Raw genomic sequence first — 57,091 nt, forward strand, 5'->3', positions numbered from 1 at the left:
CCGGTGCGCCGAAGAAGGTGGGGACATGACCCTTCGCGACGCGACGGTCGACGACCTCGACGCGATCATGGCGATCGAGAACCGGTCCTTCCCGACAGACGCCTGGAGCGCGGAGACCATGGCCGCCGAGCTCGCGAGCCCGCATGGCCGCTACCTCGTCGACGAGCACGACGGCGCGGTGATCGGATACGGCGGAGTGCGGGCCCTCCACGGCAGCGCCGACGCCGACATCCAGACCATCGCCCTGCTCGCCGAGCACCGCGGCCAGGGGCGGGGCAGGATCCTGCTGCGTGCGCTGCTCGCGGCGGCCGCAGCACGCGGTGCACGCGAGGTGTTCCTCGAGGTGCGGGCCGACAACCCTTCGGCCGAGGGACTCTACCTCGCCGAGGGATTCGAGGAGATCGCCCGCCGTCCCCACTACTATCAGCCCGACGACGTCGACGCGATCGTGATGCGTCTGGATCTGCGCCGTCGCACGGTGCCCGTCACCGCCACCGAGGAGGCGAAGGCATGAGCGAACCGTTGGTTCTCGGCATCGAGACGAGTTGCGACGAGACGGGCATCGGCATCGTGCGCGGACGCACCCTGCTGTCGAACACCATCGCGTCGAGCATGGACGAGCACGCCAGGTACGGCGGGGTCGTGCCGGAGGTCGCCGCCAGGGCGCACCTGGAGGCACTGCAGCCCGCGATCGATGCCGCCCTCGCCGAGGCGGGAGTGGGCCTGGATGATCTCGATGCCGTCGCCGTGACGAGCGGCCCAGGACTCGCCGGTGCACTGATGGTCGGCGTCGGTGCGGCGAAGGGCCTCGCCGTCTCGATCGACAAGCCTCTCTACGCCGTGAACCACCTCGTCGGCCACATCGCCGCCGACATCCTCACCGCCGACTCCGCTCCGCTCGAGTACCCCACGATCGCCCTGCTCGTATCCGGCGGTCATACCTCGCTGCTGCATGTGCGCGACCTCACCACCGACGTCGAGCTGCTGGGGGAGACGATGGACGACGCCGCGGGAGAGGCCTTCGACAAGGTCGCCCGCCTCCTGTCCTTGCCGTACCCGGGTGGTCCGGAGATCGACCGTGCAGCCGCCGACGGCGACCCGGAGGCGATCCGGTTCCCCCGTGGCCTGTCCCGTGCCTCCGACCTGGCGAAGCACCGCTACGACTTCTCGTTCTCGGGGCTGAAGACGGCCGTGGCCCGCTGGGTCGAGCGCTGCGAAGCCGAGGGGGTCGAGGTTCCCCTCGCCGACGTCGCCGCGAGCTTCCGCGAGGCGGTCGTCGACGTTCTGGTCACGAAGGCGCTCGCCGCCTGCGCCGACCTCGGTGTGCCGCGGCTGCTGCTCGGCGGGGGAGTGATCGCGAACCGGCGTCTGCGCGAGGTCGCTCTGGAGCGCGCCGAGGCCGCAGGCGTCACGGTGCGCATCCCGCCGTTGTCGCTGTGCACCGACAACGGCGCGATGATCGCCGCCCTCGCGTCCGAGCTGATCTCCTCCGGCCGGCGCCCCTCCACCCTCGCATTCGGCGCGGACTCGACGCTGCCCGTGACCGAGATCCAGATCGCGGAGGCGGTGTCGGTATGAGTGACGTCCCCGGTACTCCCGAGGCGCGGTCCTCGGCGACGCCGGCGGCGCGTATCGAAGGCCCCAGCGACGAGGTCGAGCACCCCGCAGGGTCCGCCCGTCTTCCCGGTTCCCGCCGAGACGGATACACCAGGCTGCCGACGGGTCCGGTCGGCATCGAGCCGGTCGTCGCGACCGGTCCCGACATCGATGCTCCCGACGACACGGAGTGGGAGCCGTCGACGGGATCCGTGCCGGTCGACGACACCCGATTGGCGCCGTGGGCGCTGCTGGCGGCGATCGTCGCGCTCGGGGCGTCGTTCTTCGTCGGCTGGGGCATCCCGGTCGCCGTGGTCGCGGTCGTCGCGGCGATCATGTCTCTGCGTCGCCCTGTCGAGAGTCGCGCGATCGCGCGCTGGGCGCTCGTGCTCGGACTCTGCGCGACGGTCTACAGCCTGGGCTGGCTGGTCTGGGCCGGCATGCAGTTCGAGAGGCTCGGCTGAGCCGATGCTGGACGCGGACGAGCTCGAGGAGCTGCGCTCCCTGCAGGCGCGGGCCTACGGCCGCGAGGCGTCGCTCACCGATGCCGACGCCGCGCGACTGCGCGCGCTGGAGGAGCGTCGTGTCGCGCCGGGTGTCGAACCCGCGGGGCTCGACTTCACCCCGACCGCCGATACCGTGTCGCCTCCCGACCGCGGGGAGTCGTCGGACGACGCTGGTTCCGCGAGCGCTGCGGCAGAGGATCAGGGCGTCGAGGCCGCGGCACCCGACGCGGCGGAGGGGCATCCGTCGCCTGTCGCAGAGGGCTCACCGGGGACCGGGGAGTCCGCGCGATCCCTATGGCGCGCGCATTGGCGGCCCGCCGTGCTCGCCGTCGCGGCTTTGCTCATCGTCGGGGTCGGCGTGGGCTGGCTGCTGTTCGGCCGGTCGGCTGCGGCCCCGGTCGCCCTGAGCGCGCAGCAGCAGGAATGGCAGAGCGCGCTGATTGCCGGAGGGCGCTACGACCCGGGATCGGTGCGCGCCCTCGCCGTCGAGCAGGGGGCGGTCATCTCAGCGGCGACCAAGGACGACGGCGCGATCACCTGCCTGCTCGTGGCGACCTCCGCGTCGGCACTGCCCACCTGCGAGCGCACGGAGACCGTCGAGGGCTCGGGGCTCTTCGGGGCGGTCACAGTGGAGTCGAAGGACGACATCAGGCGCGAGCTCAACGTGCAGATGATGTTCACCGCGTCCGGCGAACCCGCCGTATCCACCTACACGGCGGAGTATGGACCCGGCACCACCAACGGTGTGACATATGCGAACGCCGGTGAGGCGGAGAAGGCGAAGCGGATCGCGGCGCAGGGGTTCGAGATCAACTCGCTCTGGGTCATCGGCTACGACGGTGAGGTGCCGGTGTGGACGGGTATGGCGCTCGAGTCGTTTCAGACCTGTCTGATGTACGACGGCTCGGATGACCTGTTCCCTCGGGTCTGCGCCGATGCGCTCACTCTGCAGGAACAGAGCGCCACGCTGGTGCTGAACGTGGTCGATGAGGAGAGCGGCGAGGTCGTCCGCCTGGAGGTTCCGACCTGGAGTGACGGGAGCTCCTCGCTCATGATCACACGTGAGGGGGGTGCCGACGGTGCCGGCGGAGACGGACGCTGACGAGCTGCGGGCGCTCCAGCGCCGGGCCTATGGTCGTGACGGCATCCTCACGGATGCCGAGACCAGGCGGCTGCGGGAGCTGGAGGACGCGAGACGATCTCCGGTGACGCCCCCCGCCGTCGAGACCCGTGTGGATTCGTCGCCCGAGCAGCCGTCGCCCGCTCCTGCCGATGTCCCCGACGACGCTGGCGGGCATGCCGTCGTCGACGCTCCCGAGCCTGAGGCGATTACCGAGGATCGGCGCTCGTTCAGCACCGTTCGTCGTGTCCTGCGGAGGTATCGAGTGGGCGTGTCGGCGCTCGCGGTGATGACGGTGGCACTCGGGGTCGGCATCGGTGGGGCGCTGTTCGCGACACGCGCCGACGGCATCGCCCTGTCCGCCGCGCAGCAGGAGCGCCGTGATGCGCTCGCCGCTGCCGACTTCGACAGCGGATCACTCCTTGCGGTCGCGCAGGACGAGGATGCGTTGGCCTGGTACGCGACCAAGGACGATGGCGGCGTCGTGTGCCTGATCCTCGACATCGGCGACCGTTCGCAGTCGAACTGCCTTCCCACCGGCGACATCGGACGTGGCCTGAGCGTGTCCTTCCCTGTTCCGATCGACGATCCCGAAGACGATACCCGGAGTCTGGGGGGTGTGAGCGCAACGATGCTCGTGTCGACAGCGGGGGAGCCGATGGTCGCTCTCCAGCGGTGGTCGATGTCGTCGACCCCGTCCTCGCAGTTCGCCGGTGCAGAGCGCGCACGGGCCGAGGAATTGGCCGACGAGGGTTTCGCCTTCTCCCTCACGATCGTCGGCTCGTTCCGGACGCAGCCGGTATGGGTCGGCGACCGCGTCTCGGAGCGGGGCGAGGTCGAGAAGTGCCTCATCATCGACGCCGGTGACCTGACGACGTGCGAGTCTCCCAGCGACGCGTGGGAGTCAGGGATCGACGCGCGGATCGACGGCGTCGGTGGCGCGGAGGTCGGCTCGACGGTGCTCGAGGCGCGGTTCACGAGGTGGCAGACGCCGTATCTGGTCATCGGTGAGGCCCCCGCCTCCCCAGGAGCGCCGCAGGACACCGTGCGGGTCGAAGCGCCTCCGGGCGACCCCATCGTGGTCGAGCCGCCGGGCCGCGACTCCGACGGCTGAGCGGATCAGCCCGCCGCGGGTACCCGGTCGGCGAGGATCGCGCGGCGCTGATCGCCGATACGGGCGAGGATCAGCGTCGCCTCCTGGTCGCCGCGCAGCGTCAGCTTCTTGCGGAAGGCCGCGGGATCGACGTCGACGCCGCGCTTCTTGATCTCCAGGCGTCCGATGCCGTGCGCCTTGAGGGCGGCGCTGATCGCCTTCGGGTTCGCCGGCAGGGTCTCCCGCACGCGGAAGGACTGCACGAAAGGGCTCGTCAGCGCGGCATCCGAGGTCAGGTAGGCGATGTGCTCGTCGAGCATCCCCGCGTCGAGGCTTCGGGCGACCTCGCCGATCAGACGGGCACGGATCACGGCGCCATCGGGTTCGTGCAGGAAGGCGCCGAGCTCGCGCACCGGCTCGTCGGCGGCGTCCGCCGGGGCGGTGAGCTCGTGCGAGCGCTCGTCGCGGATCACGAGCGCCGCGCGGCGCACCCCTTCTCGGGCGAGGGCGCCGCTCCAGACGACGAGCTCGACGACGCTGCCGTCGGCGCTCACCCACTGTGCTTCGGCGTCGGCGGGCAGCGCGTCGCGGTCGTGCGCGGGTCCGAGCTTGATGCCGGTCGGATGGCTCGCGGCCACATCGAACGCCCAGTCCAGCGAGGGGGAGTAGTCGTCGGCGGAGACTCGTCGGGTCTCGCTGTGCCCGGAGGTGCGTCGAGCCGGGTCCATCCAGATCGCGCTTCCCGCTTCCACCGTTGAGAGGGCGTCTTCGGCCGTGAGGTGGCCCACCGCGGCGCTGTCGCCGAAGGGCGCCAGGTTGTAGGCGGCGATGGCCGAGGTGACCTCATCGGCGTCGACGGCGTGCACGTCGAGTCCCGCTCCGGCGAAGGCGAGCGCGTCGCCGCCGATGCCGCAGCCGAGGTCGGCGACGCGGGTGAATCCGGCGTGCCGGATCCGCTGCGCGTGACGGGCTGCGACCCCGAGCCTCGTCGCCTGCTCGAGCCCGGCGCGGGTGAACAGCATGCGTGCGGCGAAGGGCCCGAACTTCGCCGCAGCCTTGGATCGCAGGTGCGCCTGTCCGACGACGGCGGAGACGAGCTCGGGGGAGTGGCCGGCCGCGCGCAGCCGCGAGACGGTGCGGGCCACGTCGGCGGTCGATTCGATGGGCCCGACCGCGTCGAGCAGCTCGAGACCGGCGGGGGTCAGCAGGGCGCGCAGCTCGGACATCTCCACGTGCTCAGCCTAATTGCCCGTGCGGGGGGACTGCCCGCCGCGCACGCTGGCACTCGCATTGCGTGAGTGCCAGCCGAGCGCCTAGACTGGATTAGCACTCTCGGGTTGAGAGTGCGAACAAGTCTTTCGTGTCAGCGTCAAGAAAGAAGAGGTAGACCGTGTCGGTTTCCATCAAGCCGCTCGAGGACCGCATCGTCATCAAGCAGGTCGAGGCCGAGCAGACCACCGCGAGTGGCCTGGTCATCCCCGACACCGCCAAGGAGAAGCCCCAGGAGGGCGAGGTCGTGGCGGTCGGCCCCGGCCGCATCGACGACAACGGCAACCGTGTTCCGCTCGACGTCGCCGTCGGCGACCGTGTGCTCTACAGCAAGTACGGCGGCACCGAGGTGAAGTTCGGCGCAGACGAGTTCCTCGTCCTGTCGGCTCGCGACGTCCTGGCGGTCGTCGTCCGCTGATCTGCGGAATCTGATTCCCGCCCCTCGTGAGGGGCAGGGTCAAGGTCCTGGAAGGGGCCCGGATGCGCTTCGCATCCGGGCCCCTTCTGCGTCCGCCACCGGGCATCGGTTTCCTGCCGAACTCTGCGGCAGCGGCCGGGCGGCCGAGGGCGCGCCGCCGCCGCGGGCGTAGGGTTGTGCGGTGCCCCCAGAGACGACTCGTGCCACGCAGACCGCCGGAGTGGCCTATGCCGGTGCCGCGTACCTCCTCTGGGGAGTGCTTCCGCTCTACTTCCTGCTCCTCGTTCCGACGGGGCCGTGGGAGGTCGTGGCCTGGCGCGTGCTGCTGTCGTTCGTGTTCTGCCTCCTGCTGCTCACGTTCACGCGCGGCTGGGCGGCATTCGGCGTCATCCTCCGACAGCCGAAGCTGCTGGCCTGGACGGCCCTTGCCGGTCTTCTGATCTACGTCAACTGGCAGGTGTTCCTGATCGGAACCCTCAGCGAGAACGTCGTCGAGACGAGCCTGGGCTACTTCATCAATCCGATCACGACCGTGCTGCTGGGCGTCTTCGTGCTGAAGGAGCGCATCCGCAGGTTGCAGTGGGCCGCCATCGCGATCGCGGCGATCGCGGTCGTCGTGATCGTCGTCGCCTACGGCGATTTCCCCTGGATCGCCCTGTCGTTGACGGCGTCCTTCGGGGTCTACGGGCTCATCAAGAAGAAGATCGGTCCCGCCGTCGATGCGGTCAGCGGTCTGACGTTGGAGTCCTTCTGGCTCATCCCGATCGCCGTGGTGCAGCTGATCGTCGTCGCCCAGACGACGGGGATCACGATGGGGGCGAACGGGTGGCCGCACGCGCTGCTGCTGGCGTTCGCCGGCGTCGCCACAGCGGTGCCCCTGCTGCTCTTCGCCGCAGGAACCCGACGCATCCACCTCACCGTGATCGGAATGATCCAGTTCATCACCCCCGTGATGCAGTTCCTCATCGGCGTCGTCGTCCTGCACGAGCCGATGCCTCCGGAGCGCTGGGCGGGCTTCATCATCGTGTGGATCGCGATCGGGGTGTTCGTCGTCGACCTGCTGCTCGCCGCACGTCGGGGGCGCAGGATTCCGCGTGTCGAAGCGGCCTGATCCCGAGGCTCATCCGTCGGGGAACCCGGTGTCGGATCGTTAACGCACCGAGATACTTGCAACCCCTGCGCGCAGGACTCACGGCCTAGTGTTAGAGCACCCGATTGTGGCCAGAATCCACGTTCAGTCACAATCCACGTTCAGTTACGCAAGGGAGCATCATGAACGCATTGAAGGGCTCGCGCACAGCGAAGGTCTTCGCCGGGATCGCACTGATCAGTGCATCCGCCATCGTCATCGCCGGCTGCAGCAGCACTCCGAGCTCGGAGAGCGGTGGCAGCGACAAGCCCGCAGCCGATCTGACGCTCAAGCTCGGATCGCTGCTTCCGCAGACGGGGTCGCTGGCATTCCTGGGCCCGCCCATGGAATCCGGCGTCGGACTCGCGGTCCAGGAGGTCAACGAGGCCGCTGCCGGTGTCACGATCGACCTGACGGCCGAGGACGAGGGCGACACCGACACCAAGGCCTACGAGACCTCGATCACCAAGCTGCAGGGCGCCGGCGTCTCCGCCATCGTCGGAGCCGCCGCATCGGGCGTCTCCAAGCTCATCCTCGACGGGAACGTGAGCGCGGGGATCCTTCAGATCTCGGCGTCGAACACGTCTCCCGACTTCACCACGTGGGACGACAGCGGCCTGTACTTCCGCACCGCCCCCAGCGACCTGCTGCAGGGCGAGGTGCTGGGCAACCTGATCGCCGAGGACGGCGCCAAGAGCCTCGGCATCATCTACCAGAACGACGCCTACGGCACCGGCCTGAACGACGCCATCACGACGACGTTCGAGGGCACCGGCGGCGAGGTCGTCGAGTCGGTCTCGTTCAACGTCGGCGACGCGCAGTTCGACGCTCAGGTCGAGTCGATCAAGGCCCAGAACCCCGACGCGGTCGCGATCGTGTCGTTCGACCAGTTCAAGACCATCGCGCCGCTGCTGGTGAACGCCGGCATCTCGGCCGACAAGTTCTACATGGTCGACGGCAACCTGTCCGACTACGGCTCGGAGATCCCGGTCTCGCTCGAGGGCGCGCAGGGAACCAAGGCCGGTCCTGCTCTCGCGGATGACTTCACCACCCGTCTCCAGGACTACTGGACCGGCGAAGGCAACCCCGAGGTCAAGGACTTCACCTACGCGGCAGAGGCGTACGACGCCGTCATCCTCGTGGCTCTGGCCTCGCTCGCGGCCGGCTCCACCGAGGGCGCGGACATCGCAGCCAAGATGCAGGAGGTCTCGGGCGGTTCGGGCGACGGCAAGAAGTGCACCAGCTTCGCCGAGTGCGCCAAGATCATCAACGACGGCGGCGTGGCCGACTACGACGGCTACTCCGGCGACATCACGTTCGATGAGGCCGGCGACCCCCAGGGTGCCTCGATCGGCATCTACAAGTACGGTGCCGACAACATGATCACCCGCACCAACTGATCACACGATCACATGACGAAGGCCCCGGATCCGATCCGGGGCCTTTGTCGTGGGGTCGAGTCTGTGGCTCAGGCCGCGTCGGTGCCGAGCGTTCCGAGGTAGAGACCGATCACCTTCGGGTCGTTGAGCAGATCACGGCCGGTGCCCTCGTGGGCGTCCTTGCCCTGATCGAGCACGTACCCGCGGTCGCAGATCTGGAGGCAGCGTCGGGCGTTCTGCTCGACCATGATCGTCGTGACGCCGGCCTTGTTGATGTCGGACACCCGGATGAACGCGTCGTCCTGCCGCACGGGGGAGAGCCCGGCCGACGGCTCGTCGAGCAGCAGCACCGACGGATCCATCATGAGCGCGCGCGACATGGCGACCATCTGCCGCTCGCCGCCGGAGAGGGATCCGGCGCGCTGCTTGAGGCGCTTGCCCAGCTCGGCGAAGATGCCGGTGACGAACTCGAGCCGTTCCGTGTAGATCTTGGGGTTCTGGTAGAGCCCCATCTGCAGGTTCTCCTCGATCGACAGCGACGGGAAGACGTTGTTCGTCTGCGGCACGAAAGCGACCCCGCGTCGGACCAGCTTGTCGGCCTTCAGGCCGACGATGCTCTCGCCCTTGACCGTGATGTCGCCGCTGCGCACGTTCACCAGCCCGAAGATCGCCTTCAGCAGGGTCGACTTGCCGGCGCCGTTCGGGCCGATGATCCCGATCAGCTCGCCCTGGCGGGCGACGAGGTTCGCGCCGTTGAGGATGTTCACCCCGGGGAGATAGCCGGCGTGGACGTCGGTCAACTCGACCACGACGTCGTCCTGAGGCGCGCTCTGCGGTGCTTTCGTCGGCGATTCCGCGCTCATGCGGTGCCCTTCCCCTCTGTGCCGGAGGCGGGATCGCTCGCTTCGAGCTCGGCCTCCGCCTCTGCTTCGATCTTCTCGCGGAGTCGGATCGCGGCGGCGTCCTCGAGCACCGGGATGCGTCCGGTGACCGCGCCCAGGTCGAGATCCTGGTGCGCACCGAGGTACGCATCCACGACCGCGGGGTTCTCCATGACCTCGTCGGGAGGTCCCTCCGCGACGACGCGGCCCTCGGCCATGACGATCACCCAGTCCGCGATGTGGCGGACCATGTGCATGTCGTGCTCGACGAAGAGCACCGTCATCCCCTGCTCCTTCAGATCGAGGATGTGGTCGAGGAGCGACTGCGTGAGAGCGGGGTTGACGCCGGCCATGGGCTCGTCGAGCATCACCAGCGTCGGGTCGCTCATCAGCGCCCTGGCCATCTCGAGGAGCTTGCGCTGGCCACCAGAGAGCGACGCCGCGAAGTCCTTCTCCTTGGCATCGAGCTTGAAGCGCGTGAGCAGCTCGCGTGCCTTGCCTTCGATCTCGGTGTCCTGCGCTCGCCAGAGGAAGGGGAACAGACTCGACCAGAAGCCCTCCCCGCGCTGATGCGGAGCTCCGAGCTTCATGTTCTCGAGGACCGTGAGGAGCGAGAGCGATTTGGTCAGCTGGAACGTGCGGACCTGCCCCATCCTTGCCACCTTGAACGACGGGACTCCCGAGAGGCTCGTTCCGTCGAAGGACCAGGTGCCGCTGTTGGGCTTGTCGAATCCGCAGAGCAGGTTGAACAGCGTGGTCTTGCCTGCTCCGTTCGGGCCGATCAGTGCGGTGATCGCTCCTCGCGGCACTTCGAGGTGGTCGACGTCGACGGCGGTCAGACCGCCGAAGCGACGCTGGACCGCATCGACGACGAGGATCGGATCGACCTTGGCGACCCCCGGCTTCACCTCGCCCTTGGTCAGACCGGTCGTCTTCGGGCGTCGGATGCTCCCTGTGGCGGGCGCGGCGTTCGCCGTTCCCTCGGCAGAGCCGGGGACCTGTTCCGGGGTCAGTTCATTTGACAAAGGTCATCTCCCTCTTGTCTCCGAGGATGCCCTGCGGGCGGAAGATCACGAGCAGCATCAGAGCGATGCCGACGAAGACGAAAACGAGCGTCGATGCCTGGCTGTCGGACATCGGCAGCAGGCCTGCTTTCGCCAGGGAGGGCAGGAGGTTGGCCATGAAGGCGAACACCACCCAGAACAGCACGGCGCCCAGCGTCGGTCCGAACACCGTGGCCGCCCCGCCCAGAAGGAGGATGGTCCACAGGAAGAACGTCAGCGACGTCGAGTAGCTGCCGGGGACGACCGCGGAGGGGAGGACGAAGATGATCCCGCCCGCGGCACCGATCACGCCGCCCACGACGAGCGCCTGCATCTTGTAGGCGAAGACGTTCTTGCCGAGCGAGCGCACGGCGTCCTCGTCTTCGCGGATGCCCTTGAGGACGCGACCCCAGGGGCTGCGCATCAGCGCCCACACCAAGAGGATGGCCGCGGCGAGCACGATCACGCCGAAGACCCGGTTCCAGAGGTCGTTGGCGCTGTACATCCAGGGTCCGAACCCGTAGGTCCCGGGGGGAATGGGGTTCGCGTCGCGGAACCCGCCGTTGTACTGGGCCAGGCCGTCGGCGCTGTTGGTCCATTCGTCGAACAGCTGCGTCGTGAACAGCAGTCGCACGATCTCGCCGGCGGCGATCGTCGCGATCGCCAGGTAGTCGGCGCGAAGTCGCAGTGTCGGGATGCCGAGCAGGACGGCGAAGAGCGCGCCGCCGAGCAGACCGATGAGCATGCCGATCCACCAGGGCAGACCGAAGCTCAGCACCGAGATGGCGTAGCCGTAGCCGCCGATGGCCATGAAGGCGGCCATACCGAAGTTGAGCAGTCCCGCGTATCCGAAGTGCACGGCCAGGCCGGTCGCCGCGAGGGCGTAGGCGATGGTGACAGGGCTGAACAGGTAGACGGCCGTGTTCGAGAAGATGCTTCCGAAGTCCATGGCGATCAGCCCAACCTTTCCCTGCGTCCGAGCAGCCCCTGCGGTCTCACGAGGAGGATGACGATGAGCACCACGAGGGCGCTCGCATACTTCAGGTCGGACGGGATCCACAGGGTGGAGACCTCGACCGCCATCCCGACGATGAGGGAGCCCACCAGAGCACCGAACGCGGTGCCGAGGCCGCCGAGCGTGATTGCCGCGAAGATCAGCAGCAGCATCTGCATGCCCATGTCCCACTTCACGCCGGGGCGGAAGTAGGCCCAGAGGATGCCGGAGATGGCCGCCAAGGTGCCGGAGAGGATCCAGACGTAGCGGATGACCTTGTCCACATCGATCCCGGAGGCGGCGGCGAGCTGCGGGTTGTCGGAGATCGCGCGGGTCGCCTTGCCGATGCGGGTGCGCGTCAGGAAGAAGGCCACGGCCAGGATCACCACGATGCTCACCCCCATCGCGATCATGTCGATGTAGGACAGCGAGATCGGCCCGAACTGGATCGGCGTGGGGCTGGCGCCGGGGAGCTGGTAGGTGCCGCCGCCGATCATGAACTGGAAGGCGTAGCGCAGTGCCAGCGAGAGTCCGATGCTGACGATCATCAGCTGCACGACGCCGAGACCGCGTCGTCGCAGGGGACGCCAGATGCCGGCATCCAACGCCCAGCCGAACAGGCCGCCGCCGATGACGGCCGCGGCGACGCCGAGCCACAATGGGAGGTGCCAGAACGTGGTCGTGACGAGGGCGACGAGGCCGCCCCAGGTCACCATCTCGGCGTGCGCGAAGTTCGACAGCCGCGTGGTGCCGTAGATGAGAGCGGCACCCATCGAGGCCAGCGCCAGCAGCAGACCGAAGTTCAGGCCGCCGACCAGTCGCGAGAGCAGCTGGTCGATGAACGAGACGGTGATCCGCTGCCCCTCGCCGAGGAACAGATTCATGATCTTGGTCCCCGTGAGACCGAACTCGACCTCGAAGGAGGCAGTCGTTCCCGCGATCGGCTGCGTGCCCGGTGGCAGCAGGCTCGCATCGACGATCACACCGTCGGGGAGGGTCGACTCGTCGACCGTCAGCGTGTACTTCTCCTTCTCGGGCACGTACAGGCGCCACTTGCCTTCGGCGTCGGTCTCGGTCTCGCCCTTGAAACCGTTGCCTTCGATCGCCATGACGACGCCTTCGACGGGTTCGTCATCGAAGGTGACGACGCCGGCCAGGTAGAAGTCCGTGACCTCCTGCCCGTCGTCTGTCGTCTCGGCCGAGGCCGATGAGGGGGGCATGAACACGAACGCGCTGAGCGCCATGAGGACAGCGAGCAGCGCGACCACCCAGGGGCGCTTTCGCTGCACGGCGATTGTTGTGGGTCCCACGCAACCTCCACTTTGAGTGCTGTGTCTCTGCGATGTCGGGTTCGACCGCAGGGATGGACGACGCACTTGAGCGTAATGCGCGATCGGCGATTCACCTACGGTCCGTGTCAACAGTCCGATAACGGCGGGGCTCTGGGAATGTTCTCGGACGTGTCTCGCTTAGAATCTTCATACGGGCCGCGGCCCCGCACCGGCCGACGTCGACCACCCCCTCGCACTCGGACATGCGCGACTCGCGCAGAAGGAGAATCCATGGAACAGCACGATCCCTTCGGCTTCGTCGGGCTGACGTACGACGACGTGCTGCTGCTCCCCGGGCACACCGATGTGATCCCGAGCGAGGCCGACACCTCGTCGCGGATCACGCGCCGCATCTCGGTCGCCACCCCGCTGCTCTCCAGCGCGATGGACACGGTCACCGAGTCGCGCATGGCGATCGCGATGGCGCGCGAGGGCGGCATCGGAATCCTGCACCGCAACCTCTCCATCGCCGACCAGGCCGCGCACGTCGACCGCGTCAAGCGCAGCGAGTCCGGCATGATCACCGACCCCATCACGACGACGCAGGACGCGACGGTCGAAGAGGTCGACAACCTCTGCGCGAAGTACCGCATCTCGGGTCTTCCCGTCGTCGACGACGAGGGCAAGCTCGTCGGCATCATCACGAACCGCGACATGCGGTTCGTCTCGGGCTTCGAGCGTCAGACCACCTTCGTCAAGGACGTCATGACCAGGGAGAACCTGGTCACGGCTCCGGTCGGCGTGGCCGCGGGCGAGGTCATCGCCCTGTTCGCGAAGCACCGCGTCGAGAAGCTGCCGCTCATCGACGGCGACGGCAAGCTCGCCGGCCTCATCACCATCAAGGACTTCGACAAGAGCGAGAAGTACCCGCTCGCCACCAAGGATGACCAGGGCCGTCTGCGCGTCGGCGCTGCCATCGGCTTTTTCGGCGATGCCTGGGAGCGTGCCGAGGCGCTGCGCGACGCCGGTGTCGACGTTCTCGTGGTCGACACCGCCAACGGGCAGTCGCAGGGCGTCATCGATCTCGTTCGCCGGTTGAAGGCCGACGAGTCCTTCGCCCACATCGACATCATCGGCGGCAACGTCGCGACCCGCGAAGGCGCCCAGGCCCTGATCGACGCCGGCGTCGACGCCGTCAAGGTCGGAGTGGGCCCCGGGTCGATCTGCACAACGCGCGTCGTCGCCGGTGTCGGAGTGCCCCAGGTCACGGCAGTCTACGAAGCGTCGCTCGCCGCTCGCCCCGCCGGCGTCCCCGTGATCGCCGACGGCGGCCTGCAGTATTCGGGCGACATCGCCAAGGCGCTGGTCGCCGGTGCCGACGCCGTGATGCTCGGCTCGCTCCTGGCCGGAACCGACGAGTCTCCCGGCGAGATCGTGTTCCAGTCCGGCAAGCAGTTCAAGCAGTACCGGGGCATGGGTTCGCTGGGCGCGATGCAGACCCGCGGCAAGCAGACCTCGTACTCGAAGGACCGCTACTTCCAGGCCGACGTCCCCAGTGACGACAAGCTGATCCCGGAGGGCATCGAGGGGCAGGTGCCCTACCGAGGACCGCTCTCCGCCGTCGCCTATCAGCTGGTCGGCGGACTGCGCCAGTCGATGTTCTACGTCGGCGCGCGGACGATCGAAGAGCTCAAGACGCGCGGCAAGTTCGTGCGCATCACCTCGGCCGGTCTCAAGGAATCGCACCCGCACGACGTGCAGATCGTGGTCGAGGCCCCGAACTACAAGAAGTAGTCGTCAGCCGACGCACGAGGGACCGGATGCGAAACGCATCCGGTCCCTCGTGCGTGCTGCGTCGCGCACGGGTCAGCCGCAGGTATAGGTGACCCCGTTGACCTCCCAGACGCCTGTGCCGAGTTCGGCACACATGCCGAAGATGGCGGCGAAGAAGGCGATGAAGAGGATGATCCCGATGATCTCGACGATCGTCAGGACCGCGCCGACGACGATGCCGGCGATCGCGAGACCCTTCGGCTGTCCGGCTTTGCCGAGCTTCACGGCGGCGACGATGCTCAGGATGAGGCCGATCGGGGCCGCCACGAACGCCAGGACGAGTCCGACGATCGACAGCACGCGCCCCGGCGGGCTCGGCTCGGGCTGCGGATACGCAGGCGCGGCGGGCGCCGAGTAGCCGGCGGCGGGCGCGGCGCCCGGCCCGGCGTCCCACGTCGGAGGCCCAGTCGGAGGTGCGGCCGGAGGGGCCGGGGGCGCGGTCGGTGGCGGGGTCACCGGGTTCGAGGAATCCGGTGCAGGCGGTTCGGGGAACGGGGGATTCGTCATGTTCTGTCCTGTCGACGGGGTGAGAGGTCACGCGCCGGCGGTTCCGGTAGCCCCGAGCGTAGCGAGGGCCCTCCGCTCGCACCATCCCCCCACGATGCGCGGGCCGTGGGCCGGGGCGGGCTCCGGTTCCTGCCCTTCCGTCGACCTGCGAGCGGGCGTAGCGTGCGGGTATGTGTCGGAACATCGTCCCGTTGAACAATCTCGAGCCCGCAGCGACCGATGAGGAATGCCACGACGCCGCCCTGCAGTTCGTGCGCAAGATCGCCGGGACCACGGCGCCGTCCCGAGCCAACCAGACCGCCTTCGACAGCGCGGTCGGCGAGATCGCCCAGGTCGTGAGCCGTCTTCTGAGCGAACTCGTGACCACCGCGCCACCGAAGAACCGCGAAGACGAAGCAGCGAAGCGGCGGGCGAGATCCGCGGAGCGCTACGAGGCGATCCGGGTCTTCCAACAGGAGAAGCGTGCCGCCCGCGCGGGAGGGTAGGGGAGGCACCGTCGGCGGCGGCGACACCGTATGCCAGAATCGACATACCCCGCTCGACTTTCCCTGCGGTCCCGGTGTTGAAGGCGCCGAGATCGCGTCACCGATCCCCATCGGTCAGGGAACCTCCCCAAGGAGAGCTGTAGAAAATGTCTGAGGATTCTCCTCGCGTACTCGTCGTCGATGACGATCCGGACGTCGCCCTGCTCGTGAAGACCGTGCTCGAGCGGCGCGCCGGGTGCATCGTCGATGTCGCCGGAGACGGCCTGTCGGCGGTGGAGCGCGTCGCCGCCATGCGCCCAGACGTCGTCGTGACCGACATCGAGATGCCGGGGCTCAGCGGTCTCGAGCTGCTGGCCGAGCTGCGGCGCACGGTGCCCTCGGTTCCCGTCGTGGTGATGACCGCCCATGTCTCCGTCGAATACGCGGTCTCCGCATTGCGGGCGCAGGCCGATGAGTTCCTGACCAAGCCGCTCGACAACGGCAAGCTCGTCGAGGCGGTCATGCGTTTCGTCGAGGAGGGCCGTCGTCGTCGAGAAGAGGCCCGCAAGCCCGAGCGGGTGCTCGCGATCGGAGCGCACCCCGATGATGTCGAGATCGGCGTCGGAGGACTCCTCGCCGCGCATGCCAGGGCTCAGGACGAGATCACGATCCTCACTCTCTCCCGCGGAGCGCGAGGGGGTGATGCCGACAGTCGGCAGAACGAGTCCCTGGCGTCTGCCGACATGCTGGGCGCCCGTCTCTTCCTGAAGGATCTCGTCGACACCGAGATCTCGGGAGGCGGCTCCACCGTCCGGATCATCGAAGAGGTCGTGCAGGAGATCCAGCCGACGATCGTCTACACCCACTCGAGCCACGACCGCCATCAGGATCACCGCGCCGTGAGCGAGGCGACCATCGTGGCCACGCGGCGCGTGGGAACGGTGGCGTGCTACCAGAGCCCGTCCTCGACGATCGACTTCCGCCCCACGCGATTCGTTCGCATCGATCACTTCCTCGACGACAAGCTCCGGCTGCTCGAACGCTTCGGCTCCCAGACCGCGAGTCGTGACTACCTGGAACCCGAGTTCGTCACCGCGACGGCGCGGTACTGGTCGAGGTTCGGCGGGGGCACCGCCGTCGAACCCCTGGAAGTGGTGCGCGAGACAGCCGAGTTCATCGGCGCCCACGAACTCACGCGACGGGAGAGCTGATGACCAAGCGGGTGCTGGTGACGGGTGCGGGCGGACCGGCGGGTGTCGCCGTCATCCGGTCGCTGCTTCGTCGATCGGATCTGACCGTGTTCGCCGCCGACATGGACGGCTGGGCGAGCGGCATCTACCTCGTGCCTCCGGCGCAGCGTCGGCTGGTGCCGCCGGGGAGGGATGACGACTTCGTGCCGGCGATCGCCCGGATGGTCGCGGAAGACGACCTCGACCTGGTGATCTCGACCGTCGACGTCGAACTCATCGCCCTCGCGGGTCGGCGCGACGAGCTGGCCCCCGCCGTCCTGGCAGCGCCCTCGGCGGAGACTCTGCACACCGCGCTCGACAAACTCGCTCTCGCCGAGCGCTGCGCACCGACCGGACTCACCCCGCGCACCGTCCTCGCCGGACCGGACGCCGAGGCCGTCGACTGGGAGTTCCCGGTCTTCGCCAAGCCGCGTCAGGGGGCGGGCAGCCGCGGTGTGCGGCTGGTCCCCGATCGCGCAGCCCTCGAGGCGCTGCCGGGCGACGAGGGGCTCATCGTGCAGGACTTCCTCCCGGGGGAGGAGTACTCCGTCGATGTCATCGCCGACGCCGCGGGCACCATCGTCGCCGCTGTGCCCCGCACCCGCGCCAGGGTCGATTCCGGTGTGGCGATCGCAGGACGCACCGTGCGCGACCCCGAGCTCGAGGAGGCGGCAGCATCGATCGCGCGCGCGATCGGGCTCGTCGGCGTCGCGAACGTGCAGCTGCGTCGCGATCGCAGCGGGCGGGCGGTGCTGCTCGAGGTCAACCCACGCTTCCCCGGTGCCCTGCCCCTGACGATCGCGGCCGGTGTCGACATCCCATCGCTCGTCGCCGATCTGTTCCTCGGCCGCGAGCTGCCCGTGCGGATCCCGTTCCGCGAGATCGCCTCGGTGCGCTTCCTGGAGGATGTGATCGTCGAGATCGACGACGTGCTGGTCTCCGACCATGCGGGGCATCAGGAGGAGCTGTGAGCCACGCGCTGCTTCGCGGCGACCATCACGTGCATTCGACGTTCTCGGACGATGCGGTGTCGACGCTCGCGCAGAACGTCGAGGCGGCGGCATCGGCCGGGTTGAGCACGCTGCGGCTGGTCGATCACGTGCGCCGGAGCACCACCTGGGTTCCGGAGTACCTCGCCGCCGTGCGTGCCCTCAGGGTTCCGGACGGCCTCACCGTGCTCACCGGCGTGGAGGCGAAGATCCTCGACGTCGCCGGCGCACTCGATGTGCCGCCGCTTCCGGACGGGATCGATCGGATCCTCATCGCCGACCACCAGTTCCCCGGTGTCGACGGCCCTCTCGGCCCCTCCGCCGTGCGGGAGCGGATCGCCGCAGGCTGGGCGACCGACGACGTGCTCGACCAGTTCGTCGAGGCGCTCATCGCGACGATGCGACGGTATCCGGGGAACCAGCTCGCGCACTGCTTCTCGATCCTCCCGAAGATCGGGCTGTCGGAGGCCGACGTGGGCGCACAGCGGACGGATGCCTGGGCACGAGCCGCCGCCGAGACCGACACGCTCGTCGAGGTGAACGAGAAGTGGGGCTGCCCCGGGGCCGGGGCCTTGGCCGCATTGCGTCGTGCCGGCGCGACGATCGTCGCCTCCACCGACAGCCACGACGCGTCGGAGGTCGGCCGATACTCCCGGATCCTCCCGTTGCTCGACGCGGAGGAGGCATCCTGATGACGGACCTCTCGGTGCTTGAGACCGTGCTGGTCGTCATCCTCCTGCTGTGCGTTCTGGTCGGCACGCTGCCCGTGATCAACACCGGGTTGCAGTTCCTCGCGCTGCCACTGCACGCGTTCCACAACCACTACGGCAAGGCCGCGCCGTACCACCCGAACGTCGCCGTCATCATCCCGGCGTGGAACGAGGGGGCGGTGATCGGCCCCGCGATCGAACGTCTGCTGCAGCTGGAGTATCCCGCCGAGCGCCTCCGGGTCTTCGTCGTCGATGATGCCTCCACGGACGACACCCCCGCGATCGTCGGCGCCAAGGCGCAGTCCCACCCCGGTCGCGTCGTGCATCTGCGGCGCGAGAAGGGCGGCGAGGGCAAGGCGCACACTCTCAATCACGGCCTCGACGTCGTCCTTGCCGACTCCTGGACCGAGTCCGTGCTGATCATGGACGCGGATGTGATCTTCGCGCGCGACTCGCTGCGCAAACTCACCAGGCACCTCGCCGATGAGAAGGTCGGCGCCGTCACCGCGTACATCGCGGAGGGCAGCCGCGACCGCAACTACCTCACGCGATTCATCGCGATCGAGTACGTGATCGGCCAGCTCTCCGCCCGTCGCGTGCAGAACGTGGGCGGCGCGATCGCCTGCCTCGCCGGCGGTGCGCAGCTGCACTCGCGGGCGAACCTCGAGGCCATCGGCGGAAGGATCCCCACGGGGACGCTCGCCGAGGACACGATGACGACCTTCGAGGGGCAGCTCAAGGGGCGGCGGATGGTCTTCGAGCCGCACGCCGTGGTGCTGGCCGAGGAGCCGCGGACGATCGACAGCCTGTGGAAGCAGCGGCTGCGCTGGGCGCGCGGGAACGTGCAGCTCACCTCGATCTATCGCAAGCTCTGGTTCCGTCCGAGCCGGGAGCACAACCTGGGCAGTTTCGGGTTCGGTCTCGCGTGGTTCACGATCCTGCTGCTGCCCGCCTTCATGCTTCTGGCCGCGGCGGGGATGCTCGCACTGCTCGTCCTGCACAGCGACATCGCCGAGTTCGTCTTCCGCTTCATGTGGATCTCCGCAGCCTGCATCTACCTCTTCTCGATGCTGTACTCGGTGCAGCTCGATCCGCGGACGGGCCGGCATTCCTGGCGCGAGGCGATCATGTTCCCGGGGCTCGGGGCGCTGATCCTGATGGCCATCGCGCTGTTCCCCTGGGCGTTCGAGTCGCTCCTCACGGTGATCGGGCTGGGGCTCACGGATCAGTCGCGCTTCATGTGGGCCGTGATCTTCTACCTGTGGGGGCCGATCTCGATGCTCGGCATCTGGCTGGCGCGTGCCGTGGAGCCCCTTCCCGGCGGCCGGTTCTTCGCGGGCCTGCTGCTCTACATCTGCGGGTACGGCTCCCTGCTGTGCGCCATCACCGTCGACTCCTACATCAAGGAGTGGCGTCGGGCCGATGCCTCCTGGATCAAGACCGAGAAGATCGGACGTGTCGACTCATGATCGAAACCCCGTCGCATGATGCCGAGGAGGACGAGATCGTCTCGGACGCCAGACGAGAGCGTCGGCTCATCCCGCAGGCGCTGCTCGCCCTCGCCGTCGTGGTCGTCGTCGTCGTGGTGCGAGAGCTGTTGCTTCGATGACCGGCAGGCCGCTGGCCCTCGTCGTCGAGGACGCCCCTGATCAGGCCGCGCTGCTGCGCCGCTACCTCGATCGTGAGGGCTTCGACGTCTTCGTCGCCCGCGACGCGGAGTCGGCGATCGCGGCGTTCGCCGAGATCGACCCCGTCCTGGCTGTGCTCGACCTCTTCCTCCCCGGCATCTCGGGTCAGGAGTGCGCGCGCGCAGTCCGCGAGCGCTTCCCGGAGTGCTTCCTCGTGATCAGTTCGGTGCTCGACGCCGTCGACTACCCGCCGGCCGATGCCGTCCTGCCGAAGCCGATCACGGGCTCCGATCTGCATGCCATCGTGGAGAGGGTTCGACGATGAGGGCGACACCGCTGGACCGTGCGGAGAACCGCTGGTACCAGGTCTTCGACAACCCGAGCCCGCTGCTCAAGCAGGCGCCGACGGTCATCGCGACGGTTGTCGCGGCGATCCTGACCTGGTGGGTCCCCGACCTTCCGATCTCACGCATCGCGCCGGCGGTGGCAGGGGTCGCCATCGTCCTCGTCGCCACGGTGGTCGCGGCCGTCCTCACGGTACGCGGGGTCCATGAGGGCTGGGTCGTGCTGCTCATCCCCATCGTCGACATCGCCGGCCTCGGGCTCTTCCGCACCGGCACCGGCGGCCCCACCTCGCTCTTCTCGTCGCTCGTGCTGCTGCCCGTGGTCTGGCTGGCCGCGGCCCCCGGCATCCGCTGGGTGTTCGTCGTCGGCGGGTTGACCTCCATCGCCCTGCTGATGCCGTACTTCACCGACCCACCCGACACCTCGGTCGAGTGGCTGCGCGGGGTGGTGGGTCCCCTCGTGTTCTCCGCGGTGGCCGCCGTCATCAACCAGCTCTCGCGGCAGCAGCGCATGCGCGTCGAGCAGGCGGAGGAACTCGTGGCCGAGCGCACCAGGTCGCTGTCGGAGAACGTCGCGATGATCGTGCAACTGCGCGACAAGGAGCGTCAGTACCGAGAGCTGTTGGATTCCTTCGAGAGCCTGTGGTCATCGATCACGGCGCAGGCGGTGATCGCCACGGACCGCGGCGGCATCGTGACGGCCTGGAATCCCGGGGCCGTCCGGCTTCTCGGCCTGCCGGTCGACGAGGCGCTCGGCGGCGTCCGCATCGACCGCTTCTTCTCGAGCGCCGCGCTGTCGATGCTGGCGTCGGACAACACGGAGCCACCGCATCCGGTAGACGGCCTGTCGATGGCAGATGGCGCGCTCGCCCCCGGCATCAGGGCTCTGTTCGCCCAGGCCGACGCGGGACTCACGGTCGACGGCGACATCGAGGTGGTCACGGCGGCAGGCACCACGGTTCCGGCGCGCGTGACCGTCAGCCCGCACAAGGACGGCGCCGGTGCGCAGCAGGGCTATCTGTTCGTCCTCACCGATGAGACCAGGGCCGTCGAGGTCGCCCGCATGAAGGACGAGTTCGTCGGGATGATCTCGCACGAGCTGCGCACGCCCCTCAGCGCGATCATCGGTTTCCTCGACCTCCTCCAGAACGATCCGGCGCAGCCGCTCACCGACGATCAGCAGGAGTTCGTCGGCATCATCGAGCGCAACGCGCAGCGTCTGCTCAACCTCGTCGGCGATCTGCTCTTCACCGCTCAGGTCGAATCCGGACGATTCCCGCTCGAGCGCGAGGAGGCCGACGTCGCCGCGTTGGTCCGGTCGGCGGTGGCGTCGGCCGGCCCGCACGCGCAGCGAGAGGGAGTCGAGCTCGTGGCGGAGGTCGAGCCGGGTGCCGTGCCCGTCTTCATCGACGCCGGCAGGGTGGGGCAGGCCATCGACAACCTGCTCTCCAACGCCATCAAGTTCACCCCGCGAGGGGGCACGGTCACCGCCCGTGTGCGCGCGGTCGACGGCGGCGTGGAGTTCTCGATCGCCGACACCGGGGTCGGCATCCCCGAAGACGAACAGGGGATGCTCTTCACCCGCTTCTTCCGCGCATCGACCGCGACGCGCAATGCGGTGCCGGGGGTGGGGCTCGGTCTCACGATCACCCGTGCGATCGTCCTGGCGCACGGCGGGACGATGGAGGTCTCGAGCCAGGAGGGCGTGGGAACGGAGTTCCGCTTCACCCTGCCGGCGGCTCCCCGCACCGAGGTGCTGATGAGTCTGAGCCGCGCCGACTGATCGCGGCTCCAGAGGAGAGGACATCGCCGTGACGTCGTGTGTCCGGGTGTGAAGCCCGATGACGGACGGCAGGCGCCACGCGGGCGCTGCTCGCTAGCGTCGGGCCATGACTCTTCTCCAGGAACAGCTCGCGGGTGTCGCCGACGTCACTGCGGCCGAGCGTGCACAGCGACTCACCGACGCCGGAGCGGCGTGGAACGAGCGGATCGCGGCGGACCACGCGAACGCCCAGCTCACCTACCGGGTCAGTGGTCGGGGCATCGGGTCCGTGGCGACCGAGATCCGTGCGGGAAAGCACCGCTTCCTCGTCGACGAACCGGGTGCGCTCGCCGGCGACGATGTGGCGGCGAGCCCGGTCGAGTACGCGCTGGGCGCGCTGGTCTCGTGCCAGGTCGTCGTCTACCGGCTCTACGCGCAGGCTCTCGGGCTCACGATCGACGAGATCGAGATCACGGCCGAGGGCGACCTCGACGTGCGCAAGCTCTTCGGCATCGATGAGTCGGGGCGCGCCGGATTCCACGACGTGCGGGTGTCGGTCGATATCACGGGACCGGACGGTGCGGAACAGTACGAGAACCTGCGCGCCGTCGTCGATGCGCACTGCCCGGTGCTCGACCTGTTCGCCGCGCCCGTTCCGACCTCGAGCGTTCTCGCCTGAGCGGAGTTCGGAGCATCGCGGCTCCGCCTGATAGCCTGGTCGGCTCGGCATGCGCGGGCGGAAGGACGGCCACGCACCGTGGGCTCTATCGATGTATCCAGCGTCTCCTTGACGCTCCCTGACGGCAGACCGCTTCTCGACGAGGCGAGCTTCCGTGTCGGCGCCGGCTCGACGAGCGCGCTGATCGGCCCGAACGGCGCAGGGAAGACCACCATGCTGCGGATCATCCGCGGTGACCAGGCCGCCGATGACGGCGTCGTCACGATCGACGGCGGGCTCGGTGTCATGGACCAGTTCGTCGGCCACGGCGAGGCCGGGGAGACGGTGCACCAGCTTCTGGTGCGCGTCGCCCCTGCGCGCATCCGCGGGGCGGCCGAGGCGCTCGAGTCCGCCGAGAACGCGCTGATCGAACGCGACGAGCACGACACGCAGATGGCCTACGCGTCGGCGATCGCCGAGTACGCGGATGCGGGCGGCTACGAGCACGAGACCGTCTGGGACCAGTGCACGATCGCAGCCCTCGGTGTGCCGTACGAGCGCGCCAGGTATCGCGAGCTCACCACCCTCTCCGGCGGAGAGCAGAAGCGGCTCGCGCTCGAGGCCCTGCTGCGCGGCCCGGATGAGGTGCTGCTTCTCGACGAGCCGGACAACTACCTCGACGTGCCCACCAAGAGGTGGCTGGAGGAGCAGTTGCGGCAGACCTCGAAGACCGTGTTGCTGGTTTCGCACGACCGGGAGCTGCTCGCACGCGCCGCCGATCGGCTCATCACGCTCGAGCCCGGAGGCGCCGGCGCCACGGCCTGGGTGCACGGCGGCGGATTCGGCACATACCAGCAGGCGAGGACCGACCGGATGGACCGGCTGGACGAGCTGCGCCGGCGCTGGGACGAGCAGCACGAGAAGCTGCGCACCCTGGTGGCGAACCTCAAGGTGAAGGCCTCGGCGAACGACGGCTTCGCCTCGCGCTATCAGGCCGCCCAGACCCGCCTGCGCAAGTTCGAGGAGGTCGGCCCGCCCGAGGAGCGCCCGCCCGCCCAGGAGTTCGACATGCGGTTGCGCGGCGCCCGCACGGGCAAGCGGGCCGTGGTCGCGCAGCGCCTGGAACTGACCGGGCTCATGCGTCCGTTCGACGCCGAGGTCTGGTACGGCGATCGGGTGGCCGTGCTCGGATCGAACGGATCGGGCAAGTCGCACTTCCTGCGGCTGCTCGCCCGCGGCGGCAGCGACCCCGACTCGACGCTCGGCCATGTCACCTCGACGGGCGAGCAGCTCGGCCCGGTGGCACACACCGGCACCGCCACCCTCGGAGCGCGGGTCGTTCCTGGACTGTTCGCGCAGACGCACGCGCATCCGGAGTTCGTCGGGCGCACGCTGCTGGAGATCCTGCATCGCGGAGACGATCGTCGTGCCGGGATGCCGCGCGATGCCGCGAGCTCGGCTCTGGACCGCTACGGACTCGTGCGGCAGGCCCAGCAGACGTTCGACTCGCTCTCGGGAGGACAGCAGGCGCGGTTCCAGGTGCTCCTGCTCGAGCTCTCCGGTGCGACGCTGCTGCTGTTGGACGAGCCGACCGACAACCTCGACCTGGAATCGGCCGAGGCACTCGAACAGGCACTCGCGCGCTTCGCGGGCACGGTGCTCGCGGTCACGCACGACCGCTGGTTCGCGCGGTCCTTCGACCGGTTCCTGGTGTTCGGAGGAGACGGCGAGGTCTACGAGTCGGATGAGCCGGTGTGGGATGAGAAGCGGGTGACGCGCACGCGGTGAGGCCTCCGGGCGCTCAGGGCAGCCGGAAGGGCGCAGCGGCGCGCGCGTCGGGGGCGGTGGCGAGGTCGGCGAGCACTCCACCGACGCCCGGTGCGAACTTGAAGCCGTGGCCGGAGAATCCGGCTCCGACGACGATCCGGCCTCGCCGGTCGAGCACGAAGGTCCCGTCGTCGGTCGAGGTGTAGGTGCAGCTGATCGGCACCGCGGATGCCGGGTCGAGGCCGGGCATCCACTCCCGCACGTAGTCGGAGAGCGCGCGCTGGTGCGTCGGCAGGTGCGGACGGGCATCCGGGTCGACGGCATCGCCGACACCGTGGAACCCCACCTTGACCCCTTCGCCGGGCGTCGGCATGCCGTACACGGCCGCGGGGTACGCCTCCGGGTCGACGTAGTGGTTGAACGACGGCCACGGGGCCTCCGTCAGCGGCCGGAAGTGCGCCGGCGTCTCTTCGGTGACGGTGAGAGCCGGCAGGTCGAGGCGCGGGAGGAGCGTGCGCGTCCACGCGCCGGCCGTCACGACGAGGGTCTGCGCGCGCAGCCGGGTGCGGTCGGAGAGGCCGATCTCCGCACCGTCCGCAGTCTCGGCGATGTGCGCGACCGGAGTGCTCCAGCGCACCTCGCCGCCGCCGACGACGATGCGCCGTTCCAACTCCCGCAGCGTCTCGGTCGCCCGTACGACCCCGGCATCCGAGGACCACAGCACGTCGCCGTCGAAGCGCATGCCCGGCCACCGGGTGCCCGCCTCGACGGGGGAGAGGACCGTGTTCGGGATGCCGCGGGCATCGAGCCCCTCCTGCACGGCGGCCATGTCGAGACGGCCGTGCGTGACGAGTCCGTGCAGCCGCAGAAGCGGCTCGCCGTCGACGTCTCCGAGCGCATCCCAGCCGGCACGGGCGCGCACGAGCAGGTCGAGGTAGTGCTCCTCGCCGTAGGCGTTGTTGAAGTTGCGGGTCGCGCCGTGCGATGCGCCTTCGTGGTGTCCGCGGGCGAATCGCTCCAGCACCACGGGGCGAAGGCCTCGGCGCACCAGCTCCCAGGCCGTGGCCAGGCCCATGACGCCCGCGCCCACGACCACGATGTCCACGTCGTCGGTCCTCATGCTGCCTCCCGGTCTCGGATCCAGTCTCCCAGCACGGGCGACTGCGGCCGCCGGGTAGGCTGGAGGGGTGACCATGGAGATCGAGCTCGGCCGAGGAAAGCGTGCACGTCGCGCGTACACGTTCGATGACATCGCGGTGGTGCCTTCCCGGCGCACGCGCAACCCGGAGGATGTGTCCACCGCCTGGACGATCGACGCCTTCGGCTTCGGGATCCCGGTGCTCGGAGCACCGATGGACTCGGTGGTGAGCCCGCAGACGGCGATCATGCTCGGTCAGCTCGGCGGTCTGGGCGTGCTCGACCTCGAGGGTCTGTGGACGCGCTACGAGAACCCCGAGCCGCTGCTGGCGGAGATCGCAGGCCTCGACGCGGCGACGGCCACCGTCCGCATGCAGGAGCTGTACTCCGAGCCGATCAGGCCCGAGCTCATCACCCGTCGCCTCGCCGAGATCCGCGAGGCCGGCGTCACCGTCGCCGGGTCCCTGACCCCCCAGCGCACCCAGGAGTTCTACGACACCGTCGCCGCCGCCGGCGTCGACCTGTTCGTGATCCGCGGCACCACGGTGTCGGCCGAGCACGTGTCGAGCGTGGCAGAGCCCCTCAACCTCAAGAAGTTCATCTACGACCTCGACGTCCCCGTCATCGTGGGCGGTGCGGCGACCTACACCGCTGCCCTGCACCTGATGCGCACGGGAGCCGCCGGCGTGCTCGTCGGCTTCGGCGGGGGAGCGGCATCGACCACCCGCGCGACCCTCGGCATCCACGCGCCGATGGCGACCGCGGTCTCCGATGTCGCCGCCGCGCGTCGCGACTACCTCGACGAATCCGGTGGACGCTACGTGCACGTGATCGCCGACGGCGGCGTCGGCACGTCCGGCGACATCGTCAAGGCTCTCGCGATGGGCGCCGATGCGGTCATGCTCGGCGTCGCGCTCGCTCGTGCCACCGACGCGCCCGGCCGCGGGTTCCACTGGGGCCCCGAGGCCCATCACCCCAAGCTGCCGCGCGGCCACCGTGTCGAGGTCGGAGGCATCGGCACGCTCGAGGAGATCCTCTACGGTCCTGCGCCCGTCGCGGACGGCACCGCGAACCTCATCGGTGCGCTGCGCAAGTCGATGGCGACCACCGGGTACTCCGACCTCAAGGAGTTCCAGCGGGTCGAGGTCGTGCTCGCACCGTACGAGGCCTGAGGTCCTGCGCTTCACCGTGACCACTCCTGCCCTGTTCCCCCCGACGCTCCGCGAGGTCATGCTCCGGGGACGTTGGATCGCGATGCTCCTGCTCTGCCTGCTCGTGGCCGGAGTCTTCGCCTGGCTCGGTCAGTGGCAGCTGGAGCGCGCGATCGAGACCGACCCGCCCGCGCCCGGTGCCACCGAAGAGGTGCAGCAGCTCTCGGATGTCCTCGAGCCCGGCCAGTATCTCCCCGAGCCGCTGGTGGGCCAGCGCGTCGAGACCACGGGGGCCTGGGTCCCCGGCGACTTCATCGTCGTGTCGAGTCGGTTCAACGACGACGTCCAGGGGTACTGGGTCACCGGTCAGCTCCGCGTCGACGAGCGCGTGTCCATCGCCGTCGCGATCGGCTGGGCGCCGGACCGTGAGACCGCGGATGCGGCCGTGAAGGATCTCGAGGCCGGCGCTGACGGCTCCGAGGTCGACATCACCGGACGCATCATCTCGGACGAGGGTCCGCGGGTGCCGCCGCATTCCGATCCGCAGCAGCTCGACCGGATGTCTCCCGCCGCTCTCCTCAGCCGCTGGCACGATGCCGAAGGTCTCGACGTCTATCGTCCGTACCTCGCCTCCACGACCGCCACCGCCGGGCTGGTCGATATCTCGTCACCGGCACCCGATGAGATGTCGCCGGTCAACTGGCTCAACGTGTTCTATGCGGTCGAGTGGGCGATCTTCGCCGGCTTCGCCTTCTACCTCTGGTACCGCCTGGCGAAGGACGCCTGGGAACGCGAGGTCGAGGAGTTCGAAGACGAGGCCGAGGCCAGAGCCACTGCCGGATAACCCGCGCATTCGCGCGCCCCGAGGTGCGCAATTGTGCGGCGCGGCAGGTCGTTAGCGACCTTCGTCAGGGGTCGCGCGGGCCATCCGGTGATCGCTCGATGACGAATCGGAAAACTCCGTTGAGGATGTCGGGACCGCTCCGTATGCTCGCACCATGTGAGCATGCTGGGAGTTTCCCCTGTGTGCCGTGACAGTCCTGAGAAGTGTCGAACCCGATCGAGGAGACAGCACCGATGATGTCCGCTCCAGATGACGAGAACCGCGCGGTTCCCGTCTCGCACCGTAGAAGTCGGGGGCGCATCGGCGCTCTCGCCGTGACCTGCGTCGCCGCGCTGAGCCTCGGCTCGCTGGCCGCGGTTCCCGCCACAGCCGACACCACGGGCACGGGGGTGGTGATCAACGAGGCGTATCTCTCCGGCGGCAGCGCCGGGGCGGCGTTCAAGAACAAGTTCGTCGAGCTGTACAACCCCACCTCTGCCCCGATCACCCTGGACGGGATGTCGCTGCAGTATCGATCGGCCACCGGCTCGGCCGCCTTCAACGGTGTGGCTCCGCTCACCGGTGTGATCCCGGCCGGCGGCTACTACCTGGTGCAGGGCAACAGCAACGGTGCGAACGGCGCCGAGCTGCCCGCGCCCGATGCCGTCAGCGCCCTGACCCCGAGCGGCACCAACGGCACGCTCGCGCTCGTCGAGGGCACTGCGGCTGTGAGCCTCACCCCCGGCTCCGTCGTGGGCGTCGACGGCGTCGTCGACCTGCTCGGTTACGGCACCTCCAACACCTTCGAGGGCACAGCCGCCGCCGCACCGGCAGGTAACACCGACGTCAAGTCGCTCAACCGCACGGGCGGCGTCGACACCGACGTGAACAGCGCGGACTTCACGCTCTCCGCCACGATCACCCCGCAGAACTCCGGCGACACCGACCCGGGGACCGGCCCGGGCACCGACCCGACCGAGGCCACCATCGCCGAGGTCCAGGGCACGACCGACGTCTCCCCGCTGAGCGGGCAGACCGTGCAGGTCGAGGGCGTCGTCACCGCCGACTACCGCACCGGCGGCTACAAGGGCATCGTCATCCAGACGCAGGGCTCCGGCGGCGCGACGGATGCGACTCCCGGCGCCTCGGACGGCGTGTTCGTCTTCCTGAACGCCTTCAACCCCACTCTCGCGATCGGCGACCTCGTCTCGGTGACGGGCGCTGTGAGCGAGTACTTCGGGCAGACGCAGATCAACCCGGCCGCGGCCGGTGATGTCTCCGTCGTGACCGCTGGCGTCGGCGTTCCCGCCGTCACCCCGCTGCCCGCCGCGGCGCAGGGCGCCGACCGTGAGCAGTACGAGAACATGTACGTGGCGCCGGAGGGGACCTACCGTCTCGCCTCCAGCCACCAGCTGTTCAACTTCGGCACGCTCTGGCTGAACGCCGGCGACGCACTCGCCGTCAAGAGCACCGAGACCACGCGTCCGGGCGACGCGGCCGCAGCGATCGCGGCAGCGAACCGCGCCAACCGCATCCTGCTCGATGACGGCTGGTCCATCCAGGTCACGAACAACGGCCACCCCGGCGAGCAGCCCTATTTCACCAAGGACACGGTGGTCCGAAACGGCGACACCGTCGACTTCGGCGACAACGGCTACGTGCTGCAGTGGGGCTTCAACGACTGGCGCCTGCAGCCGGTCGTGCCGATCGATGACTCCTCGTCGGCCGACCTCAAGGTCGGCTTCGAGGCGACGAACCCCCGCACCGACAGCGCACCGTCCGTGGGCGGCGACGTCCAGGTGGCGTCCTTCAACGTCTACAACTACTTCACGACGCTGAAGAGCGAGAACTCAAGCGCTCGGGGCGCGGCGAACGCGGCGCAGTTCGCGATCCAGAAGTCCAAGATCGTCGCGGCGATCAACGGACTCGACGCCGACATCGTCTCGCTCATGGAGATCGAGAATTCGGTCAAGCTGGGCAAGCCCATCGACACGGCCCTCAAAGACTTGGTCGCCGGGCTCAACGCCGACGCCGGCAGCGACGTGTGGGGTTACGTGCCCACGCCCTCCGCGTTGAACGACGCGGCGACCACCGACTTCATCACCAACGCGATCATCTACAAGAAGGACGCGGTCAAGCGTGTCGGCGACAGCGCCACCGTCACCGACGAGACCGTGTGGGGCAACGCCCGCGAGCCGATCGCCCAGGCGTTCGACATCGACGGCCGCGTCGTCACCGTCGTCGCGAACCACCTGAAGTCGAAGTCGCCGCCCGAGGGCGCGGGGGCGGAGCCGGCCGACGGCCAGGGCTTCTTCAACGCCGACCGCGTGAAGCAGGCGAACGCGATCCTCGCCTTCACCGCTGAGCTCGAGCAGACGACCGGCAGCGGCGACATGCTGCTGATCGGCGACTTCAACGCCTACGGCAAGGAAGACCCGATCGACGTCTTCACCTCCAACGGGTGGAGCGACCTCGTCGCCGACAAGGCCTCCGGTCAGTACACGTACACGTTCGACGGCGAGCTCGGCTCGCTCGACCACGTGATCGCGTCGCCGTCGCTCGCCTCGTCGATCACGGGCGCGGGCGTGTGGGGCATCAACTCGCCGGAGTGGAGCGACCGCGGCTACGCGTTCGGTGCCACCGAGCAGGGAACGCCCTACCGCTCCAGCGACCACGACCCGATCATCGTGGGCGTCTCCTCGGAGATCCCGCCCGTGAGCATCGACGTCGTCACGGTCAACGACTTCCACGGTCGGATCGAGGCCGACGGCGCCGCCGCGGGTGCTGCGGTCCTCGCCGGTGCGGTCAAGCAGTTCCGCGAGGCGAACCCGAACACGATCTTCGCCGGAGCCGGCGATCTGATCGGTGCATCCACGTTCACCTCCTTCATCAACGACGACAACCCCACGATCGACGCGCTCAACGCGGCCGGCCTCGACGTCAGCGCGGCGGGCAACCACGAGTTCGACCAGGGCTGGGAAGACCTTCGCGACCGTGTGCAGGAGCGCGCGGACTGGGAGTACATCTCCTCGAACGTGTTCGTCACCGAGACCGGCGAGCCCGCGCTCGCACCGGCCTGGGTGAAGGAGCTCGACGGGGTCAGGGTCGGATTCGTCGGTGCGGTCACCGAAGACCTCGACTCGCTCGTCTCGCCCGAGGGCATCAAGGACCTCGAGGTCCGCAGCATCGTCGACTCCGTGAACGCGGTGGCCGACGATCTGCGCGACGGCGACGAGTCCAACGGTGAGGCGGATGTCGTCATCCTGCTCGTCCACGAGGGCGCTTCCAGCGTCGAGCTGTCCAGCATCACGCCGGACTCGCCCCTGGGCGAGATCGTCTACGGCGTCGATGACGACGTGGATGCCATCGTGTCGGCGCACACCCACCTCGCCTACAACCACGTGATCGACGGCCGTCCGGTCGTCTCCGCGGGGCAGTACGGCGAGAACCTGGGCCTGATGAACATCAAGGTCGACCCGAAGACGAAGGACCTGATCTCGATCACCAACGAGATCAAGCCCCTCACCGCTGCGGGCAAGCCACTGTATCCGGCCGTCCCCGAGGTGGCCGACATCGTCGCCAAGGCGAAGGCCGAGGCCGATGTGCTGGGCGCGATCAAGGTCGGAGACATCACCGCCGACTTCAACCGCGCCCGTCAGACGAACGGATCCGAGAACCGCGGTGGCGAGTCCACCATCGGCAACTTCGTCGCCGACGTGCAGAAGTGGTCCACGGGTGCCGATGTGGCGATCATGAACCCGGGTGGTATCCGGGCGAACCTCACGTACGCTTCGGCCGGAGCATCCGATCCCGATGGCAACGTCACGTACCGCGAGGCGGCGACGGTCCAGCCGTTCGCGAACACGCTGGTGACGCTGACGCTCACGGGTGCGCAGCTGAAGGGCGTGCTCGAGGAGCAGTGGCAGCCGGCGGGTTCGGCTCGCCCGTTCCTGAAGCTCGGCGTCTCGGAGGGGCTGGTCTACACCTACGACCCCGCCGCGGCACAGGGTTCGCGGATCACCTCGATCACGCTCGACGGCACACCGCTCGACCCGGCGGCGAACTACACCGTCGCTGCCAACTCGTTCCTCGCGGCCGGTGGAGACAACTTCTTCACCTTCAAGCAGGGCACGGGTAAGCGCGACACCGGCAAGATCGATCTGCAGTCCATGGTCGACTGGTTCGACGCGAACAAGACCGCGAGCCCCGACTACGCCCAGCGCGCGGTCGGCGTGGCGGTCACACCCGCGGACGCCGACGGCTACAGCGCCGGCGACCAGGTCACCGTGTCGCTCTCCTCGCTGGCGTTCAGCGCCGGCGAGCCGGCCCCGGGTGAGGTGTCGCTGTCGCTCGGCGGCACGCAGCTCGCGGCCGGTGCCGTCGACCCGTCGGTGGTGGACACCACCGACGAGGGCGGGCGCGCCAGCCTGACCTTCACGGTGCCGTCCGGCGTGTTCGGTGAGCAGGTGCTCACCGTCGCCGTCGCCGGTACCGGAACCACGGTGCAGGTGCCGTTCACGATCGCCGGCGAAGAGGAGTTCGCGGGAACGATCGCGCTCGGCTCGTCCAAGGTGACCGCGGGCAAGAACCTCAAGGTCACCGGAGAGGGCTACGTGCCCGGCGAGACCGTGAGCATCGAGCTGCGTCCGAAGAAGGGCAAGCCGGTGCAGGTCGGCACGGTCCAGGTGCGCGCAGACGGCACGTTCAGCACCTCGGTCACCGTTCCCAAGAGCGCCCCGTCGGGCAAGTACACCGTCGCGGCGTCGCAGGCCGACGGAGACGCGGCCACAGCCACCGTCACCGTCAACCGCGCCGGAGGCATCATCGGTGCGATCCTCGACTGGCTCTGGGAACTGCTGACCCGGTGGTTCTGATCCGGGAAGAGCGGAACTGATCCGGTAACCGGATGACACGGACGAAGGCCGTCGGGTGCGAACCCGGCGGCCGTCGTCGTCTCCTCTCCGATGCGCCGGCGACCGGATTCGACACGATTTCCCGACGGCTAGACTGGAGGCATGCCCGAACCGAAAGTCGCCAGCTTTCCGGCGATCCGCGGTGCGCTGAAGTTCTACCAGATCGCGTCGATCATCACAGGAGTCATGCTGCTCCTGCTGCTCGCCGAGATGGTGCTGAAGTACACGCCGATCCACCTCGAGCTCTTCCTCGGAGGCTCCGGGGGGCCGCTCTGGTTCGCCGGCGTCCTGGCCGGGCCCGACTGCCAGTGGTGGTCGCTCTTCGCCCCGTGGACGAACTCGTGCGAGATGACCTCGCTCGGCGACGGGTTCAACGTGTCGCTGTTCATCCTCGTGGCGCACGGCTGGTTCTACGTCGTGTACCTGTTCTCGTGCTTCCGCATGTGGAGCCTGATGCGCTGGCCGTTCCCGCGCTTCATCCTGCTCGCGCTCGGCGGTGTCATCCCGCTGCTGTCGTTCTTCATGGAGGCGATCGTCGCCCGTGAAGTGAAGACCTATCTCGCCACCAGGGAGTCCGCAGAGACTTCCGCCCCCGCCCCGGAAGGTGTCCGTTGACCGAACAGTCCGAGACCCAGCAGCGCCCTGCGCTCGTCGTCGACTTCGGCGCGCAGTACGCGCAGCTGATCGCCCGTCGCGTCCGCGAGGCGGGTGTCTACAGCGAGATCGTGCCGCACACCGCCACGGCCGAGGAGATCGCCGCCAAGAACCCGGTCGCGATCATCCTCTCCGGTGGTCCTTCGTCGGTGTACGAAGAGGGTGCTCCGCGCCTGGACCCGGCGGTCTTCGACCTCGGTGTGCCGACCCTCGGCATCTGCTACGGCTTCCAGTACATGGCCCAGACTCTCGGCGGAGAGGTCGCGAACACCGGCCTGCGTGAGTACGGGGCGACGGATGCCGTGATCACGGGTGACGGCGGAACACTGCTGGGCGGCCAGCCCGCGCAGCAGAACGTCTGGATGAGCCACGGCGACCAGGTCGCCAAGGCCCCGGAGGGCTTCGACGTGCTCGCGACGACGGATGCGACCAAGGTCGCGGCGTTCGCGAACGAGGAGCGCGGCTTCTACGGCGTGCAGTGGCACCCCGAGGTCAAGCACTCGGACCACGGCCAGCGCGTGCTCGAGAACTTCCTGCACAAGGGTGCGGGCCTCGCCTCCGACTGGAACAGCGGCAACGTGATCGCCGAGCAGATCGAGCGCATCCGCGAGCAGGTCGGCGACGCTCGCGTGATCTCGGCCCTCTCCGGAGGTGTCGACTCCGCCGTCTCCACGGCCCTCGTGCACAAGGCGATCGGCGACCAGCTCACGGCGGTCTTCGTCGACCACGGGCTGCTCCGCAAGGGCGAGCGCGAGCAGGTCGAGAAGGACTACGTGGAGTCCACCGGTGTGCGACTGATCACGGTCGACGCGGCCGACACCTTCCTCGGCCACCTCCAGGGTGTGACCGACCCCGAGGAGAAGCGCAAGATCATCGGACGCGAGTTCATCCGCGCGTTCGAGAAGGTGCAGCTCGACCTCGTCGCCGAGGCCAAGGCGTCGGGCGGCGCCCCGGTGAAGTTCCTCGTGCAGGGCACGCTGTACCCCGACATCGTCGAGTCCGGCGGCGGTGCGGGTACCGCGAACATCAAGTCGCACCACAACGTGGGCGGTCTTCCCGACGACCTCGACTTCGAGCTGATCGAACCGCTGCGCGCCCTGTTCAAGGACGAGGTGCGTGCGATCGGTCGCGAGCTCGGCATCCCCGAGGCGATCGTCGGACGTCAGCCGTTTCCGGGGCCCGGTCTCGGTATCCGGATCATCGGTGAGGTCACCGCTGACCGTCTCGAGATTCTGCGTGAGGCCGACGCCATCGCCCGCGAGGAGCTGACGAAGGCCGGTCTCGACCAGGAGATCTGGCAGTGCCCCGTCGTGCTGCTGGCCGATGTGCGCTCGGTGGGTGTGCAGGGCGACGGCCGCACCTACGGTCATCCGATCGTGCTGCGCCCGGTGTCGAGTGAAGACGCCATGACGGCCGACTGGACCAGGCTGCCGTACGACGTGCTGTCGAAGATCTCCAATCGCATCACCAACGGTGTCCGTGACGTCAACCGCGTCGTGCTCGACGTCACGTCGAAGCCGCCGGGGACGATCGAGTGGGAGTAGGGAGCGCGACGCTCCCCGACGCGGCGCCGGCACTTCCCGACGCCGCGTACGTGGTGCTGTCCAGCCGGCTGATCCCCGGCATGGACGGCGGCTACACGATCGCGACACTCGCACGTGCGCGTCAGCTCGCCGCCGCCGGTGTCGCCGACGGCACAGGACCGCAGCTGCTCACCTTCGATCCGGGAACAGTCGCCGACCATGCCGAGCACCGGCGGGCTTTCGCGGAGCAGGGCGCACTCGCCGACCCTTCGCGTCTGCGCAATCTGTTCGATGAAGCGGTTGCGGAAGGCGGGGGAGCGGCCGACTGGCTGCGTGCCGCCGCCGACGCCGCCGTGAGTGCCGATCCCGACGTCGAGTACCGGGTGCTGGCTGATCCCGAGGGGCGACCCTTCGTCGCGCTGCCGGTGATCCCGGGGAACCCGGATTGGCACCTGACCGAGGAGCCCGTGCTCGTGTACGACGCCGCGGGTGCGGTGGCCGGGGCTCTGCACGGGTTCCGCGGCCTCTACCGGGCCTGGCTCGACACGGTGACCGACGCGTTCGGCGACTCGCAGATCATCGTGATCTGCGAGTCCCGACAGCTGGGCGAGCTCATCGCCGACTGGTCCGACCCGCGCGTACGAATCCTGCACACGATCCACACCATGCACGTGGAGGCGCCGTACACCCCGGATGCGACGATGAACACGCTCTGGACGCGGTGGTTCCGCGTGGCGGACAGGTTCGACGCCGTGATCTGGCCGACCGCCACGCAGCGTGACGACGTGGTGGCACGGTTCGGCTCCTCGGCCTCTCACGTCCTGGTGCCGAACCCCATCGCGCCGGTCGAACGCCGCGATGATCTGCGCGAAGACGGCCTGGTGGTCGTGCTCGGCCGCCTCGCACCCGGAAAGCGCATCGATCATGCCATCCGCGCGTTCCTCGCCGCAGGCGTTCCCGGCACCCGGATGGAGATCTGGGGCGGAGGCCCCGAGGAGGACCGACTGCGGGCACTCATCGAAGAGCTCGACGCCGGCGACCGCGTGCTGCTCGCCGGCTACACCGACTCACCAGGGACCGTGCTCGACCGGGCATCGATGATCGTCACCGCGACCGCCTTCGAGGGGCAGCCGTTGTCGATCGTGGAAGCGCTCCTGCACGGTGCGCCCGTCGTGTCGTACGACGCCCGTTACGGCATCCGAGACGTGCTCGAACAGGGCGGCGGCGTGCTGGTCCCCAGCGGTGACGTCGACGCGCTCTCCGAGGCGATCCGCGCACTCCTGACCGACCCGGAACGACTCGCGGTGCTGAGCGCCGAGGCCCCGTCGGTCGCTGCAGCGTGGAGCCCTCAGCGTTCGCTCGACGCGCTCACCGCCGTGATCGCCGATGCCGCCGCGCGCCCGTCGCGTCGCGCTTGACCGTCGTCGAGCGATCCTCGTCGAGGGACCACCCCTCACCGCGCCGCCCGCGAGAACTTTCTTCGGAGAGAATTCCAGGATGATGTCGATCCGGGCCGTTCCCGTTCGACGTCATTGATGAGAGAGTCGAGAGACGGCCCTTCGAACAAGGAGAACATCATGAAGTTCATGCTCATCATGCGCGCGACCGACGAGGCCGTCGAGGCTTACAAGGAGATGCCGTTCGAGCAGGTCATCGAGGCCATGGGCAAGTACAACGAGTCCATGATGAAGGCCGGAGTGCTCGTCGCCGGCGAGGGTCTGACCGACGCCGCCGAGGGTTTCGTGGTCGACTTCAGCGCCGAGAAGCCGCTCATCACCGACGGCCCCTACGGCGAGACCAAGGAGCTGTTCAACGGTTTCTGGATCCTCGAGGTCTCTTCCCGCGAAGAGGCTGCGGAGTGGGCCAGCCGCGCGCCTCTCGGACGCGGGTCGTACCTCGAGGTGCGCAGGGTGACCGGAGTCGAGGACTTCCCCGCCGACAACGAGTGGATCGAGAAGGAAGCAGGCTGGCGCGAGGAGCAGGCTCAGCGCGCCCAGCAGTGAGGCGATAGCGGCGATGCACGCTTCCGCTCACGGTGAGACGGCGCGTTCGGCACCCGACCCCGGGTCTGCCCAACGCGCCGTCTCCGCCGTCTGGCGCATCGAGTCTGCCCGCATCGTCGGTGCTCTCACCCGGATGGTCGGCGACTTCGGTCTCGCGGAGGAGCTGGCCCAGGAAGCGCTCGTCGATGCGCTGCAGCAGTGGCCGACGGAGGGGGTTCCTCGCAACGCCGGTGCCTGGCTCACGGCGGTGGCCAAGCGCAGGGCCGTCGACCGGTGGCGACGGCAGGAGCGCCTCGACGAGCGTCTCGCCCTGCTCGCGCACGACCTCGAGCAGGAACAGGGGAAGGGCGGAGACCTGCTGTGGGATCCGGATGTCGTCGACGACGATGTGCTGCGTCTGATCTTCATCTCCTGCCACCCTGTGCTCTCCCGGGAGGCTCAGGTCGCTCTGACCCTGCGTGTCGTGGGAGGGCTGTCCAGCGAGGAGATCGCGCGCGCCTTCCTGGTGCCGACCGCCACCGTGCAACAGCGCATCGTCCGTGCGAAGAAGACGCTGGCCGCCGCGAACGCCCCGTTCGAGGTTCCCCCGCGTGAGGAACGCGCCCAGCGCATCGGTGCGATCCTCGGCGTGCTGTACCTGATCTTCAACGAAGCCCATGCCGCCAGCAGCGGTCCCGAGTGGATGCGTCCGGAGCTGAGTGACGAGGCCATCCGCCTGGGCCGGGTGCTCGCCGCACTGATGCCGCAGGAGCCCGAGGTGCACGGACTGCTGGCGCTGATGGAGCTGACTGCGGCGCGGTTCGCCGCGCGGGTGGATCGCCACGGCGACCCCGTGTTGCTGGCCGACCAGGACCGCAGGCGCTGGGACCGCAGCCGCATCGCGCGCGGGCGGGCGTCCCTGGCGAGAGCGGACGCGCTCGGACGCGGACGCGGCGCCTACTGCCTGCAGGCCGCGATCGCCGAGTGTCATGCGGTTGCCCGGTCGGTCGATGAGACCGACTGGGACCGGATCGTGCTCCTGTACGAGGCACTCGGTCGCATCTCCCCGTCGCCGGTCGTGGAGCTCAACCGTGCCGCAGCCGTCGCGATGGCCACCGGGCCCGCGTCCGCGCTGCGCATCGTCGATGAGCTGACGGGTTCGGGGGCACTGCGCGGCTACCACTTGCTGCCGGCGACGCGGGGTGAGCTGCTGCGTCGGCTCGGGCGCGAGGAGGAGGCGAGGAGCGAGTTCGTCGTCGCCGCCGGTCTCGCGGGCAACGATCGGGAGCGGGCGCTGCTGGAGCGGAAGGCGAGCGGGGCCGAGAAATGACTCGTCCCCCTCGGAAGCCGGAGCTGCCGAGGGGGACGAGCGGTGGGATCGACGTGCACGACGTCGCTTCCCCGGTGTGTCAGTTGCGCGCCTTCTGGCCGCGACCGGCGATCAGGCCGTAGATCAGGAGCACGATGATGGAACCCGCGATGGCAAGGAGCCAGGTGCCGAGGTCCCAGAACTCGGTGAGCGGACGGTTGAGGATCAGACTGCCGAGCCAGCCGCCGAGCAGCGCACCGACGACGCCGAGGAGCAGCGTGATGAACCAGCCGCCACCCTGCTTGCCGGGAAGGATCAGCTTGGCGATGGCTCCGGCGATGAGGCCGAGAAGAAGAAAGCCGAGAAAACTCATGGTCAGCTCCTGTGGATCGGGAGCCCCGGGGTGCCGGGGCTTCTGACATCCACATTGCCGATGTCGCTGCCTGAGTGCCAACCCCTTGCGCGCACGCCCCCGGGTATGCAAAGAGGTCCGCCTCCCTCGGGAGACGGACCTCTTCGTGATCTCGTGACGTGCGACGTCAGTTGTTGCCGCGGACGATCGCGATGATGCGCAGGATCTCGATGTAGAGCCAGACCACCGTGACCATGATGCCGAAGGCGCCGAGCCAGCCGTACTGGCGGGGAGCGCCATTGCGGACGCCCTGCTGGATCTGGTCGAAGTCGAGCACGAGCGAGTACGCCGCCATGATCACGACGAGAACGCCGATGATGACACCGAGCGGGATGCCCATGATGTTGGCGCTGAGCATTCCGAACGCCTGTCCCTCGGGCAGCACGCCGGTCCACATGAGGACGACGTTCAGCAGCGAGAAGACCAGGTAGCCGATCATGGCGATCATGAAGATCTTGGTCGCCTTCTTCGACGCGCGGATCTTGCCGCTCGCGAAGAGGGCCAGGGTCACACCGACGACCGAGACGGTCGCGAGGGTCGCCTGGAAGACGATGCCGGGGTAGATGACCTCGAAGAACGACGAGATGCCACCGATGAAGAGGCCCTCGAACGCGGCGTAGGCGAAGATCAGCGCGGGCCGGACCTTCTTGCGCGACGTGAACGTGATGACCATCGCGAGCACGAAGCCGCCGAGTGCGCCGACGATCCACGGCAGCATGTTGGGCTGGAAGTCGCTGTACGGGTTGTACTTCGGCACATCCAGGCCACCGAGCGTCAGCACCCAGCCGATCGCGGCGGTGACGAGAAGGATGCCGAACAGGCCGGCGGTCTTCCAGACCGTGTCCTCGACCGACATGCGGTCGGTCTCGATGGCACCGGCCGGCGGGGCGGCGTACATGCCTTCGAGCTGCGCGTTGGCGGCGGCGTCCATCGCCCCGTGCTGGAGCGAGGCGTTCTGCGCGCCCTGGGCAGCCTGAGGTCCGCCCGGGTACGTCGCGACGTTGCGCGGGTCCTGCTGCTGGAAAGCAGGGTTGTTGAAAGCGAAGTTGCTCATTGGTGGGCCTCACTCCAAAGGGGGGTAGTAGGTCTCTTGCCTCAACGATACTCGGGAGGGGACGTCGACGGGGTGTTCTACGCTGAGAGCGTGCCCAGGAAATCACCCCTCGTCATCGGGCACCGCGGTGCGCCCGGCTACCGTCCGGAGCACAGTCGCTCCTCCTACGAGCTCGCACTCGCCATGGGAGTCGATGCGGTCGAGCCCGACGTCGTGGCGACGAAGGACGGTGTGCTCATCGTGCGGCACGAGAACGAGATCTCGGGCACGACCGATGTGGCCGAGCACCCCGAGTTCGCCGACCGCAAGACGACCAAGCGCGTCGACGGGCAGGCGCTGACCGGATGGTTCAGCGAGGACTTCACCTGGGCCGAGCTGTCCACGCTGCGGATCCGCGAACGACTGCCGGAGGTGCGGACGTCGAGTGCGAGCTTCGACGGTGCCCAGCCGATCCTGCGCCTCCGGGACGTGCTCGACATCGTGCGTGACGGGTCGGCGGAGCACGGACGCGAGATCGGTGTGGTGCTCGAGGTCAAGCACGCCACGTACTTCGCGAGCATCGGCCTCGACCTGGTCCCGCTGATCGACCGCGAGCTGCGCGAGGCCGGATGGGCGGAGGGCGAGCTGCCGCTGGTGATCGAGTGCTTCGAGTCGACGGTGCTCGGTCAGCTGCGCGAGCGCGGGATCTCTGCGTCGTACATCTATCTGATCGAGGCATCGGGACGTCCGTACGACCTCCTGACGGCCGAGGGCTCGCACGCGCTCACGTACAAGGCGACGGTGAAGGCCCAGGGGCTCGACGGCCTCGTCGGGCGCGTCGACGGCATCAGCGTGAGCAAGAAGATGCTGCTCGACCGTGGGAACACGATCGTCGCCGACGCGCACGCACGAGGCCTCCAGGTGTTCACCTGGACGTGCCGCCCGGAGAACGCCTTCCTCGCGGCGGAGTTCCGCGGCCAGGGTGGACGCGGCGACTACGGCGACTACGAGGCGGAGTGGGGAGTCATCGCCCGCCAGGGCATCGACGGCGTGTTCGTCGATCATCCGGATCTGGGCGTCGCCTTCTTCCGCAGCTGACCTGCGCGCGGGCTCAGAGTGCGTGGAGCCCGCTCAGAGCGTGCGGTCGAAGGCGCCCCTGCGGGTGGAGACGATCTCCTTGCCGAGCGGCATGAGAGAGACCGGCACCATCTTGAAGTCGGCGATGCCCATCGGGATGCCGATGATCGTGATGCACAGCAGGATGCCCGAGACGATGTGGCCGATCGCGAGCCACCACCCCGCGAGGATCACCCACAGCACGTTGCCGAGGAACGACCCGACGCCCGCGGTCGGCTTGCTGATGACCTCGCGGCCGAACGGCCAGATCGCGTAGGCGGCGATGCGGAAGGAGGCGATCGCCCACGGGATCGTGATGATCGGGATGCACAGCAGGATGCCGGCCAGGACGTACCCGAGGAAGAGGGCCCATCCGGCCAGGATGACCCAGATGATGTTGAGGATCGTGCGCATGAGCTGATTGTGTCACCTGTGTTCGGGTGGGCCTGAGCATCCGCCCCGAGGTCCGGGGTGCGACGGCTCCCCGATGCCAGACTGACCGCATGACCGGAATCGTGGTGCAAGACGTCAGTAGAGCGTTCGGGACGGTGCAGGCGGTGAGGGGGGCCACTCTTCGGGCCGAGCCCGGCCGCGTGACCGGCCTCGTGGGGCCGAACGGAGCGGGCAAGACGACGCTGCTCCTGATGCTCGCCTCCCTCCTCGCCCCCGACACCGGGACGATCAGCATCGGGGGTGTCGATCCATCCGTCGATCCGCTGGCCGCGAGACGTCTTCTCGGGTGGATGCCGGACGCTCTCGGCGCTTGGCCGTCGCTCACGGCGCGGGAGACCATCGTCACGACCGCTCGCCTGTACGGCATCGACAAGCCCGAGGCCGCGGTCCGTGCCGAGCAGCTGCTGGCGCTCGTCGGGCTCGCCGACCTCGCCGATTCCCCCGCGAAGGTGCTGTCCCGCGGGCAGAAGCAGAAGCTCGGACTGGCCCGTGCCCTCGTGCACGACCCGAAGGTGCTGCTCCTCGACGAGCCGGCTTCCGGCCTCGACCCGGAGGCGCGTGTGCAGCTGCGCGTGCTGCTGCGCCGTTTCGCAGCGGAGGGCCGCACGGTGCTGATCTCGAGCCACATCCTCTCGGAGCTCGAGGAGGTCGTCGACGACGCGGTGTTCCTCGTCGCCGGTGCCGTCGTCGATGCCGCTCCCGCGCGGAGCATGGTGCGCGCCTGGCGGGTGCGCCTCGCCGGCGCGACCGAGGAGCGGATGAATGCCGACGCCTGGCAGGTGGCCTCGAACCTCGGCATCGCCCCCGAGTCGCTCGCCCAGGATCGCGGCGCGGTGCTCGTCGGGTTCGAGGGGGAGGACGCCGCGGCGCAGGCCCTGCGGCATCTCGTCGAAGCAGGACTCCCCGTCGTGGAGTTCGCACCGGCGCAGAGCCAGCTGGAGCACACGTTCCTGAACCTGCAGCACACGACACCACATCAGGCACCCACCGGAACGGAGGCGGGCGCATGAGTCTCGCGAACATCGGCATCATCGCCCGACTCGAACTGACCCAGCGCCTGCGCAGTGTGGGCTGGTACGTGCTGCTCGGCGTCTTCGCCCTGGTGCTGCTCGGGGTCACGGGGCTCTCGTTCGCCGTGTACTCCTGGGGCGATGCCATCGGCGCCGGCGTGTACTCGATCGTCGTCAACATCGTGCTGCTGCTCGTCGTGCTGGTGTCGCCGACGCTCAGCGGCAATGCGATCAACGGGGATCGGGATGCGGCGACGCTCGCCGCGGTGCAGGTGACCGCCGCATCGACCGGTGACATCATGCTCGGCAAGCTCGTCGCGGCGGTCGCCACCGGCGGAGCGTTCCTCGTCGTCGCGCTGCCTTTCCTCGCCCTGTCGCTGCTGGGAGGAGGAGCGAACCCGGTCGTGCTGCTCCTCTCGCTGCTCGTGCTCGCGGCGGAGATCATCATCGTGGCCGCGATCGGCGTGGGTCTGAGCGGACTCATCGCTCGTCCGCTGTTCTCGGTCGCGACGACCTATCTGGTCGTCGCCGCGCTCGTGTTCGGTACGCTCATCGCGTTCGGCCTCGGCGGCATGGCGGTGCGCAGCGAGGCGACCGTCTATTCGCGTCCGTACGACGCCAACGGCAACCCCGACTGTGATCGCTGGGAGGTCAACAGCACGCAGGAGGTGCCGCGGTTCGACCTGGTCTGGTGGACGCTCGCCGCGAACCCGTTCATCGTCCTCGCCGATGCGACTCCGACCGAGTTCTCGCCGGAGGGGTATCCGGTCGACATGTTCGGTCAGATCAAGTACGGCCTGCGCAGCGCCCAGCAGTCTCCGCTCGAGCAGCGCTGGGACCCGTGCGACGGGGATGGCCAGACACCTACGGCCGAAGAGGTGATCGCTTCGTCGGTGCCGAGCTGGTTCGTCGGCCTCGGCGTGCAGGTCGTCATCGCGGGCTCGCTGTTCGCCGGCGCCTGGGCGCGCACCCGGACGCCGGCTCGACGCCTGCCCCCGGGAACCCGCATCGCCTGAATGCTCCGGTCGTACCTCCTGTCGCGCTGAGCCGCGGCAGGCGACAGGATGTGCGACCGGAGCGGCACCGAGTGCGCCGACGACGAGGATGCGGGCAATCGCCACCTCCCGTTCATCTGCCGTGCACCCGAGGGATCCTCTGCGGCCACGCGGGATCGGTGGTCTGGGCTGGTACCCGACTGAGTCCCCTCCCGGTCGGCCCCGCGACCAGCGGGGACCGCCGGCCCAGCCACCCAGGAGTCCTCCATGCCCCGCCTGCACAGTGCAGCGGCGGTCGCGGCGGTGTGCGCCTTGAGCGCCGCCGCCCTGCTCGCCACTCCCGCCGCCGCGATCGGTGCCGATCCCGGCATCCCCTCCGAGACGGTCTCGGCCGCTCCGAGTCTCGTGCTGAACGAGATCGTCTACGACGACGCGGCGACCGGTCTCGCCGACCAGGTCGAGATCTACAACGCCGGAGCGGAGACGGTCGACCTCACCGGATGGACCATCGCCGATGAGAAGCGCGACAGCTTCGGCACGGCTCCGCAGGGTACCTCGCTGGCTCCGGGGGAGTTCCTGGTGCTCGTGAAGGACGTCGACTTCGCCTTCGGGCTCGGCAAGGGCGACGAGGTCGTGCTCTTCGACCCGAGCGGCACCGAGGTCGAGTCCTACGCCTACGAGAACACCGCACCGTTGTCGGTGTGGGCGCGCTGCCCCGACGGCACGGGGGCCTGGGCGCCGGCGACGGCGGCCACGCCCGGCACCCCCAACGACTGCTCGGTCGCACCGGTCGCCGGCTCCATCGTCATCAACGAGGTCGACTCGCAGCCCGCCGACTGGGTGGAGTTCCACAACCCCGGCACCGAGGCGCTCGACATCTCGGGCTACGAGATCCGCGACAACTCCGATGACCACCGCTGGCAGTTCCTCGACGGCACGCAGATCGGAGCGGGACAGTTCCTCGTCGTCGAGGAGGGGACGGTGGGTCTCTCCGGCGGTGTCGAAGCCGCGTTCCGCGAGCCGATCGGCATCGGCAGCGCCGACCGCATCCGCCTCTACGACGCCTCCGGCGCGATGATCGACGACACTCTGCCGTGGCAGGGGCACGCCGCGATCGACGGAGACTTCGCCGCAGCAACACTCGCGCGATGCCCGGACGGCGTCGGCGCCTTCGTGCTCGCCCGACCGACTCCGGGGGCGACGAATTCGTGTGTCATGCCCGACGTCGTCATCAACGAGATCGAGTCGAACGGCGATGCCACCGACTGGGTCGAGGTCGTGAACACCGGCACCACGTCAGTCGACCTGTCCGGCTGGACAGTGATGGACAACGACCCCGCAGGCCATGCAGCCGAGACCACACCGCTGCCGGCGGGCACGATCGTGCAGCCGGGCGGCTACTTCGTCTTCGACCAGCCGGCGAACTTCGTCTTCGGACTCGGCAACGGCGACACCGTCACCGTCCGTGACGCGAACGGCAACACGGTCGACGAGCACACGTACGCCGCGCACGCCGCTGGCGTCCTCGCCCGTTGTGCGGACGGCACGGGCGATCTCATCGACATCGCGGTCTCGACCAAGGGACTGCGCAACGCCTGCGGCAACCCCGTGCGCATCAACGAGGTCGAATCCGACGGCGGCTCGCCCGACGACTGGGTGGAGCTGGTGAACCCGACCGGCACCGCGCTCGATGTGTCGGGCATCGTGGTGAAGGACGACGACGACACCCACGCCTACGCGATCCCGGCCGGCACCAGCATCGGCGCGGGGGAGTACCTCGTGATCGAGCGGGCAGAGCTCGGCTTCGGCCTCGGCGCCAGCGATACGGTGCGGGTGTTCGACGGCGACCTGCTCGTCGACGAGGCCTCCTGGGGCGACGGCCACGCGGCGACCACCTGGGGCCGCTGCCCCGACACCACGGGTGCCTTCGCCGGCACGGCCGAATCCACGAAGGGCGCGGCCAACGTCTGCGCGGGAGAGATCGCGGTGGCGACGTGGCCCGGCTCTGCCGACGTGCGCGTGGTCGACAGCATCCCGACGTTCCTCGAAGACAGCTCAGGACTCGACGTGCAGGAGACCGCCGATGGCGCCTTCCTCTGGGCGGTCGACAACGGCGAGGGCCGGATCTGGAAGCTCGAGGCGCATGCCGACGGCTCGATCGAGAAGGCCGACGGATGGGATGCGGGCAAGCGCGTGCGCTTCCAGAAGGATGCCGCGAACCCGGCAGCCGCGGGCCCCGACACCGAGGGCATCACGGTCGACGGCGACGGCTTCGTGTACGTGGCCTCCGAACGGGACAACAGCGCCAAGGGTGTGAATCAGAACGTGGTGCTCAAGGTCGACCCCGACGCCTCGAACGGCGACCTCGTCGCTCAGCAGGAATGGGATCTGACCTCTCTGCTGCCGGCCGTGGGTGCGAACCTCGGCATGGAGGCCGTGCAGTGGGTGCCGGACTCGGCGCTGGCCGGGAAGCTCTTCGACGACAGCAAGAGCGCGGCGTACGACCCGAAGAGCTACGCCGGTCACGGCGGTGGGCTGTTCTTCGTCGCGGTCGAGGACAACGGCCACGTCTACGCCTTCGCCCTCGGGTCCGACGGTTCGGCGACGCTGGTCTCGGAGATCGCCCCGGGTCTCACCGGAGTGATGGCGCTCGACTACGACAGCGTGCGCAAGACGCTGTGGGCCGTGTGCGACGACGGCTGCCAGGGCCGCTCGGCGGAGATCACGCTGAACGGCACCGCGCAGCCGGGCACCGCCCACTACGCCCGCCCCGCCGGCATGCCCGACATCAACAACGAGGGCTTCGCGACCGCGCCGGCCTCGCTGTCGGTCGACGGGCAGCGTCCGGTGTGGTGGTTCGCCGATGGCTTCGCGTCCGAAGCGCTGCGCACCGGGACGCTCCCCGGAGCCAGCGGTGAGAACCCGGGCGGTGAGACCCCGCCGCTTCCGGGCACCGGCCTCGTCGACGACAACCGCAACGGTCTGACGGTGGACCCCTCGATCGCGACCCCCGGGCAGAAGGTCACCGTCACCGTCGGTGTGAAGAGTGCGGGCGCGCAGGTGTCGGTGTGGATGTACTCCGACCCGTCGCGGATCGCCTCGGGGACGCTCACCTCCGCGGGCACGATCGCGGTGACGATCCCCGCCGACGCACCACTCGGCGCGCACCGGATCGCCGTGTTCGACGCGAGCGGTGGGATCCTCGGCTGGGCGGACATCCGCATCGCCGCAGGGACGGGCACCGGTGCCGGGACCGGCACAGGTGCAGGTGGACTCGCGACCACCGGCTCCGAGCTCCCCGTGGCCGCCGTCGCCCTGGCACTGATGCTCCTCACCGCCGGTGCGGTGGCCGTCCGCCGTCGGAAACGCGACGCCTGAGCCGGAGGAGGGGTGCGCAGGCCGACCGCGCACCCCTCCTCCCGCCGTCTGCGCCCCGGGATCCCGTGCCGTGGTGTCGGTGCCGACGCCTAGACTCATAAGGCCATGACCGAAGCTCCTCTCATCGTCCCCTCCACCACCGGTCCTCGCTCGTCGGGAGCCCCTGGACAGGACGATCTCCTCGCCGGCCTCAACCCGCAGCAACTCGAGGCCGTCACCTATCGCGGTCCCGCGCTGCTCATCGTCGCGGGGGCCGGATCGGGCAAGACCAGCGTGCTCACCCGCCGCATCGCCTCGCTGCTGCGCGGGCGGGAGGCATGGCCGAGTCAGATCCTCGCGATCACCTTCACCAACAAAGCCGCCGGAGAGATGCGCGAGCGTGTCGAGGGACTGATCGGCGACGCGGCGCGTGGCATGTGGATCTCCACGTTCCACTCCGCGTGCGTGCGCATCCTGCGCCGTGAGGCCGAGCAGTTCGGCTACACCAAGTCGTTCACGATCTACGACTCCGGCGACTCGCGGGCGCTCCTCAAGCGCCTGGTCAAGGAGCACGAGGCCGACGCATACGGGCTCACCCCCGCGTCGGTGCAGTCGCGCATCTCCAAGCTCAAGAACGAGCTGTCCGACGCCGAGTCGTACGCGCGCCAGGCCAACATGAGCGATCCGGCCGAACGGGTCTTCGTCGAGGTCTTCGCCGACTACCAGCGGCAGCTGCAGAAGGCCAACGCCTTCGACTTCGACGATCTGATCGGGCAGACCGTGTACCTGTTCCGGGCGTTCCCGCAGGTCGCCGACACCTACCGCCGCCGTTTCCGCCACATCCTGGTCGACGAGTACCAGGACACCAACCACGCCCAGTACTCGCTGATCCACGAGCTCACGCGCCCCGTGTCGGGGGCTGCGGGTTCCGCCCCCGATCCATATGCCTCCAACGGCATGATGATCTTCGAGCCCGATCCGGCGCCCACGGCGGATGCCGGCGAGCCCGGCGCCTCGCTCACCGTGGTCGGCGACTCCGACCAGTCGATCTACGCGTTCCGCGGGGCGGACATCCGCAACATCAGCGAGTTCGAACGCGACTTCCCGGGTGCTCGAGTGGTGCTTCTCGAGCAGAACTACCGGTCGACGCAGAACATCCTGTCGGCGGCGAACGCGGTGATCGGCAACAACTTCGACCGCAAGGACAAGAAGCTCTGGAGCGACAAGGGCGACGGCGATCCCATCATCGGCTTCACGGGCTACTCGCAGCACGACGAGGCGCAGTTCGTGGCCGATGAGGTCGAGGCGCTGCACCGGGCCGGTATGCCCTACTCCGAGATGGCGGTGTTCTACCGCACGAACTCGCAGTCCCGTGCGCTGGAGGAGATCTTCATCCGCTCCGCGGTGCCGTACAAGATCATGGGCGGCACGAAGTTCTACGACCGTGCCGAGATCAAGGATGCGCTCGCGTATCTCGTCGCGGTCGCGAACCCGGCCGACGAGATGTCGGTGCGGCGCATCCTGAACAAGCCACGGCGCGGCATCGGAGACGTGACCGAGACGGCCATCGCCCGGTTCGCCGAGGAGAACGGCATCAGCTTCCGCGATGCGCTGTCGATGCCGGGCCAGCTCGGCGTCGGGCCGAAGATCCAGGCGGCGATCGGTCAGCTCGACGCGGTGCTCGCCGAAGCCGCCGCCATCCTGACACCCGCCAGCGGCGAGCTGCCGCCGCCCACCGCGGTAGCCGACGGCCTGAGTCTGCTGCTGGGCAAGAGCGGGTATCTCGACGCACTGCGTGCGAGCCGCGATCCGCAGGACGAGGCGCGCGTCGAGAACCTCGACGAGTTCGTCGCCGTCGCCCGCGACTTCGCGCGCAACAACCCCGAAGGCACGATCGTCGACTTCCTCACCGAGGTCGCCCTGGTCTCCGATGCCGATGACCTCGACGACGAGTCGGGCTCGGTCTCGCTCATGACCATGCATACGGCCAAGGGTCTGGAGTACGACGCCGTGTTCGTCACCGGCGTCGAGGAAGACCTCATCCCGCACCGCATCTCGGCCGGCGAGCCCGGTGGACCGCAGGAGGAGCGTCGACTCTTCTACGTCGGCATCACGCGTGCCCGCAAGCGTCTGCACCTGTCCCTCGCGATGACGAGGGCGCAGTTCGGCGAGGTCACTGTCGCGATGCCCAGCCGCTTCCTGCAGGAGATCCCGGCGGGCCTGATCGACTGGCGACAGTCGCCGGGCGATGTGAACTCGCGCGGCGGCATGCAGTCGCGCGCACTGAACGCACGTCGCCAGGGCGGCTTCGGCGGTTCGAGTTCCGGCGACCGGTTCGCGGTGAAGTCGCTGCCGGGGCGCGACTCCCTGAAGCCGCTGTCGACGGCGATGGACAAGTTCCCCAACCGGGTCACGGCCAAGATGCGCGACAACGGAGACCTCGAACTCGCCGCCGGCGATCGCATCCGTCACGTCGACTTCGGCGAGGGGCGAGTGGACGCGGTGACGGGTGAGGGTGCGAAGCGCATCGCCCACGTGCGATTCGACTCGGCAGGACAGAAGAAGCTCCTCATCAAGGTCGCACCGATCGAGAAGATCTAGCCCGCCGCGGGTGTTTCCGCTTCGGCGAAGCACCGGTCGGATTGCCGGTTAGGCTGGCTCATATGGCCCTCTTCTCCCGCCGCAAGAAGTCCGGTGACGATGCCGTCGCCCCCACCACCGAGGCCGTCGAGACCGACGCCGCGCAGAACGATACGCGCCCGACCGACGCGCCTACCGTCGAGGCGGAGCAGCCCGTCGCGGCACCGTCGATCGGCATCTCGGTGCAGGCTTTCCGGGGCGTCGGCGCGGAAGCCGGGCCCGAGGTCGCGCTGCCGAGCGCAGAGGGCGCGTCGACCACCGACGCGCAGCCGGTTGCGGCGCCCGCCGCACCACGGACCACGCCGCCTCCGACCGCTCAGCCGCAGGCGCCAGAGGAGCGGCGTCTGCCTCTCGCCTCCGCGATGCCGCCCGAGCAGACAGAGACCGTCGCCGGGATGAAGGACAACGTGCTGCTGCGCGAAGCCCTCACCGAGATCGAAGCGGGCGCGACCAACGACCAGCTTCTCGGCGTGATGCGTCAGGCGCTCCAGGGGCACCTGTACATCCGTGTGAACGGCGATGCGCGCGCACAGATCAGCGAGGGCAAGCCGCTCTCCGTCGCCGTCGTGCGCGACGCCGAAGACCGTCAGTACATGCTGGCGTTCAGCTCGGCCGGCGCGGTGCGCGATTCCGTGCAGCTCGAGGCGGACCCGTCGGGGACGTCGGCCGTCGCCCAGCCGGTCACCTCGGTGCTGCAGCAGGTCGTGTCCGGCGACTTCGCCGGACTCATCGTCGACAACGCTTCGGCGCCGCACCGTGTGGTGTTCCCGACCGAGCTTCTGCAGAAGACCCTCGAGCAGGCCGATGTCGACATGACCGTGAAGAGCATCCTCGCCGCCCCGCGCGAGCAGGATTCCGTCGTCAAGGTCGGCGAAGCCCTCGCCACGAAGCGGATGTGGGTGGCGGTCAACGACGGCTCCGGCGGTGGCCCCGTCGGTATCGCCGAGGCGCAGACCACCGACGGCCGCCGATTCCTGCAGCTGTTCTCGCACCCGCTCGAGGTCATCGCGCTGGGACGCGGCGACCGCCCGCTCCCGTTCGCGCCCGAGCAGCTGGCGAAGGTGCTCACCAGCCACACCGACATCGCCGGCGTGATCGTCGACTCGGCCGGCCCCTCGATCGTCGTCGAGCGGGATGCACTCACGCCGGTTCTCGTACTGGCGGTCGACCTCGGCGACTGATCCGACGCGACCGATGCGAACCCCGCGCGCCGTCGAGGCGCGCGGGGTTCCCTCTGTCCGGGCGGCGCTCTAGGGTCGGAGCATGGCCTCAGAACGTGTGACCCTGATCGTCGCCGACTCCGATGGCGAGCGTGAGGTCGCGCTCTCCAGCCCGAATCGAGTGGTGTGGCCCGACCTCGGCATCACCAAGGCGGAGCTGGCGGAGTACGTGCAGCTGGTGGCGGTGCCGTTCCTGGCTGCGAACGGCAACCGCCCGGTGTCGCTCGAGCGGTTCCGCGACGGCATCGGCCCCGCAGGCGGAGCGCGGGCCGAGGGCTTCTTCTCGAAGAACCCGCCCAAGGGGACCCCGGACTTCGTCGACGCCGTCACGGTGACCTACAACAGTGGGCGTCAGCATCCGCAGATCGTCCTGAACCGGGCGAGCGCGATCGTGTGGGCCGTGCAGATGAACACGATCGTGTTCCACCCCTGGGCGTCGCTCGCCACCGATGCCGACAACCCGGTCGAGCTGCGCATCGACCTGGACCCGCAGCCCGGCACCGACTTCGCGGATGCCGTGAGGGCCGCCCACGCGTTGCGCGAGGTGCTGCGCGAGGCCGGGTTGGACGCGTTCGCCAAGACCAGCGGCAACAGAGGCCTGCACGTGTTCGCGCCGATCGAGCCGACGCACGAGTTCCTGGACGTGCGGCATGCCGTGATCGCCGCCGGCCGCGAGCTGGAGCGGCGGATGCCGGATCAGGTCACGACGAACTGGTGGAAGGAAGAGCGCGGCGAGCGCATCTTCGTCGACTTCAACCAGGCCAACCGCGACCGTACGATGGCCGGCGCCTACAGCCCTCGCGCGCTCCCCGGCGCGACCGTCTCGACACCCGTGGCGTGGGACGAGCTCGACGGCCTCGACCCGACCGTGTTCACGGTGCGCAGCATCCCGAAGCGCCTGCAGGAGGTCGGCGATCCGTGGGCCGCGATGCAGGACGCACTGGGACGCATCGACACGCTGCTGGAGTGGTGGGAGCGCGACAGGGAGAACGGGCTCGGAGAGCTTCCCTTCCCGCCGGAGTTCCCCAAGATGCCGGGGGAGCCCCCACGCGTGCAGCCGAGCAAGAAGGTGGCGGCGAACTGGGACGACGACGGCGCGCCGGCGGAGAAGGACTGACGTCCCTCGGCCCAGGACAGCTCAGCCCAGGACAGCTCAGCTCAGGACATCCGCGAGGTCGTAGCCGGCGACGGTGTCCAGCTGCTCGTAGGTGCACGAGCGGGCATCGCGATCGGGGCGCCAGCGCTCGAACTGCACGGTGTGGCGGAAGCGGGCGCCTTCGAGCTGGTCGTAGCGCACCTCGAGCACCCGCTCGGGGCGCAGACGCACGAAGCTCACATCCTTCGATCCGCTGAACCGCGACCTCTCGCCCTCCGCGGTCACGGCGTCTCCTGCTTCGTCACGTTCGACCAGCGGGGCGAGCTCCTCGACGAGCTCCTGTCGGCGGGCGTCGCTCCACGCCGCCACTCCGCCGACCTGACGAAGCACTCCGTCGCCGCCGTAGAGCCCGACCAGGAGCGAGCCGACTCCTGAACCGGACTTGTGGATGCGGTAGCCGAGCGCGACGACGTCGGCCGTGCGGGCGTGCTTGATCTTGAACAGGGTGCGCTTGCCCGGGGCGTAGGGCTGGTCGAGCGGCTTCGCGACGACGCCGTCGAGACCCGCGCCCTCGAACTCGGCGAGCCAGCGCACCGCCGCATCCCGATCACGGGTCGTGCGAGTGAGGTGCAGCGGATGCTCGACGCCCTCCATGAGAGTCTCGAGACGTGCCCTCCTGGTCTCGAAGGACTCGGCGAGCAGATCGTCTTCCCCTGAGGCGAGCAGGTCGAAGGCGACGAACATCGCAGGTGTCTCGACGGAGAGCTTCGCGATGCGTGAAGCCGCGGGGTGGATGCGCTGGCTCAGCGCCTCCCAATCCAGGCGCTGCGATCCGTGGGCCCCGGTGGCGACCACGATCTCGCCGTCGAGCAGGCATGGTCCAGGAAGCAGATCGGGGATCGCCTCGACCAGTTCGGGGAAGTAGCGGGTCAGGGGCTTCGCGCCGCGCGACCCGATCTCCACCGTCTCGCCGTCCCAGGCGATGAGCCCGCGGAATCCGTCCCACTTCGGCTCGTACAGCAGGCCGCCGGGGGTCTTCGCCGGGTCGGGTACCGCCGGCACCGCCTTGGCGAGCATCGGAGCCGGGATCTCGTAGCGCATGGTCCCATCCTGGCCGCAGGCGATCCGCGGCGGAAGGGGAGGGATCAGCCGAAGAGGTCGGCCAGGGTTGCAGGTTCACCGGCATCCCGCAGAGCTGTGCGGGCAGCGTGCCAACCGGCCATGCCGTTCACGGACGGACCCGGAGGTGTCGCGGCTGATGCCAGATACACGCCGTGCATCGGTGTGCGCCAGGGGGCGGGGGAGAGGGTCGGGCGCCGCAGTGCCTGGCGCATGTCGAACACTCCGCCGGAGATGTCGCCACCGATCTCCGTGGGGTTGACCGCCTCGCGCGACGATGCCGGCACCGCGTGGTGCGCGAGGATGAGGTCGCGGAAGCCCGGTGCGAAGCGCTCGACCTGCGCGGTGATCGACTCGGTGGGGTCGAGGTCCGATCCCGGCGGCACGTGGATGTAGGCCCAGAGCACCGCCTTGCCTGCGGGAGCGCGGGAATCGTCGAGGATCGAGGGCTGCACGGCGAGCACATAGGGCCGTGCGCTCACTCGTCCGGCGGCGACGGCGTTCTCGCTCGCCCAGACCTCGGCGCGCGTGCCGCCCAGATGCAGGGTCGGCGCGTGGGCGACGTCGGGGTTCGCCCACGGGACCGGTCCGTCGAGGGCGAAGTCGACCTTCGCGGCTCCCGGCCCGTACCGGTACGAACGGAGCGCGCGAGCGTAACCCGCAGGAACGTCGGGGTGCGTGAGCGCGAGCCGCGGTGAGGTGTTCAGCAGCAGCAGGTCCCCGCGACGGGGATCGCCCCAGTCCAGAGCCCCCAGGTCGGAGACAGGCGTGCCCGCCTCGACCGTGCCGCCGTGCTGCTCGAGGTCGGCGACCATCGCGTCGGCGATGCGCTGCGCTCCGCCTCGCGGATACGGCCAGCCGCCCGCGTGCCCGAGTGCGGCGAGCAGCAGGCCGGCGGCGGCACCCGCCAACGAGGGCAGGGCGGAGTTCGCGTGGGCGACGACCCCCGAGAGCAGAGCCGCAGCCTCTTCGGTGCGGAAGGCGCGAGCGGCCAGGGGGGTTCCCTGGTCCAGCATGCGGATCGCGAAGCGGGCGGCGGTCACCGGGTCGCGGGGGAGGCGAAGCAGCTGATTGCCGGTGAAGTCGACGACGCCGTCGATGTGCGTGCTGAGCGGACGCAGGCGCGAGGTCCAGGCGGAGCCGTCGACTCCGAGCGCGGCCGCCGTGCGCTCGATGTCGCGCCAGGCGATCGCCGCGCGTCCGTCGTCGAGCGGGTGGGCGTACGAGGCCTCGGGGCGGATCCACTCGATGCGCCGGTCGAGGCCGAACGCCTGGAAGAACGGGGAGGCGAGGGCGGCCGGGTGCACGGCGGAGCAGACGTCGTGTCGGAACCCCGGAAGAGTGGATTCGCTGGTGCGCACGCCGCCGCCGATCGTGTCGGCGCCCTCGAGCACTCGCACCCGGTAGCCGGCGCGGGCGAGCGTGACGGCTGCGGCGAGCCCGTTCGGGCCGGAGCCGATGATCGTCGCCTGGGCCATGACGTCAGTTTGGCACGTATACGAGCGGAAAACGGTCGAACGCACCCCTCCGGGCGTGCGATCCTGGAACTGATGAAAGAAGCACAGGGGCCGACCCCCGCAGGCACCTCCCGTCCATACCGTTCGCTCCCGGAAGCGTTGCGCGCGCATCGCATCGATCCGTCCAACCACGCGTTCATCACCGCCATCGTCGAAGAGATCGGGATCAGCTCGTTCATCGACCGCGGTCGCTACATCGAGGCGATCCGCCGTGGCGAGGGCGCTCCGCTCCACATCGGGCGCACCTACACGAACGGCTTCACCGAAGACGAGCGTCTCGTCGTCGGATCCGCCCCGTTGCGACTGCAGCCGAGCGAGGGGCGCGCACCGTACTTCTACGTCAGCCACCCGAGCGAGTTCATCCCGCTGACGCCGCCGCGTGCGGCGAAGCGCACGACGACACCTCGTGTCTCCGCGCCCCGCGCCGAGAAGGCCCCGAAGCCCGTGGAGGAGCGCGACTACGGCGTGTGCGACGTGTGCTTCATGGTGAAGACGCCGTCCGGCGGCTGCGGCTGCGACTGAACATGAGCACCGCTGCGGGATCAGCGCTCGACCGACCGCTGATCCGCCTCGCCGACCTCACGGGACCTGATGCGATCGAGGTCGGCGCGGCAGTGCGCGCCTACCTGCAGCAGACCGAGCTCGAGAAGAGCCTGCAGGAGCAGGGGACCACCCTCGCTCCGGTGCCGCCGCTGCCCGAACGCTACCTGCGCGAGGTCGAGGACCCTGCGGCGGCGTACGCCGAGCACCGGGTGCGTGTGGCGCTGCTGGGCGCACGCGTCGTCGGCGTCGTGGTCCTCTCGGTGCGCGACGAGGTGGCGGAGGTCAAGCGCCTGTGGGCGGAGCCTGCGGCGCGCGGTCGCGGGGTGGGTTCGGCGCTGCTGGACGCCGCCCTCGACGATGCGGCCGTTTTCGGTGCCGTGCAGGTGCGGCTGTCGGTGTGGGACTGGCGTGATGGTCCCGTGCGTCTGTATGAATCGCGGGGATTCGAGCGGGTGCCCTCGTGGGACGAGCGCGAGCGGCTCGTGTGCATGGTGCGCGCGGTCTGAGCCGACCGCATCACGCCGAGTGCTGAGACAGACGGTAGCGGCCGGGGGTCATCCCCACGAGCGGTGTGAACTGCTGGATGAACTGGCTGGTCGTCGCCCACCCGCAGGCCGCGGCCGTCTCGGTCACCGAGGTGCCGTCGGCGAGCAGGACGAGCGCCCGATGCACGCGCAGCTGGAGACGCCACTGCCGGTATCCCATGCCGGTCTCCCGAGGGAACAGGCGGCTCAGGGTTCGCTCGGTGGTTCCGGTGCGCATGCCGAGCTCGCCGAGGCTCACGGGCGTGGCGAGGTCGTCCTCGACGATGCGGGCCGCCCGACGCAGACGCGGGTCGTGCGGTTCCGGCAGATGCAGCGGCTGCTCGGGGGCTGTGATCGCCTCGTCGACGATGACCCGGCGCAGGTGCTCCAGCGCGCCCGCGCTGCGCGGGCGGTCGGATGTCATCGCCAGGACTGCCTCTCGTGCGAGCGGCGTCGCGACGAGGACGGCGGGGGTGGTCGGCAGCCGCGCGGCGAGCTCCGCGGTCAGGTGGACGATGCGCATGTCGGTGCGTCCGTGCGCGCGATGACGGTGCTCCGCGCCGGCGGGCACCCACGCCATGCGCGTCGATGGCGCGATCCAGGCCCCGTCGTCGGTGAGCAGTGAGAGCACTCCCGAAGCCGCATGCACCAGGTGTCCGAGCGGATGGGCATGGCGCGGTGAGGTCTCGGCGTGCGCGAAGCGGTAGGCGCCCTCCATCGGCAGAGTGGCGAGGGCGTCGAAGTCGACCAGGCTCAGATCGACGAGCCGAGCGGATTGGCGTGTATTCGACATCGCGTTGCAGTTTACGTGTTTTCTGATGCGGTGCCCGGGTGCTGGACTCGAAGCATGACCACGATGCACGAGCCGCTCGACACCGCCCCGACCCCGCTGACCACGCCGTCGGCTCGTCACGGCGGCGTCCTGTTCGGGGTCTACGTGGGCGTCGGGCTGCTGTTGATCGCGCTGAATCTCCGGATGGGCGTCGCCTCGGTCGGCCCGGTGCTCCCGGCGATCGAGCGCGACCTCGGCATCCCCTCCGCGGCGGCAGGTCTGCTGACGACGATCCCCGTGTTCGCCTTCGGTGCCTTCGCCTTCCTCACCCCCACGCTGACCCGCCGGATCGGGCTGCATCGGCTGCTCGCGCTGACGATGGTCGTCGTGGCGGTCGGCATCGGCACCCGCCTCCTCGACTCTCCGGTGGCGCTCTTCGGCGGCACGGTGCTGGTCGGCGCGGGTATCGCGGTCGCGAACGTCTGCATGCCCGCGGTGATCAAGCAGGACTTCGCGCACCGACTCGGTCTGATGATGGGGCTGTACTCCACGGCGCTGTTCGTGGGCGCTGCCGCGGCCGCCGCCTTCACGGTGCCGCTCATGACCGCGCTCGACGGGTCATGGCGTGGCGCGCTGGCGTTCTGGGCCGTTCCCGCGGTCCTCGCACTGCTGGTCTGGCTTCCCAGGGCGGTGCGCGGGTCCGCGAGCGTGGCCGGAACGCCCGGCGACGCGATCGCGGAGCCGCGGGACGAGCCGCGGATGTCGGTGCTGCTGCGCGACCCGGTCGCGTGGGCGGTCACGGTGTTCATGGGGTTGCAGAGTCTGAGCTACTACGCCGCGCTGACATGGATCCCGACGATGCTGCAGGACGCCGGAGTACCGCTGGCCGATGCCGGTCTGCTGCTGTCGTACTCGAGTTTCCCCGGGGTCGCGGCAGCGCTCCTCGCGCCGATGATGCTGCGACGTATCCGGCCGACGTGGCTGCCCGTCCTGCTCTCGACGCTGCTGTGCGCAGCGGGGCTGATCGGCCTCCTCGTCGTGCCGGGAGGAGTCGCGCCCTGGGTGTGGATGACGCTGCTCGGGCTCGGCCAGGGCACCGCCATCACGCTGTCGCTGACCTACATCGTGCTGCGGGCTCCCGACGCGGCGCACACGGCGCACCTGTCGACCATGGCCCAGGGGATCGGCTACCTGCTCGCCGG

General features: G+C 69.2%; 51 protein-coding genes (2 of these 51 only partly in view). 38 read left to right on the top strand and 13 right to left on the bottom strand.

Features of this window, described 5'->3' with window-relative positions; all coding sequences use genetic code 11:
* The 6 genes in view from tsaB to ASC55_RS15690 are tightly spaced (at most 4 nt apart) and all read left to right on the top strand, a layout consistent with a single transcriptional unit that may run on beyond the window.
* Positions 1-29, top strand: partial view of a tRNA (adenosine(37)-N6)-threonylcarbamoyltransferase complex dimerization subunit type 1 TsaB gene (gene tsaB / locus ASC55_RS15665; protein ID WP_055877361.1) — the final stretch only. Its footprint begins 589 nt before the window's first position; 29 of the gene's 618 nt are visible here — the last part of the coding sequence; its start codon lies beyond the left edge, outside the window; its stop codon occupies positions 27-29.
* Positions 26-514 carry a ribosomal protein S18-alanine N-acetyltransferase gene (rimI, locus tag ASC55_RS15670; protein ID WP_055870373.1) on the top strand — a complete coding sequence of 163 codons (489 nt, stop codon included), beginning with the start codon at positions 26-28 and terminating at the stop codon, positions 512-514. Before tsaB ends, rimI begins: the two co-directional genes overlap by 4 nt.
* Positions 511-1,578 carry a tRNA (adenosine(37)-N6)-threonylcarbamoyltransferase complex transferase subunit TsaD gene (gene tsaD / locus ASC55_RS15675; RefSeq protein ID WP_055870376.1) on the top strand — a complete coding sequence of 356 codons (1,068 nt, stop codon included), beginning with the start codon at positions 511-513 and terminating at the stop codon, positions 1,576-1,578. The genes rimI and tsaD overlap by 4 nt, the downstream gene beginning before the upstream one ends.
* Positions 1,575-2,060 (top strand): hypothetical protein, encoded by a 486-nt coding sequence (locus ASC55_RS15680; RefSeq protein ID WP_055877363.1) that lies wholly within the window; start codon positions 1,575-1,577, stop codon positions 2,058-2,060. Before tsaD ends, ASC55_RS15680 begins: the two co-directional genes overlap by 4 nt.
* A gap of 4 nt (positions 2,061-2,064) precedes the next feature.
* Positions 2,065-3,204, top strand: a complete 1,140-nt coding sequence (locus ASC55_RS15685) for a hypothetical protein (RefSeq protein ID WP_055877366.1) — start codon at positions 2,065-2,067, stop codon at positions 3,202-3,204.
* Entirely contained in the window at positions 3,182-4,336 is a 1,155-nt protein-coding gene (locus ASC55_RS15690) for a hypothetical protein (protein ID WP_157559475.1), read from the top strand. The genes ASC55_RS15685 and ASC55_RS15690 overlap by 23 nt, the downstream gene beginning before the upstream one ends.
* Positions 4,337-4,341: 5 nt before the next feature.
* Here the strand turns inward: ASC55_RS15690 and ASC55_RS15695 are convergent, their stop codons facing one another.
* Positions 4,342-5,547 (bottom strand): class I SAM-dependent methyltransferase, encoded by a 1,206-nt coding sequence (locus tag ASC55_RS15695; RefSeq protein ID WP_055877372.1) that lies wholly within the window; start codon positions 5,545-5,547, stop codon positions 4,342-4,344.
* 158 nt (positions 5,548-5,705) lie between these two features.
* On the opposite strand from ASC55_RS15695, the gene groES reads away from it, so the two are divergent.
* The 3 genes from groES to ASC55_RS15710 all read left to right on the top strand — a co-directional run bounded on the left by groES (position 5,706) and on the right by ASC55_RS15710 (position 8,531).
* Complete coding sequence (gene groES, locus ASC55_RS15700; protein ID WP_017203655.1) at positions 5,706-6,002, top strand: co-chaperone GroES; 297 nt, start codon at positions 5,706-5,708, stop codon at positions 6,000-6,002.
* Positions 6,003-6,183: 181 nt separating this feature from the next.
* Positions 6,184-7,113: an EamA family transporter RarD gene (gene rarD / locus ASC55_RS15705; protein ID WP_055870391.1), complete on the top strand. Its 930-nt coding sequence runs from the start codon at positions 6,184-6,186 to the stop codon at positions 7,111-7,113.
* A gap of 161 nt (positions 7,114-7,274) precedes the next feature.
* Positions 7,275-8,531 carry an ABC transporter substrate-binding protein gene (locus tag ASC55_RS15710; RefSeq protein ID WP_055870392.1) on the top strand — a complete coding sequence of 419 codons (1,257 nt, stop codon included), beginning with the start codon at positions 7,275-7,277 and terminating at the stop codon, positions 8,529-8,531.
* Between the two features lie 68 nt (positions 8,532-8,599).
* Here the strand turns inward: ASC55_RS15710 and ASC55_RS15715 are convergent, their stop codons facing one another.
* From ASC55_RS15715 to ASC55_RS15730, 4 genes are all read right to left on the bottom strand, one after another.
* Positions 8,600-9,373, bottom strand: a complete 774-nt coding sequence (locus ASC55_RS15715; protein ID WP_055877374.1) for an ABC transporter ATP-binding protein — start codon at positions 9,371-9,373, stop codon at positions 8,600-8,602.
* Positions 9,370-10,338: an ABC transporter ATP-binding protein gene (locus tag ASC55_RS15720; RefSeq protein ID WP_055871190.1), complete on the bottom strand. Its 969-nt coding sequence runs from the start codon at positions 10,336-10,338 to the stop codon at positions 9,370-9,372. The genes ASC55_RS15715 and ASC55_RS15720 overlap by 4 nt, the downstream gene beginning before the upstream one ends.
* A 67-nt stretch (positions 10,339-10,405) precedes the next feature.
* Positions 10,406-11,383 carry a branched-chain amino acid ABC transporter permease gene (locus ASC55_RS15725; RefSeq protein ID WP_055870398.1) on the bottom strand — a complete coding sequence of 326 codons (978 nt, stop codon included), beginning with the start codon at positions 11,381-11,383 and terminating at the stop codon, positions 10,406-10,408.
* Between the two features lie 5 nt (positions 11,384-11,388).
* A complete protein-coding gene (locus ASC55_RS15730) occupies positions 11,389-12,672 on the bottom strand; it encodes a branched-chain amino acid ABC transporter permease (protein WP_036322675.1) in 1,284 nt (427 codons plus the stop codon).
* Positions 12,673-12,990: 318 nt separating this feature from the next.
* Here ASC55_RS15730 and guaB point away from each other — a divergent pair, with 318 nt between their 5' ends.
* Complete coding sequence (gene guaB, locus ASC55_RS15735; protein WP_017828274.1) at positions 12,991-14,493, top strand: IMP dehydrogenase; 1,503 nt, start codon at positions 12,991-12,993, stop codon at positions 14,491-14,493.
* Positions 14,494-14,565: 72 nt separating this feature from the next.
* On the opposite strand, the gene ASC55_RS17425 is transcribed toward guaB, so the two are convergent.
* Complete coding sequence (locus ASC55_RS17425; RefSeq protein WP_127481965.1) at positions 14,566-15,039, bottom strand: DUF4190 domain-containing protein; 474 nt, start codon at positions 15,037-15,039, stop codon at positions 14,566-14,568.
* A gap of 170 nt (positions 15,040-15,209) precedes the next feature.
* On the opposite strand from ASC55_RS17425, the gene ASC55_RS15745 reads away from it, so the two are divergent.
* The 10 genes from ASC55_RS15745 to ASC55_RS15785 all read left to right on the top strand — a co-directional run bounded on the left by ASC55_RS15745 (position 15,210) and on the right by ASC55_RS15785 (position 24,611).
* The gene (locus ASC55_RS15745; protein ID WP_055870406.1) at positions 15,210-15,524 is read left to right on the top strand and encodes a DUF2277 domain-containing protein; all 315 of its coding nucleotides are present in this window, start codon (positions 15,210-15,212) and stop codon (positions 15,522-15,524) included.
* Positions 15,525-15,670: 146 nt separating this feature from the next.
* A complete protein-coding gene (locus tag ASC55_RS15750) occupies positions 15,671-16,714 on the top strand; it encodes a response regulator (protein ID WP_055877376.1) in 1,044 nt (347 codons plus the stop codon).
* Positions 16,714-17,703, top strand: coding sequence for an ATP-grasp domain-containing protein (locus ASC55_RS15755; RefSeq protein WP_055877378.1), 990 nt, complete (start codon positions 16,714-16,716; stop codon positions 17,701-17,703). Before ASC55_RS15750 ends, ASC55_RS15755 begins: the two co-directional genes overlap by 1 nt.
* Complete coding sequence (locus tag ASC55_RS15760; protein ID WP_055877381.1) at positions 17,700-18,413, top strand: PHP domain-containing protein; 714 nt, start codon at positions 17,700-17,702, stop codon at positions 18,411-18,413. Before ASC55_RS15755 ends, ASC55_RS15760 begins: the two co-directional genes overlap by 4 nt.
* Positions 18,413-19,900, top strand: coding sequence for a glycosyltransferase family 2 protein (locus ASC55_RS15765; RefSeq protein ID WP_055877382.1), 1,488 nt, complete (start codon positions 18,413-18,415; stop codon positions 19,898-19,900). The genes ASC55_RS15760 and ASC55_RS15765 overlap by 1 nt, the downstream gene beginning before the upstream one ends.
* Positions 19,897-20,040, top strand: a complete 144-nt coding sequence (locus ASC55_RS17665; RefSeq protein WP_170287922.1) for a hypothetical protein — start codon at positions 19,897-19,899, stop codon at positions 20,038-20,040. The genes ASC55_RS15765 and ASC55_RS17665 overlap by 4 nt, the downstream gene beginning before the upstream one ends.
* The gene (locus ASC55_RS15770; RefSeq protein WP_055877392.1) at positions 20,037-20,384 is read left to right on the top strand and encodes a response regulator transcription factor; all 348 of its coding nucleotides are present in this window, start codon (positions 20,037-20,039) and stop codon (positions 20,382-20,384) included. Before ASC55_RS17665 ends, ASC55_RS15770 begins: the two co-directional genes overlap by 4 nt.
* The gene (locus ASC55_RS15775; protein ID WP_055877394.1) at positions 20,381-22,186 is read left to right on the top strand and encodes a sensor histidine kinase; all 1,806 of its coding nucleotides are present in this window, start codon (positions 20,381-20,383) and stop codon (positions 22,184-22,186) included. The genes ASC55_RS15770 and ASC55_RS15775 overlap by 4 nt, the downstream gene beginning before the upstream one ends.
* Before the next feature lie 106 nt (positions 22,187-22,292).
* Positions 22,293-22,844 (top strand): OsmC family protein, encoded by a 552-nt coding sequence (locus ASC55_RS15780; protein ID WP_055870430.1) that lies wholly within the window; start codon positions 22,293-22,295, stop codon positions 22,842-22,844.
* 78 nt (positions 22,845-22,922) lie between these two features.
* Positions 22,923-24,611: an ABC-F family ATP-binding cassette domain-containing protein gene (locus ASC55_RS15785; protein WP_055877397.1), complete on the top strand. Its 1,689-nt coding sequence runs from the start codon at positions 22,923-22,925 to the stop codon at positions 24,609-24,611.
* Between the two features lie 13 nt (positions 24,612-24,624).
* Here the strand turns inward: ASC55_RS15785 and ASC55_RS15790 are convergent, their stop codons facing one another.
* Positions 24,625-25,710, bottom strand: a complete 1,086-nt coding sequence (locus ASC55_RS15790; RefSeq protein ID WP_055877400.1) for an FAD-dependent oxidoreductase — start codon at positions 25,708-25,710, stop codon at positions 24,625-24,627.
* A gap of 73 nt (positions 25,711-25,783) precedes the next feature.
* Here ASC55_RS15790 and ASC55_RS15795 point away from each other — a divergent pair, with 73 nt between their 5' ends.
* The 8 genes from ASC55_RS15795 (at position 25,784) to ASC55_RS15830 (ending at position 38,103) form a co-directional block, all read left to right on the top strand.
* Positions 25,784-26,899: a GuaB3 family IMP dehydrogenase-related protein gene (locus ASC55_RS15795; protein WP_017828287.1), complete on the top strand. Its 1,116-nt coding sequence runs from the start codon at positions 25,784-25,786 to the stop codon at positions 26,897-26,899.
* Between the two features lie 58 nt (positions 26,900-26,957).
* Positions 26,958-27,722 (top strand): SURF1 family protein, encoded by a 765-nt coding sequence (locus ASC55_RS15800; RefSeq protein ID WP_055871196.1) that lies wholly within the window; start codon positions 26,958-26,960, stop codon positions 27,720-27,722.
* Between the two features lie 233 nt (positions 27,723-27,955).
* Positions 27,956-32,575 carry an ExeM/NucH family extracellular endonuclease gene (locus ASC55_RS15805; protein WP_055877927.1) on the top strand — a complete coding sequence of 1,540 codons (4,620 nt, stop codon included), beginning with the start codon at positions 27,956-27,958 and terminating at the stop codon, positions 32,573-32,575.
* 141 nt (positions 32,576-32,716) lie between these two features.
* The gene (locus ASC55_RS15810; RefSeq protein ID WP_055870449.1) at positions 32,717-33,229 is read left to right on the top strand and encodes a DUF3817 domain-containing protein; all 513 of its coding nucleotides are present in this window, start codon (positions 32,717-32,719) and stop codon (positions 33,227-33,229) included.
* Positions 33,226-34,812, top strand: a complete 1,587-nt coding sequence (gene guaA, locus ASC55_RS15815; protein WP_055877401.1) for a glutamine-hydrolyzing GMP synthase — start codon at positions 33,226-33,228, stop codon at positions 34,810-34,812. Before ASC55_RS15810 ends, guaA begins: the two co-directional genes overlap by 4 nt.
* Positions 34,803-36,209, top strand: a complete 1,407-nt coding sequence (locus ASC55_RS15820) for a glycosyltransferase (protein WP_055877404.1) — start codon at positions 34,803-34,805, stop codon at positions 36,207-36,209. Before guaA ends, ASC55_RS15820 begins: the two co-directional genes overlap by 10 nt.
* 159 nt (positions 36,210-36,368) lie before the next feature.
* The gene (locus tag ASC55_RS15825; RefSeq protein ID WP_017828299.1) at positions 36,369-36,794 is read left to right on the top strand and encodes a YciI family protein; all 426 of its coding nucleotides are present in this window, start codon (positions 36,369-36,371) and stop codon (positions 36,792-36,794) included.
* A 13-nt stretch (positions 36,795-36,807) separates the two neighbouring features.
* Positions 36,808-38,103, top strand: coding sequence for an RNA polymerase sigma factor (locus tag ASC55_RS15830; protein ID WP_055877406.1), 1,296 nt, complete (start codon positions 36,808-36,810; stop codon positions 38,101-38,103).
* Positions 38,104-38,182: 79 nt separating this feature from the next.
* On the opposite strand, the gene ASC55_RS15835 is transcribed toward ASC55_RS15830, so the two are convergent.
* Together ASC55_RS15835 and ASC55_RS15840 are read right to left on the bottom strand one after the other, a co-directional pair.
* Complete coding sequence (locus tag ASC55_RS15835; protein ID WP_055877408.1) at positions 38,183-38,455, bottom strand: GlsB/YeaQ/YmgE family stress response membrane protein; 273 nt, start codon at positions 38,453-38,455, stop codon at positions 38,183-38,185.
* 166 nt (positions 38,456-38,621) lie between these two features.
* The gene (locus ASC55_RS15840) at positions 38,622-39,548 is read right to left on the bottom strand and encodes a Bax inhibitor-1/YccA family protein (RefSeq protein ID WP_055870460.1); all 927 of its coding nucleotides are present in this window, start codon (positions 39,546-39,548) and stop codon (positions 38,622-38,624) included.
* Between the two features lie 90 nt (positions 39,549-39,638).
* On the opposite strand from ASC55_RS15840, the gene ASC55_RS15845 reads away from it, so the two are divergent.
* Complete coding sequence (locus tag ASC55_RS15845; RefSeq protein ID WP_055877929.1) at positions 39,639-40,625, top strand: glycerophosphodiester phosphodiesterase family protein; 987 nt, start codon at positions 39,639-39,641, stop codon at positions 40,623-40,625.
* A gap of 33 nt (positions 40,626-40,658) precedes the next feature.
* Here ASC55_RS15845 and ASC55_RS15850 read toward each other — a convergent pair whose 3' ends face one another.
* Positions 40,659-41,057 (bottom strand): YccF domain-containing protein, encoded by a 399-nt coding sequence (locus tag ASC55_RS15850; RefSeq protein WP_046748802.1) that lies wholly within the window; start codon positions 41,055-41,057, stop codon positions 40,659-40,661.
* Between the two features lie 89 nt (positions 41,058-41,146).
* Here ASC55_RS15850 and ASC55_RS15855 point away from each other — a divergent pair, with 89 nt between their 5' ends.
* From ASC55_RS15855 to ligD, 6 genes are all read left to right on the top strand, one after another.
* The gene (locus tag ASC55_RS15855; protein ID WP_055877412.1) at positions 41,147-42,106 is read left to right on the top strand and encodes an ABC transporter ATP-binding protein; all 960 of its coding nucleotides are present in this window, start codon (positions 41,147-41,149) and stop codon (positions 42,104-42,106) included.
* Positions 42,103-43,122: an ABC transporter permease gene (locus ASC55_RS15860; protein ID WP_055877415.1), complete on the top strand. Its 1,020-nt coding sequence runs from the start codon at positions 42,103-42,105 to the stop codon at positions 43,120-43,122. Before ASC55_RS15855 ends, ASC55_RS15860 begins: the two co-directional genes overlap by 4 nt.
* 246 nt (positions 43,123-43,368) lie before the next feature.
* Positions 43,369-46,479 (top strand): lamin tail domain-containing protein, encoded by a 3,111-nt coding sequence (locus ASC55_RS15865; RefSeq protein ID WP_055877419.1) that lies wholly within the window; start codon positions 43,369-43,371, stop codon positions 46,477-46,479.
* Between the two features lie 105 nt (positions 46,480-46,584).
* A complete protein-coding gene (locus ASC55_RS15870; RefSeq protein WP_055877421.1) occupies positions 46,585-49,059 on the top strand; it encodes an ATP-dependent helicase in 2,475 nt (824 codons plus the stop codon).
* A 62-nt stretch (positions 49,060-49,121) separates the two neighbouring features.
* The gene (locus ASC55_RS15875) at positions 49,122-50,279 is read left to right on the top strand and encodes an SseB family protein (RefSeq protein WP_055870470.1); all 1,158 of its coding nucleotides are present in this window, start codon (positions 49,122-49,124) and stop codon (positions 50,277-50,279) included.
* Between the two features lie 82 nt (positions 50,280-50,361).
* Complete coding sequence (gene ligD, locus ASC55_RS15880; RefSeq protein WP_055877424.1) at positions 50,362-51,435, top strand: non-homologous end-joining DNA ligase; 1,074 nt, start codon at positions 50,362-50,364, stop codon at positions 51,433-51,435.
* A 36-nt stretch (positions 51,436-51,471) separates the two neighbouring features.
* Here the strand turns inward: ligD and ASC55_RS15885 are convergent, their stop codons facing one another.
* On the bottom strand, positions 51,472-52,515 hold the full coding sequence (locus ASC55_RS15885) for an ATP-dependent DNA ligase (protein ID WP_055870477.1): 1,044 nt from the start codon (positions 52,513-52,515) through the stop codon (positions 51,472-51,474).
* Positions 52,516-52,559: 44 nt separating this feature from the next.
* Positions 52,560-54,011, bottom strand: coding sequence for a phytoene desaturase family protein (locus ASC55_RS15890; RefSeq protein WP_055877426.1), 1,452 nt, complete (start codon positions 54,009-54,011; stop codon positions 52,560-52,562).
* Positions 54,012-54,083: 72 nt separating this feature from the next.
* Between ASC55_RS15890 and ASC55_RS15895 the strand changes: the two genes are divergently transcribed.
* Together ASC55_RS15895 and ASC55_RS15900 are read left to right on the top strand one after the other, a co-directional pair.
* Positions 54,084-54,572 carry a hypothetical protein gene (locus ASC55_RS15895; RefSeq protein WP_127481982.1) on the top strand — a complete coding sequence of 163 codons (489 nt, stop codon included), beginning with the start codon at positions 54,084-54,086 and terminating at the stop codon, positions 54,570-54,572.
* A 2-nt stretch (positions 54,573-54,574) separates the two neighbouring features.
* On the top strand, positions 54,575-55,099 hold the full coding sequence (locus ASC55_RS15900) for a GNAT family N-acetyltransferase (RefSeq protein ID WP_055877428.1): 525 nt from the start codon (positions 54,575-54,577) through the stop codon (positions 55,097-55,099).
* Between the two features lie 10 nt (positions 55,100-55,109).
* Here the strand turns inward: ASC55_RS15900 and ASC55_RS15905 are convergent, their stop codons facing one another.
* Positions 55,110-55,910, bottom strand: a complete 801-nt coding sequence (locus ASC55_RS15905) for an AraC family transcriptional regulator (RefSeq protein ID WP_157559476.1) — start codon at positions 55,908-55,910, stop codon at positions 55,110-55,112.
* 54 nt (positions 55,911-55,964) lie between these two features.
* On the opposite strand from ASC55_RS15905, the gene ASC55_RS15910 reads away from it, so the two are divergent.
* On the top strand, positions 55,965-57,091 hold the 5' portion of the coding sequence (locus ASC55_RS15910) for a CynX/NimT family MFS transporter (RefSeq protein WP_055877431.1). Its footprint extends 148 nt past the window's final position; the window shows 1,127 of its 1,275 coding nt (coding positions 1-1,127); its start codon is at positions 55,965-55,967; its stop codon lies beyond the right edge, outside the window.

Origin of the sequence: Microbacterium sp. Root322 (assembly GCF_001425645.1) — a bacterium.
Classification (GTDB): Bacteria; Actinomycetota; Actinomycetes; order Actinomycetales; family Microbacteriaceae; genus Microbacterium; species Microbacterium maritypicum.

Coding starts and splice junctions, on each gene's coding strand:
- ASC55_RS15680 (WP_055877363.1), top strand. CDS start 1,575: ATGAGTGACGTCCCCGGTACTCCCGAGGCGCGGTCCTCGGCGACGCCG.
- ASC55_RS15775 (WP_055877394.1), top strand. CDS start 20,381: ATGAGGGCGACACCGCTGGACCGTGCGGAGAACCGCTGGTACCAGGTC.
- ASC55_RS15890 (WP_055877426.1), bottom strand. CDS start 54,011: ATGGCCCAGGCGACGATCATCGGCTCCGGCCCGAACGGGCTCGCCGCA.
- ASC55_RS17665 (WP_170287922.1), top strand. CDS start 19,897: ATGATCGAAACCCCGTCGCATGATGCCGAGGAGGACGAGATCGTCTCG.
- rimI (WP_055870373.1), top strand. CDS start 26: ATGACCCTTCGCGACGCGACGGTCGACGACCTCGACGCGATCATGGCG.
- ASC55_RS15905 (WP_157559476.1), bottom strand. CDS start 55,910: ATGTCGAATACACGCCAATCCGCTCGGCTCGTCGATCTGAGCCTGGTC.
- ASC55_RS15895 (WP_127481982.1), top strand. CDS start 54,084: ATGAAAGAAGCACAGGGGCCGACCCCCGCAGGCACCTCCCGTCCATAC.
- ASC55_RS15780 (WP_055870430.1), top strand. CDS start 22,293: ATGACTCTTCTCCAGGAACAGCTCGCGGGTGTCGCCGACGTCACTGCG.
- ASC55_RS15850 (WP_046748802.1), bottom strand. CDS start 41,057: ATGCGCACGATCCTCAACATCATCTGGGTCATCCTGGCCGGATGGGCC.
- ASC55_RS15865 (WP_055877419.1), top strand. CDS start 43,369: ATGCCCCGCCTGCACAGTGCAGCGGCGGTCGCGGCGGTGTGCGCCTTG.
- ASC55_RS15730 (WP_036322675.1), bottom strand. CDS start 12,672: ATGGCGCTCAGCGCGTTCGTGTTCATGCCCCCCTCATCGGCCTCGGCC.
- ASC55_RS15750 (WP_055877376.1), top strand. CDS start 15,671: ATGTCTGAGGATTCTCCTCGCGTACTCGTCGTCGATGACGATCCGGAC.
- ASC55_RS15835 (WP_055877408.1), bottom strand. CDS start 38,455: ATGAGTTTTCTCGGCTTTCTTCTTCTCGGCCTCATCGCCGGAGCCATC.
- ASC55_RS15790 (WP_055877400.1), bottom strand. CDS start 25,710: ATGAGGACCGACGACGTGGACATCGTGGTCGTGGGCGCGGGCGTCATG.
- ligD (WP_055877424.1), top strand. CDS start 50,362: ATGGCCTCAGAACGTGTGACCCTGATCGTCGCCGACTCCGATGGCGAG.
- ASC55_RS15765 (WP_055877382.1), top strand. CDS start 18,413: ATGACGGACCTCTCGGTGCTTGAGACCGTGCTGGTCGTCATCCTCCTG.
- ASC55_RS15840 (WP_055870460.1), bottom strand. CDS start 39,548: ATGAGCAACTTCGCTTTCAACAACCCTGCTTTCCAGCAGCAGGACCCG.
- guaB (WP_017828274.1), top strand. CDS start 12,991: ATGGAACAGCACGATCCCTTCGGCTTCGTCGGGCTGACGTACGACGAC.
- ASC55_RS15885 (WP_055870477.1), bottom strand. CDS start 52,515: ATGCGCTACGAGATCCCGGCTCCGATGCTCGCCAAGGCGGTGCCGGCG.
- ASC55_RS15745 (WP_055870406.1), top strand. CDS start 15,210: ATGTGTCGGAACATCGTCCCGTTGAACAATCTCGAGCCCGCAGCGACC.
- ASC55_RS15685 (WP_055877366.1), top strand. CDS start 2,065: ATGCTGGACGCGGACGAGCTCGAGGAGCTGCGCTCCCTGCAGGCGCGG.
- ASC55_RS15810 (WP_055870449.1), top strand. CDS start 32,717: ATGCCCGAACCGAAAGTCGCCAGCTTTCCGGCGATCCGCGGTGCGCTG.
- ASC55_RS15710 (WP_055870392.1), top strand. CDS start 7,275: ATGAACGCATTGAAGGGCTCGCGCACAGCGAAGGTCTTCGCCGGGATC.
- ASC55_RS15755 (WP_055877378.1), top strand. CDS start 16,714: ATGACCAAGCGGGTGCTGGTGACGGGTGCGGGCGGACCGGCGGGTGTC.
- ASC55_RS15855 (WP_055877412.1), top strand. CDS start 41,147: ATGACCGGAATCGTGGTGCAAGACGTCAGTAGAGCGTTCGGGACGGTG.
- ASC55_RS15715 (WP_055877374.1), bottom strand. CDS start 9,373: ATGAGCGCGGAATCGCCGACGAAAGCACCGCAGAGCGCGCCTCAGGAC.
- ASC55_RS15860 (WP_055877415.1), top strand. CDS start 42,103: ATGAGTCTCGCGAACATCGGCATCATCGCCCGACTCGAACTGACCCAG.
- ASC55_RS15805 (WP_055877927.1), top strand. CDS start 27,956: ATGATGTCCGCTCCAGATGACGAGAACCGCGCGGTTCCCGTCTCGCAC.
- ASC55_RS15900 (WP_055877428.1), top strand. CDS start 54,575: ATGAGCACCGCTGCGGGATCAGCGCTCGACCGACCGCTGATCCGCCTC.
- ASC55_RS15770 (WP_055877392.1), top strand. CDS start 20,037: ATGACCGGCAGGCCGCTGGCCCTCGTCGTCGAGGACGCCCCTGATCAG.
- ASC55_RS15825 (WP_017828299.1), top strand. CDS start 36,369: ATGAAGTTCATGCTCATCATGCGCGCGACCGACGAGGCCGTCGAGGCT.
- ASC55_RS15725 (WP_055870398.1), bottom strand. CDS start 11,383: ATGGACTTCGGAAGCATCTTCTCGAACACGGCCGTCTACCTGTTCAGC.
- ASC55_RS15830 (WP_055877406.1), top strand. CDS start 36,808: ATGCACGCTTCCGCTCACGGTGAGACGGCGCGTTCGGCACCCGACCCC.
- ASC55_RS15800 (WP_055871196.1), top strand. CDS start 26,958: ATGCTCCGGGGACGTTGGATCGCGATGCTCCTGCTCTGCCTGCTCGTG.
- ASC55_RS17425 (WP_127481965.1), bottom strand. CDS start 15,039: ATGACGAATCCCCCGTTCCCCGAACCGCCTGCACCGGATTCCTCGAAC.
- tsaD (WP_055870376.1), top strand. CDS start 511: ATGAGCGAACCGTTGGTTCTCGGCATCGAGACGAGTTGCGACGAGACG.
- ASC55_RS15875 (WP_055870470.1), top strand. CDS start 49,122: ATGGCCCTCTTCTCCCGCCGCAAGAAGTCCGGTGACGATGCCGTCGCC.
- ASC55_RS15795 (WP_017828287.1), top strand. CDS start 25,784: ATGGAGATCGAGCTCGGCCGAGGAAAGCGTGCACGTCGCGCGTACACG.
- ASC55_RS15870 (WP_055877421.1), top strand. CDS start 46,585: ATGACCGAAGCTCCTCTCATCGTCCCCTCCACCACCGGTCCTCGCTCG.